Raw genomic sequence first — 57,671 nt, forward strand, 5'->3', positions numbered from 1 at the left:
CGCAAGTTCGGGGCGGTCAAGAAGGACGTCAGACATATTTACCTCTTCTGCCACCCCGGCAACCCGGATATTAGTCCGGTCGTTCCCAGAATGGCCTCCAGCGGAGACCCGGTCAGGGATCGGTTGTGTGGGCGGCTACGTTGCGTACCTAAGATGTTTAAGGACGACGGGATGAAGCGCCGCGGTTGTGGTAACCGCAACGCTCCCGCCCATGAAACACCTAATTCTACAGGCTGGCGACGGGTTCAGCAGTGCGATCCGGCGTTTTCACATGTGGTCATCGAAGAGGGAGCAGAACCGGTGAATCGAATTACGGCGTGGTTGCCGACCAGGATTGACAGGCGTGTGCGTGTGATCGCGTGGATCTACCTCGCCGCCCAGATTCTGCTGGTCGGGACGGGTGGACTGGTGCGCCTGACCAGCTCGGGCCTCGGTTGCCCCACCTGGCCCAAGTGCACCGCGGACTCAGTGGTCAACACGCCCGAGATGGGCATCCACGGCTACATCGAATTCGGCAATCGCCTGCTCGGAGTTGCCCTCGGCCTGGTCGCGATCGCGGCCTTCCTCGCCGTGGTGCGCCTCCGAAAGGAGCGCCCCGACCTGTTCTGGGTCGCCCTGCTCGCGGGGTTGGGCATCCCCGCGCAGGCCGTTATCGGCGGCATCAGCGTTCTTGCCCAGCTGAACCCCTATGTGGTCGGCATCCACTTCGTGATCTCCGTGATCCTGGTCGTGCTGTGCACCGTCTTCGTGCACCGGGTCTACACCGGCCGGGTGCCGCGCACCCTCGCGGTTCCGGTCTGGTATCGGACGCTGGCGTATGTCACGAGCGCGGTCGTGTTCGTCACGATCCTCGTCGGCATCCTCACCACCGGCTCGGGCCCGCACGCCGGGGACGCGGATGCTCCCCGCACGGGCCTTGACCCCGAAATCCTGCAGCACGTGCACAGCTGGCCGGCCTACGTCACCGTTGCCCTCACCGTGGTTCTCCTGGTCGTGGCCTTCTCGCGCGCTCTGCCGACGCAGGGCTGGGCCCTTCTCCTTCTGCTCGTCGAGGCCATGCAGGTCGGCGTCGGCCTGATCCAGTCCAACACGGGGCTCCCTGCCGGGTTGGTCGGCATCCACATGGTGCTCTCCTGCGTGCTCGTGGCCATCCTGACCGCGCTCGTCCTGAACCTCAGCACACCGGTGGACGTGCGGGTGTCCCCCAGAGCGACCACCCCCGACCTGGTCGGTCGCCGGTAGCGACGTAAGTCCTCGTCGTTTAGTTGTGGTCATCACAGCCCGAACGCCGTGCCCGGTGTCGAACGGGAGCTGCGGGCTAGAACGGGAGCAGCGGATCAACTCCGACGGCCAGGAACAACAGGGTGAGATAGGCGATCGAACCGTGGAAGACGCGCATCGGCGACACCTCCACGTGACGGATCGCCAGGCCGTACAGCCGGTGCGTCTCGTAGATGAACCAGGCGCCGGTCACCAGGGCTACGAAGAGGTACAGCAGACCCATGTCCGCGATCGGTACGAGCAGGAGCGAGCAGGCGACGGTCGCCCAAGCGTACAGGATGACCTGAAGGCCCACCTGGCTGCGGCCGCGCACGACGGCGAGCATCGGCACCCCGGCGGCCTGATAGTCGTCACGGTATTTCATGGAAAGCGGCCAGTAGTGCGGCGGCGTCCACAGGAAGATGATCAGGAACAGGACGAAGGGCGGCCATGATAGGTCGCCGGTCACGGCGGCCCAGCCGATGAGCACGGGCATGCAGCCCGCGATGCCGCCCCAGACGATGTTCTGGGCCGTGCGGCGTTTCAGAACCATCGTGTAGAAGACGACATAGAGCAGGATGGCGCCCAGCGACAGGGCCGCGGCGAGCCAGTTCGTGAAGGCCAGCAGCCAGAGAATCGATGCCAGACCGACCAGCCAGGCGAACACCAGGGCCTGCCGGTCGGTGAGTTCCCCCGTGACGAGCGGGCGATTCTGGGTACGCTTCATCAGCCGGTCGATGTCCCGGTCGATGTAGCAGTTGAACGCCCCGGCAGAGCCGGCGCTAAGCGAACCGCCGATCAGGGTTGCCACGACCAGCCACAGGCTCGGGATGCCCTGTTCGGCCAGGATCATCGTGGGAGCGGTGACCACCAGGAGCAGTTCCACGACCCGCGGCTTGGTCAGCGAGAGGTAGGCCCTTGCCGTGCGCCGGAGCGTGCGTGGGGTGCTCAGGGTGTGGGTTTCGGCTGCTCCGGGCAAGGCTCCTCCAACGCTGGTGACAGTGACTGTGATTCTAGGCGAACTGTCGGAACCGAAACCGTCGACGGGCCGCCGGGGGTGCGTCACGAGACGACACATCACGGGTCCGAACCGGCGTTGCCTATACTGGGGGTGCTCGCCAATCTCGGTGCATGCATGCTGATCCACCGGAACCGGGCATCTGCTGCGACACCGTGATGACGCTGATGTCCTCGGGCGCGCACAATAGCGGGTGCGGGTTCTCAGCAACCTTCTCCCTTGTCTTCAGAAGGGTCAATACCAAGTGGCAGCACTGCAGTGGGATTCAATTGACAGCAAGGCGGTCGACACCGCACGCCTCCTCGCGGCCGATGCCGTGGAGAAGGTCGGGAACGGGCATCCCGGTACCGCCATGAGCCTCGCTCCCGCGGCCTACCTCCTGTTCCAGAAGGTGATGCGGCGTGACCCGTCCGACAACGAGTGGATCGGTCGGGACCGTTTCATTCTCTCGGTCGGCCACAGCTCGCTCACCCAGTACGTGCAGTTGTACCTCGGTGGCTACGGACTCGAGCTCGAAGATCTGAAGGCTCTGCGCACCTGGGGTTCCAAGACGCCCGGGCACCCGGAGTACGGCCACACCGACGGGGTCGAGATCACGACCGGTCCTCTGGGCCAGGGTCTGGCCTCCGCCGTCGGCTTCGCCTACGCCTCCCGCTTCGAGCGCGGACTGTTCGACCCGGAGGCGTCGGTCGGCACGAGCCCGTTCGATCACTTCGTGTACGTGATCGCCGGCGACGGCGACCTGCAGGAAGGCATCACGAGCGAGGCCTCCTCCCTCGCCGGCCACCAGCAGCTCGGCAACCTGATCGCGATCTACGACAGCAACCAGATCTCCATCGAGGACGACACCAACATCGCCTTCACCGAGGATGTCGCGGCCCGCTATTCGGCCTACGACTGGCACGTGCAGACAGTCGACTGGAAGCAGACCGGCGCCTACGTCGAGGACGTCGCCGCACTCCACGACGCGATCGAGGCGGCCCAGGCAGTCACCGACAAGCCGTCGCTGATCATCCTGAAGACCATCATCGGCTGGCCCAGCCCGAAGAAGCAGAACACGGGCAAGATCCACGGTTCGGCGCTCGGCGCCGAGGAGCTGACCGCCGTCAAAACGGTCCTCGGTTTCGACCCCGCGCAGGCCTTCGAGGTCGCCGACGAGGTCATCGCGCACACCCGACAGGCCGTGGACCGCGGGGCCGCCGCCCACTCCGCCTGGAACGTCGAGTTCGAGGCCTGGGCGACCGCCAACCCTGAGCGCAAGATCCTGCTCGATCGGGTGCTCTCCGGCGACCTACCCGACGGCGTCGAGGCGGCCCTGCCCGTCTTCCCCGCCGGCACGGAGGTATCGACCCGTGCCGCGTCCGGCAAGGTCCTCACCGCGCTCGGCACGGTCATCCCCGAGCTGTGGGGTGGCTCCGCCGACCTCGCAGAATCGAACAACACCACCATCGGCGGTGCTGCCTCCTTCATTCCGAGCGAGCACTCCACCGGCGAATGGACCGGCAACCCCTACGGCCGCGTGCTGCACTTCGGCATCCGCGAACACGCCATGGCCGCCATCCTGAACGGCATCGTGCTGCATGGGAACACCCGCCCCTTCGGCGGCACCTTCCTGATCTTCAGCGACTACATGCGACCGGCCATCCGCCTGGCCGCGCTGATGCAGGCCCCCTCGATCTTCGTCTGGACCCACGACTCCGTCGCCCTCGGCGAGGACGGCCCCACCCACCAGCCGATCGAGCAGCTCGCGACCCTGCGCGCCATCCCCGGACTCGACGTGGTGCGCCCCGGCGACGCCAACGAGGTGTCCTGGGCGTGGAAGACGATCCTCGAGCGCCGCCAGGGACCGGCCGGCATCGTGCTGACCCGCCAGAACATTCCCGTGTTCGAGCGCGGCGAGGGCGACGCCACCGGCGACGTGCTCGCATCCGCCCGAAACGTGGCCCGGGGCGCCTACGTGCTCGCTGAGGCTGCGGGCGGCACCCCTGATGTGATCCTGATCGGCACCGGCTCCGAGGTGCAGCTGGCCCTGGCGGCCCGCGAGCAGCTCCGGGCCGAAGGCATCAGCGCGCGCGTCGTGTCGGCCCCCAGCCTCGAATGGTTCCGGGAGCAGAGCGCCGAGTACCGCGAGGCTGTCCTGCCCGCATCGATCACCGCCCGGGTATCCGTCGAGGCGGGAATCGCGTTGACCTGGGACAAGTACGTCGGCGACCGTGGCCGCAGCGTCTCGATCGAGCACTTCGGTGCGTCGGCCGATTACAAGACCCTGTTCCGTGAATTCGGCATCACGACGGATGCCGTCGTCGCCGCCGCCAAGGAAACTCTCGCCGCGCACTGAACCCGCTGCGCCGCGACACCACACACCTGAATACCCTGCATTCCAAGGAGATACGAAATATGACTGAGAACACTCCCCTAACCGAGCTGTCATTGGCCGGCGTCAGCATTTGGCTGGACGACCTGTCCCGGGAACGCATCGCTTCCGGCGGCCTGGCGAACCTGATCGACACGAAGAACATCGTCGGCGTGACCACCAACCCGACGATCTTCGCCGGCGCCCTCAGCAAGGGCGAGGCGTACGCGGAGCAGGTGGCCGCTCTTGCCGCCGCCGGCACCAGCGTGCACGACGCCGTGTTCGAGATCACCACCGACGATGTGACCGCGGCCAGCGATATCTTCCGCCCGGTTTACGATCGCACCCGCGGCGTCGACGGGCGCGTGTCGATCGAGGTCGAGCCCGGGCTGGCCCACGACGCGGCCGGCACGGTCACGCAGGCCCAGGAACTGTGGGCGAAGGTCAATCGACCCAACGCCATGATTAAGATCCCCGCAACGGTGGAAGGTCTCGAGGCGATCACCGCGACGATCGCCCTCGGCATCAGCGTCAACGTCACCCTGATCTTCAGCCTCGAACGTCACCGCCAGGTCATCAACGCGTACCTTTCCGGCCTGGAGAAGGCCAAGGCGGCCGGCCTCGACCTCAGCGTGATCCACTCCGTTGCGTCGTTCTTCGTCTCGCGGGTCGACACCGAGATCAACGCCCGCCTCGAGGTCATCGGGACGACAGCCGCGCTTGCGCTCAAGAGCAAGGCCGGCGTCGCGAACGCCCAGCTCGCCTATCAGGTCTACGAGGAAGCCTTCTCCACCGAGCGCGCCCTCGGCCTGATCAGCGCCGGAGCCAACAAGCAACGCCCCCTCTGGGCCTCCACCGGCGTCAAGGACCCCAGCCTCCCCGACACCCTGTATGTGACCAACCTGGTCGCGCCCGAGGTCGTCAACACCATGCCGGAGAAGACCCTCGAGGCCACACTCGACCACGGCGTCATCCCCGCGAACTCCATCACCGGCGCGTACGACGAAGCCAACCTGGTTCTCGACGCACTCGCGAACGAGGGTGTCTCGTACAACGACGTCACCCAGGTTCTAGAGGCCGAAGGCGTGGCCAAGTTCATCGTCTCGTGGAATGAACTCCTCGAGACCGTGACCGCTGCCCTCGAGACCGCCACGACGACCAAGACCGGGGCCGCACTGTGAGCTTGCACATCTCCGTGAGCGGCGCGGCGGCCGAGGCCGTTCGCACCACCGTCCCGACCCTGGTGGCCGACCTCGTCGCATCCGGGATCACCGCCCTTGACCCGGCCCTCTGGGGCCCCGAAGCCGAAGCCGAAGCCGCGAAGCGACTCGGCTGGACCGAGTCCGTTACGGATTCCCGTCCGCTGGTCGCGGAGATCCTTGCCCTGCGCGACTCCCTGCGGGCCGGCGGAGTCACCCGTATCGCCCTCACCGGCATGGGTGGCTCGTCGCTGGCGCCCGAGGTCATCACCCGCACCGCGGGCGTGAACCTCACCGTGCTCGACTCCACCGACCCCGGTCAGGTCCTCGCGGCCCTCGGCGAGAACCTCTCCGCCACCGCGCTCGTGGTGTCGTCGAAGTCCGGCTCCACGGTCGAGACCGACAGCCAGCGCCGTGTCTTCGAGCGCGCCTTCCGCGCGGCCGGCATCGACCCGGTCGAGCGCATCATCATCGTGACCGACCCTGGCTCCCCCCTCGACGCGGATGCCCGTTCCGTGGGCTACCGCGTCTTCAACGCGGATCCCACAGTCGGTGGACGTTTCTCGGTGTTGACTGCGTTCGGACTCGTTCCGTCCGGCCTTGCCGGCGTGGACATCGCCGAGCTGCTCGACGAGGCCGAGGCCGTTTCGCTTTCCCTTGCCGTGGATACCGCCGAGAACCCGGGGCTCATCCTGGGTGCGGCCATCGCCGCGACCACCCCGCGCCGCGACAAGCTCGCAATCGTCGAGGATGGCACCCACATCGTCGGTTTCGCCGACTGGGCCGAACAGCTGATCGCCGAATCCACCGGCAAACAGGGCATCGGCATCCTTCCTGTCGTGCTCGACCTGGACGCCCCCGAGCTGACCCTGGACCTGCCTGACCTGCAGGTTGTTCGCCTGGTCTCCGACGCCGGCCTCGACGTGTTCTCCGACAACGGCGGACACGACGAGATCCGGATCAGCGGCACCCTCGGCGCGCAGTTCCTCGTCTGGGAGTATGCCACCGCCGTCGCCGGCCGCTTGCTGGGCATCAACCCGTTCGACCAGCCGGATGTCGAGGCCGCCAAAAACGCGACCCGCGGTCTCCTCGACGCCCGTCCCGAACCGGTCCCCGCCGCGTTCATCACGGACGGAATCGAGATCCGCGGCACCGCGCACGTGATCGGCGCCGCCAGCGACCTGCCCTCCGCTATCGATGCCCTGATCGAGGAGCTGGGCACGGACGGCTACATCTCCGTGCAGGCCTACGTCAACCGGCTGGAACTGCCCCAGCTCGCCGAAATCCGTGATCTGCTGGCCGCACTGGCCAAGCGCCCGGTCACGTTCGGCTGGGGACCGCGGTTCCTGCACTCCACCGGCCAGCTGCACAAGGGCGGACCGGCCACCGGAGTGTTCCTGCAGATCCTCACCACCCCGGACGTCGACCTCGACATCCCGGAGCGCCCCTTCACGTTCGGGGAACTAATCCTGGCCCAAGCCAGCGGTGACGCCAGCGTGCTGGCGGACCATGGTCGCCCCGTACTGACGCTGACGCTGACCGACCCGGCCATGAACATCGCCACCCTGTTCGACGCACTGCGCTAACCCGTTCGGCGCCGGCCCGCGGGCCGGCGCCGAACAACGTGCTCGAACGCCACACCTCGAAGGAGCTGCATGTCCCCGGTGGAAATCACCCCGGAGTTCAATCCATTGCGTTCACCACACGACTACCGTCTGAATCGCATCGCCGGGCCCAGCAGCTTGGTGATCTTCGGCGTCACCGGTGACCTGTCGCGGAAGAAACTCATGCCGGCCGTCTATGACCTCGCCAACCGCGGCCTGCTCCCGCCGGGTTTCGCGCTCGTCGGATTCGCACGCCGCGACTGGACCAACGAGGACTTTATGAAAGTCGTGCACGACTCGGTCAAGGAGTACGCGCGCACCGAGTTCAACGAGGACGTCTGGACTCAGCTCGCCGAGGGCATCCGTTTCGTGCCGGGGTCGTTCGACGACGCCGCGTCGTTCCAACTGCTCAAGGACACCATTGCGCAACTCGATCGGGAGCGCGGGACGATGGGCAACCATGCGTTCTACCTGTCGATCCCGCCGAAGGCATTCCCGCAGGTCACGGAGCAGCTGCGCCGCTCCGGCCTGGCCGATCAGACGGACGGGCAGTGGCGGCGGGTCGTGATCGAGAAGCCGTTCGGCAGTGACCTGCAGACCGCGCGCGAACTCAACGCCGTGGTCGAGTCGGTCTTCCCGCCCGACTCGGTCTTCCGCATCGACCATTACCTGGGCAAGGAGACGGTGCAGAACATTCTGGCCCTCCGCTTCGCGAACCAGTTGTACGAACCGATCTGGAACACCAACTACGTCGACCACGTGCAGATCACCATGGCCGAGGACATCGGCGTGGGCGGTCGGGCCGGCTACTACGACGGCATCGGCGCAGCCCGGGACGTCATCCAGAACCACCTGCTGCAGCTTCTGGCGCTAACCGCCATGGAGGAACCAATCTCCTTCGACGCTGCCGACCTGCGCACGGAGAAAGAGAAGGTTCTCGCCTCCGTCCGGCTTCCCGACGACCTCGCCCGTGGCACGGCCCGCGGCCAGTATGCCGGCGGTTGGCAGGGCGGCGAGAAGGTCGTGGGGTTTCTGGACGAGGACGGGATGGACCCCGAATCCCTCACCGAAACGTACGCCGCGCTGCGGCTGACCATTGAGAACCGCCGGTGGTCAGGGGTGCCCTTCTACCTGCGTGCGGGCAAGCGTCTGGGCCGCCGGGTCACCGAGATCGCCGTGGTGTTCAAACGAGCCCCCCAGCACCTCTTCGGCAAGGGAAACTCCGCACCGTTGGGCGAGAATGCCCTGGTCATCCGGGTGCAGCCCGACGAAGGCGTCACCATCCGTTTCGGCTCCAAGGTGCCCGGTGCCGGCATGCAGGTGCGCGACGTGACGATGGACTTCGGCTACGGCCACGCCTTCACCGAGGCCAGCCCCGAGGCCTATGAGCGGCTCATCCTCGACGTGCTCCTGGGCGACCCGCCGCTCTTTCCCCGGCACGAGGAGGTCGAGCTGTCGTGGAAGATCCTCGACCCGATCGAGGAGTTCTGGGCGAAGCAGGGCCAGCCCGAGCAATACCGGCCGGGAACCTGGGGTCCGGTCTCGGCCGACGAACTGCTGTCCCGCGACGGCCGACATTGGAGACGCCCATGATCGTCGATCTGCCCAACACGACCACCTCCAAGATCTCCAAGGCCCTGGTGCGCATCCGCGAAGAAGGCGGCGCGGTGGCCCTCGGCCGCGTGCTTACGCTCATCATCGCGTCCACCATGGGCCGCGAGGAGGAGGCCATCGAGGCCGCGAACGACGCGTCCAGGGAACACCCCATGCGCGTGATCGTGCTGTCAACGATGGACCAGGATGACACGGCCTCCCCACTCGCCCCCCGCGTCGACGCGGAAATCCGTGTCGGCGGGGACGCGGGCGCCAGCGAGGTCATCGTGCTGCGCGCCTACGGTGAGGCCGCCAGCGACCCGGAAAGCCTGGTCACCGGCCTGCTCCTGCCCGACGCCCCCGTCGTGGCCTGGTGGCCCGGTGTGGCGCCCACTGTGCCAGCGGATTCGCCCCTCGGGCGCATCGCCCACCGGCGCATCACGGATGCTTCCGCGCAGCCCGACCCGCAGGCCGCGCTTCATCACCTCTGCAGTTCATACCGTCCCGGCGACACGGACTTCGCCTGGACCCGCCTCACCCTCTGGCGCGCCCAGCTGGCGGCGGTCCTCGACCAGCCGCCCTACCTGCCTGTGACCGCCGTGCAGGTGACCGGTGCCGCGGACTCGCCGTCCACGACCCTGCTCGCCGCCTGGCTCGATCTGCAGCTGCAGGTCTCGGTGGACTACGAGTTCACTACGGGGCCGCTGTCCCACGGCATCCGGAGTGTGCACCTGACGCGCTCCGCCGGGCTCATCTCGCTCGAACGAGACGTGCCCGACATCGCCAGACTCACCCAGCCCGGCCAGCCCGTTCAGGACCTCACCCTCAAGCGCCGGAGCCTGCGGGACTGCCTCAGCGACGAGCTGCGCCGCCTCGACCCCGATGAGCTGTATGGTGAGGTCATCACGCGCGGCCTACCGCACCTTGACGATGTGGTCGCAGAACACAACGAAGGACGACCGTGACCAACGAACGACGCGTACTCGTGCACACCGATCGCGCTGCCCTGGCCGCCTCGGTGGCGGCCCGATTCATCACAACGACCGTGGACCTCCTGCACGAACAGGGAGAAGTCAACGTGGTCCTGGCCGGCGGCAGCGTCGCGATCGAGGTCTTGGAAGCTGTCAACGCCTCCGCGGCCCGCGACACCATCGACTGGGGCCTGGTCACGTTCTGGTGGAGTGACGAGCGCTGGGTGCCCAAGGAGCACCCCGACCGCAACGAGCGCCAGGCTCGCACCGCCCTACTTGACCACATCCAGATCCCGGAGGCGAACATCCACCCCTTCGCCGCCTCGGACGAGGGAGTCGACCTCGACACCGCAGTCGAGAGCTACGCCGCGTTGCTCGAGTCCGCCTCGATCGAGGGAACCGACCTGCCGCGCTTCGACATCACCTTCCTCGGCGTGGGGCCGGACGGCCACGTCGCCTCCCTATTCCCGCACCAGGCCGGCATCCGCGAACACAGCAAGAGCGTGCTCGCCGTGCGCAACTCTCCCAAGCCCCCGGCGGAGCGGCTCAGCCTCAGCCGACCGGCCCTGAACTCCTCACGGTGCGTGTGGATGGTGCTGGCCGGGCCGGACAAGGCATCGGCGCTCGGTCTCGCCCTAGCCGGCGCCAGCCGCGACGAGGTGCCCGTGGCGGGCATCAAGGGCCGCCGGTACACGAACTTCTTCGTCGACCGGGAGGCCGCTGCGGAGGTCCCCGAGAACCTCACCGCGTCGACGTTCTAGAACAGTCACCTGCTCGGGCAGACCCACACACCGAGAAAGGCCCCGACCAGAGTCGGGGCCTTTCTCAGTGAACGACAGGCGTGCGTGTCCAAACGTCAGTTCGTCGCGGACAGCTTGCCCCGGCGCACGCGCAACTGCTGCAACGCTTCTTCGAGGAGCGATTCTGCCTCTTCCTCGGTCCGGCGTTCCTTCACGTAGGCAAGGTGCGTCTTGTACGGTTCAAGCTTGACCACCGACGGCGGGTTCTCTTTATCGCGCCCGGCCGGGAGCCCCGACGACGGGCAGTCGATGGTCACCGGGATCTCTTCATCGGGGAGGTTTGCCGCGAAGTAACGCACGGTCTCGTTGCCGAGGGCGTCCCAGTAGGACACCTTGATGCGGTCCGCGTGAAAACCGCGGTCCTGCTCGCCCATGGGGCCGGCACCGACCCGGGATCCTCTGATTGCGCTGCCACCAGATGCCATTATGTTCCTCCGCTTGAAAAGGGCGTTGTAGCCGATTGACCGGTTGAGCTAGAGCTCGTCGAAACTGTGAAACGGGAGGCTAAAGCCCCGTGTCGAACTTGGTGATGAGTCCCAGGATTACGATGCAGGTAATCCAGAGCAACCCCAGGATGACGGTGATGCGGTTGAGGTTGCGTTCCGCCACACCGGACGCACCGAGGTTGGAAGTGACACCTCCGCCGAACATGTCGGACAGACCGCCACCACGCCCCTTGTGAAGCAAAATGAGCATGGTCAACAGGAGACTCGTAATTCCGAGCAACACCTGCAGCACAACCTGGAGAATCTCCACGCGAAACCTTTCACAGTGCGATGGGCCCAAAAAACCCATCAAGATCAGTGATAATCATAGCCTGACTCACGAACCAGCCCACCGACCCCCTGTTGGGGAACGATGGGCTGCTTCGAGGCCTGCTGCCGAGTTGAGACAGCAGATGTGGTGCAGTTGTCTTGTTACAGACCGACGTGCTGCTGGAACCGGACGATGCTCGAGAATTCGTCGATATCCAGGCTGGCGCCGCCCACCAGGGCGCCGTCCACGTTCGGCTCGCGCATGAAGCCCGCGATATTAGAACCCTTCACGGAACCGCCGTACAGGATGCGGGTCTTGTCGGCCACATCCTGGCCCAGCGTCTCCGTGAGCACGAGACGCAGTTGCGCCGCCACCTGCTCGGCCTGCTCCGGCGTTGCCGCCTTGCCGGAACCGATCGCCCAGACGGGCTCGTAGGCGACGACGAAGTCGGCCGCGTTGGTCACGCCGGCCAGGGCCGCGCGCAACTGGGCGACCGGTACGGCGCTCGGGCCGTGCAGTTCCAGGTCCGCGGCAGACTCGCCGACGCAGATGATCGGAACCAGGTTGTGCTTGAGCGCTGCCGTGACCTTCGCCGCGACGATTTCGTCAGTCTCGGCGTGCAGTGTGCGGCGCTCGGAGTGACCGATCAACACATACTTGCACTCAAGCTGCGCGAGGAACGCGCCGGAGATCTCACCGGTGTACGCACCCGAATCCTGGGCCGACAGGTCCTGGCCGCCGAAGGCGATCGGGAGCTTGTCAGCGGAGACGAGCGTCTGCACGGAGCGGAGGTCGGTAAACGGTGGGAACACCGCGACCTCGACCGCTGCGACATCGTGCTTCGCATCCTTGAGATTCCAGGCGAGCTTCTGGACGAACGCGATGGCCTGGAGGTGGTCCAGGTTCATCTTCCAGTTTCCGGCAATCAGCGGAGTGCGCCGTGGGTGTTCGTTTACTGCCATCCGAGGACCTCCAGTCCTGGCAGGCGCTTACCCTCGAGGAACTCGAGGCTCGCGCCGCCGCCGGTAGAAATGTGACCGAACTGGTCATCGGTGAAACCGAGGATGCGCACGGCCGCGGCCGAATCTCCACCACCGACGACACTCAGGCCGTCGACCTCGGTCAGCGCGCCGGCCACCGCACGGGTGCCCTCCGCGAACGGCGCCAACTCGAACACGCCCATCGGGCCGTTCCAGAAGACCGTCTTCGACGACCGGATGATGTCGGCGAACGCCGCAGCGGTCTCCGGTCCGATGTCCAGGCCGAGACCGGAGGCACCGAACGTGGTGCTCTCGATCGCGTCGGCCGGGCTGACCGCCACCTCGGCGTCTGCCCCGAACTTGGAGGCGACGACGATATCCGTCGGCAGCACGATCCGCACGCCCAGGCGCTCCGCTTCCTGAAGGTAACCGCGAACGGTTTCGATCTGGTCGGCCTCCAGCAGGCTTGCGCCCACCTTGTGGCCCTGAGCGGCGAGGAACGTGTACGCCATGCCGCCGCCGATGAGCAGCGAGTTGACGCGGGGCAGCAGGTGCCCGATGACGCCGAGCTTGTCGGACACCTTCGAGCCGCCCAGAACGACCGCGTACGGCACTTCGGGCTTCTCGGTGAGGCGGTTCAGGACTTCGAGCTCAGCGGCGATCAGGAGGCCGGCCGCGCTGGGAAGGATCCCGGCGAGGTCGTACACACTGGCCTGCTTGCGGTGCACGACGCCAAAGCCATCCGAGACGAGCACATCGCCCAGAGCGGAAAGCTCCGTGGCGAAGGCGCCGCGCTCGGCGTCGTCCTTGGCGGTCTCCCCCGCGTTGAAGCGGAGGTTCTCGAGAACAACCACGTCACCGTCGGTGAGGGCGGCAACGGCAGCCTGAGCCGACGCCCCGACCGTGTCCGTGGCGAATGCCACGTCCGCGCCCAGGAGCTCGCCGAGACGGTCGGCAACGGGAGCCAGGCTGTACTTGGCTTCCGGTGCGCCCTTCGGGCGACCGAGGTGCGACACGATCACAACTCGCGCGCCCTGCTCGATGAGGGCCTTGATGGTGGGCAAGGATGCCCGGACGCGCCCGTCGTCGGTGATCTGACCGTCTTGCAACGGCACATTCAGGTCACAACGGACGATGACGCGCTTTCCGCCGAGCTGCCCCAGTGAATCAATAGTACGCAGCGTCACTGCGGACTCCGTTAGAGGCTCTTGGCGACGAGCGCGGTGAGGTCAACCATGCGGTTGGAGAAGCCCCATTCGTTGTCGTACCATGCGGACAGTTTGACCTGGTCGCCGATGACGCGAAGCAGGCCGGCGTCGAAGATCGAGGAGTGCGGGTCGGTGACGATGTCACTGGAGACGATCTCGTCTTCCGTGTACATGAGGATGCCCTTGAGGGGACCCTCGGCGGCAGCCTTGTACGCGGCCTTGATGGCCTCGACGGTGACGGGACGCTCAGCAACGACGGTGAGGTCGGTGATGGAGCCGGTGGGAACCGGAACGCGCAGCGCGAAGCCGTCAAGCTTGCCCTTGAGCTCAGGCAGAACCAGGCCGAGGGCCTTGGCGGCACCGGTCGAGGTCGGAATGATGTTCAGAGCGGCCGCGCGGGCACGACGCAGGTCAGAGTGCGGGCCGTCCTGCAGGTTCTGGTCGGCCGTGTACGCGTGGATCGTGGTCATCAGGCCGTGCTTGATGCCGAAGTTGTCGTTGAACACCTTCGCGAGGGGCGCGAGGCAGTTCGTGGTGCACGACGCGTTGGAGATGATGTCGAACTTGGCCGGGTCGTAGTCCGCCTCATTGACGCCCATGACGATGGTTGCCGCATCGCCGGAGGCCGGAGCGGAAACGATGACCTTCTTGGCACCGGCGGTGATGTGCTTGCGCGCATCCTCGGCCTTGGTGAAGCGTCCGGTGGATTCGATCACGATGTCGACGCCCAGGGCTGCCCAGGGCAGGTTGGCGGGGTCGCGCTCGGCAAGAACCTTAATCGGCTTGCCGTTGACGAGGATGGTGTCTCCATCGACCTCGACGGTGGCGGGAAGGCGACCGGTGATGGAGTCATATTTAAGAAGGTGAGCCAGCGTCTTCGCCACGGTGAGGTCGTTCACGGCGACGATCTCGATGTCGCTGCCCTGGGCCAGGACGGCGCGAAAATAATTACGGCCAATGCGGCCAAATCCGTTAATACCAATCTTTACAGACACGAATGTCTCCTATTCTTGTGCGCCGAGGCGCGTTGTGGTGGGTGAATCGGACGGGATGCGGGCCCCCGTTGGGGCCGACTCCTCTCAGGAAAGGAGCAGCAGTCCGGCGGTCTTTTCTCGTGCGATGGTGAAGCGTTCCTGGACGTTGGCCCAGTTGACGATGTTCCAGAACGCCTTTACATAGTCCGCACGAACGTTGCGGTAGTCGAGGTAGTACGCGTGCTCCCAGACGTCGAGCATCAGCACCGGAATCGTGCCGGCCGCAAAGTTGGCCTGCTGGTCGAAGAACTGCTGAATGATCAGGCGCTGGCCGATCGAGTCCCAGGCGAGAACCGCCCAGCCGGAGCCCTGTACGCCAAGGGCCACGGCCGCGAAGTGGGCCTGGAACTTGTCGAAGGAACCGAAGTTGTCCTCGATCGCGCTAGCCAGGTCACCGGTGGGCTTATCTCCGCCATCGGGCGACAGGTTGGTCCAGAAGATCGAGTGGTTGACGTGGCCGCCGAGGTTGAACGCGAGGTCCTTCTCGAGCTTGTTCACAAAGGTGAGGTTGCCGCTGTCGCGAGCCTCGGCCAGCTGGGCCAGGGCTGTGTTGGCCCCGGTGACGTAGGCCTGGTGGTGCTTGCCGTGATGGAGTTCCATGATGGTGCCGCTGATGCTCGGCGCAAGGGCCGAGTAGTCGTAGGCCAGAGCCGGAAGTGTGTATTCAGTCAAGATGCATCTCCTCTGTAGTTGTCGGCGCGTAACGCTCCGCCACCCGTTCGTGAGCAACAATTCCAGTCTACTCAGGATGCGCTGTGGCTGTGACGAACGTGGATGAACGCTGAACGCCGGGCAGGTCAGACGTCATCGAGGTCGGCCGGGAGGTTCGCGTCCGTGCCCGGGATGCCCAGGTCGGCGGCCTTCTTGTCGGCCATGGCCAGCAGGCGACGGATGCGGCCGGCGACGGCATCCTTCGTCATGGGCGGGTCCGCGTGGTGACCGAGCTCGTCGAGGCTGGAGTCGCGGAAGGAGAGGCGCAGCTCGCCCGCATAGCGGAGGTGCTCCGGGATCTCCTCGTCAAGGATTTCCATGGCGCGCTGCACGCGCGCGCACGCGGCCACCGCGGCCTGAGCGGAGCGGCGCAGGTTCGCGTCGTCGAAGTTGACCAGTCGGTTCGCAGTCGCGCGCACCTCGCGACGCTGGCGGAGGGCCTCCCAGTTGAGCACGGTCTCCTGCGCCCCCATCTGCACGAGCATGGCGCCGATGGCGTCGCCGTCGCGGATGACGACCCGGTGCACGCCCCGAACCTCACGCGCCTTGGCGACGACTCCGAGGCGGCCGGCGGCTCCCACGAGGGCCATGGCAGATTCGTTCCCGGGGCAGGTGACCTCCAGCGCCGCCGAACGACCCGGGTCGGTCAACGAGCCGTGGGCGAGGAAGGCTCCACGCCAGACAGCGGCGATCTCTTCCTTCGAGCCCGTGGTGAGCCGGTTCGGCAGACCGCGAATCGGGCGCCGTCTCGCGTCGAGCAGCCCGGTCTGGCGCGCGAGGGTTTCGCCGCCGTCAAGCACTCGCACCAGGTAGTGGCTGGCGCGCCTCAGGCCGGCGGCGGGGATCACGGTCACGTCGCTGCGCACGCCGTAGAGCTCAGCGAGGTCTTTGCGCACCCTCCTGGCGAGGAGAGGGGTGTCGAGCTCTGACTCGATGGCGATCCGGCCGGAAATCATGTGCAGTCCGCCGGAGAAGCGGAGAATGGTGGCAAGTTCCGCTGCACGCACCGTGGTCTTTGAAATTTCGACGCGAGCAAGCTCGTCTTTGACGTCGGCGGTGAGTGCCAATCGCTTGTCCATTCTGTCGTCCTGGCCTGATGTGGGGCCGAGTTGTAGTCGTTCTGGCCGGAGTGGGCGTCTGCGGGATGCAGTCGCCCATGACCGGGTTATTCCCGTCCGAGGTCGCGATTCTTGACGCTGACCGCGACACCGGGGAAGTCCTTGACCAGGGCCGCGATTTCCGCGGCCATGGCGACCGAGCGGTGCTTGCCGCCCGTGCACCCGACCGCGATGGTCGCGTGGCGTTTGTTCTCCCGCTGGTACCCCGCGAGGACCGGTTCCAGGGCCGCCGCGTAGTGCGAGATGAACTCCCGCGCCCCGGTCTGGGCGAGAACAAAATCCCGCACCTCGGAGTCTTGGCCGTTGTGGCTGCGCAGTTCGGGAACCCAGAACGGGTTGGGAAGGAAACGCACATCGGCGACCATGTCGACGTCGGTGGGAAGGCCGTACTTGAAGCCGAAACTCATCAGCGTGACGTGCACCCCGGCGGCGTCCTCGGCGGCGAAGCGGTCCGAGATCGACGTGGCCAGCTGGTGGATGTTGAGATCGGAGGTGTCAATGACGAGGTCGCAGGACTCGCGCACGGCGCTGAGCTTGACGCGCTCGGCCGCGATGCCGTCAAGGATCGTGCCGTCGCCCTGCAGCGGATGCGGTCGTCGCACGGATTCGAACCGTCGCACGAGCACGTCGTCGCGGGCTTCGAGGAAAATGACCCGCACCTGGGACGTCTTCCGCAGCGAGTGCAGGATCTCCTGGAAATCGGTGAAGAAGTCTCGGCCGCGGATATCGACCACGGCGGCGATCTTCGGCAGGCTGGTGCCGGCCCGGCCGACGAGTTCGGCCAGCGGGCGCAGCATCTGCGGCGGAAGGTTGTCGACGACGTACCAGCCCAGGTCTTCCAGCGCGTTGGCCACGGTGGAGCGGCCTGCGCCGGACATCCCCGTCACGATAAGCATTTCCTGCCTGTCGTTCTCCGTTGTCATTCTGGACTGCGCCTTCGATCGGGTGGAACCTGAGTGTCCAGCCTACCGATCAGCCGGACCGTTCAGGCGCGCAAGTGGCGATGAATCGCCTCGGCCAGCACCGGACCGATGCCGCGAACGTCGGCAATCGCCTCCGCCGGCGCCTCCTTGAGCCGGGTGACGGAGCCGAAATGCTGCAGGAGCACCTTGACTCTGGCCGGGCCGAGACCGGGGACCTCGCCCAGCACCGACGTGATGTCCCGCTTCCTTCTCGAGCGCTGGTGCATGATCGCGAACCGGTGCGCCTCGTCGCGGATGCGCTGGATCAGGAACAGGGCGTCACTGTTGCGCGGCAGGATCACCGGGTAGTCGGAGTCCGGCAACCAGATTTCCTCGAGCCGCTTCGCGATTCCGCACAGCTGGATACCGGTGACGCCGGATTCGCGCAGCGCCCGCGCCGCCGCGGCCACCTGAGGCTGGCCGCCGTCGACGATGAGCAGGTTCGGCTGGTACCGGAACTTCTTGCGCTTCACCGTGGCATCGGCCTCGCTCTCCGGCGCCGCTTCCTCGTCGGGGATCAGGTAGGCCAGGCGGCGGGTAAGCGTGCGGTAGATGGAGTCCGTGTCATCCGTGGACTCGGGGATGCTGAACCGGCGGTACTCGTCGGTTCGCGGCAACCCGTCTTCGAACACCACCATGGAGGCGACGATGTTGGTGCCGCTCAGGTGCGAGACGTCGTAGCATTCCATCCTGAGCGGCGCAGACGGCATCTCCAACGCCTCCTGGATGTCTTCGAGGGCCTTGGACCGGGCGACGAAGTCGGAGCTCCGCCGGGTCTTGTAGAGCATCAAGGCATGCTTGGCGTTCTGGGTTGCCGTGGCGAGCAGGGCGGCCTTCTCGCCCCGCTGGGCAGCGACAAGCCGGACCTTGCGTTTGCCGACGCCGGCCAGCCAGGTTTCCAGCGCCGCGGCGTCGTCGGGCAACTCCGGCACAACGATCTCCCGCGGAGGCACGGCTCCGGAGCCGTAGGCCGTCAGCATGATCGAGTCGATCAGGTCGCTCGTCGTGAGGTCCAGTTCCTTGTCGACCATCCAGCCGCGCACACCGCGGATGCGGCCGCCCCGCACGATGAACAGCTGCACCGCCGCGGCGAGTTCATCCTGGTCGATGGCGAACAGGTCGATATCGACGCTGTCGCGGAGCACGACGGCGCTCTTCTCCAGAACGGCGTTCAGCGCCCGCACCTGGTCGCGCCGTTTGGCGGCGACCTCGTAGTTCTGGCCCACCGCGGCATCCTTCATCTCCGCGGTCAGCTGGTTGATCAGCTTGCGATCCTGGCTGCCCATGAAGCTGACGAACTCATTTACGATCACCCGGTGCTCCTCGATGGAGACCAGGCCGGAACAGGGGCCGAAGCACCGCCCGATCTGCCCGCCGAAGCAGGGCTTGCCGGACTGAATGGCTCGTTTGTAGTTGGCGTTGTTGCAGGTGCGGATGGGGAAGGCTTTGAGCATCAGCTCGATTGTCTCGTGCACGGCCCAGACCTTCGGGTACGGTCCGAAATACCGGGCGCCGCGGATGCCGGTGGTGCGGGTGACGAGAGCCCGCGGCGCCTCGTCGGCGAGGGTCACCGCGAGGTACGGGTAGGACTTGTCGTCCTTGAACCGCACGTTGAAGGGCGGGTCGAACTCGTTGATCCAGGTCCACTCCAGCTGGAGGGCCTCGACCTCGGTGCCGACGACCGTCCACTCAACCGAGCTGGCCGTGGTGACCATGCGCCGGGTGCGCTCATGCAGGCTGCTCAGCGGGGCGAAGTAGTTCGCGAGCCGCGCCCGCAGGTTCTTGGCCTTGCCGACATAGAGTACCCGCCCGGTTTCGTCACGAAATCGGTACACCCCGGGACTCGTGGGGATCTCGCCCGTCTTGGGGCGGTAGCTCAGCGCATCGGACATGATGGTTCCTGAGGCGGTCAGTGTGCCGCCAGGATCTCCTTCAGGAACATGCCCGTGTGGCTCTTCTTCACGGTGGCGACGTGCTCCGGGGTTCCGGTGGCAAGCACGCGGCCCCCGCCGGAGCCGCCCTCGGGACCGAGGTCGATCACCCAGTCGGCGGATTTTATCACGTCGAGGTTGTGCTCGATCACGATCACGGTGTTGCCCTTGTCGACCAGGCTGTTCAGCACAAGCAGCAGTTTGCGCACGTCTTCGAAGTGCAGGCCGGTCGTGGGCTCGTCGAGCACGTACACGCTGCGGCCATTGGACCGGCGCTGCAGCTCGGTGGCCAGCTTGACGCGCTGGGCCTCGCCGCCGGACAGCGTCGTGGCGCTCTGGCCGAGGCGCACGTAGCCGAGGCCGACCTCGACGAGGGTGTTCAGGAACCGGTGGATGGACGAGATCGCCTCGAAGAAATCGGCGGCCTCGCTGATCGGCATGTCCAGCACCTCGGCGATGCTTTTACCCTTGTAGTGCACGGTGAGGGTGTCGCGGTTGTAGCGCGCTCCCCCGCAGACCTCGCAGGCAACGTAGACGTCGGGCAAGAAGTTCATCTCGATTTTGATCGTGCCGTCGCCGGAGCAGGCTTCGCAGCGGCCGCCCTTGACGTTGAAGCTGAACCGGCCGGGCAGGTAGCCGCGCGCCTTAGCCTCGATCGTCTCGGAGAAGAGGGTGCGGATCTTGTCGAAGACGCCGGTGTAGGTGGCAGGGTTGGAGCGCGGCGTGCGCCCGATCGGGGCCTGGTCGACGTGGATGACCTTGTCGAGCTGCTCGAGCCCGGTGACGCGGGTGTGCCGGCCGGGGAGTTTACGGGCGCCGTTGAGCCGGTTGGCCAGTACCCGGTACAGGATGTCGTTGACGAGAGACGACTTGCCCGATCCGCTGACGCCGGTCACGGCCGTGAACGTGCCGAGCGGGAAGCTGACCGACACCTTCTTGAGATTGTTGGCCTCCGCGCCGATAACCGAGATTTCGCGCGCCGGGTCGATCTCGCGCCGGGTGGCCGGGGTCGGGATGGACCTGCGGCCGGCAAGGTAGTCCCCGGTCAGTGACTCCGTGTTGGTGAGCAGGTCGGCGTAGGAACCGGAGTGCACGACATGGCCGCCGTTGACGCCGGCGCCCGGGCCGATGTCGACGACCCAGTCGGCCGTCTTGATGGTGTCTTCGTCGTGCTCAACCACGATCAGGGTGTTCCCGAGGTCGCGCAGGGTTACCAGGGTCTCGATCAGCCGTCGGTTGTCGCGCTGGTGCAGGCCGATGCTCGGTTCGTCGAGCACGTACAGCACCCCGGTCAGGCCGGACCCGATCTGGGTGGCCAGACGGATGCGCTGCGCCTCGCCGCCGGACAGGGTCGCCGCGGCCCGGGCCAGGTTGAGGTAGTTCAGGCCGACGCGGATCAGGAAGTCCAGGCGCGCCTTGATCTCTCGCAGCACCTGCGCGGCGATGACGGCCTCCCGGTCGGTCAGCTCGAGCTTGTTCATGAAATCGCGGGCGTCGGTGAGACTGAGGTTGCAGACATCCGCGATGCTGGCCCCGTGCACGAGCACGGCGAGGACCTCGGGCTTGAGCCGGGTTCCGGAGCAGACGGGGCAGTCGACTTCGCGCAGGTATTCTCCCCAGCGGGCGCGCTGGGTGTCGGACTCCGCTTGCAGGTACTGACGTTCAATGTAGGGCACGACGCCCTCGAAGCCGGAGGTGTAGCTCATCTCCCGGCCGTAGCGGTTCTTCCACTTCACCTTGACCTCGAAGTTGTCGCCGCGCAGAACGGCGTCCTGCACCTCGGCGGGCAGTTCGCCCCACGGGGTGTCGAGGGAGAAGTCCAGGTCGCGGGCGAGCCCGTCGAGGAGCTTCTCGTAGTACTGGAACAGTCCCTTGCCCTGCGTGGTCCAGGGCAGCACGACGCCGTCCGCGATGCTGAGCTCGGGGTCGCCGAGCAGCAGGTCTGCGTCGACCGACATGCGCGTGCCGAGCCCGGAGCACTCAGGGCAGGAGCCGAAGGGCGCGTTGAAGGAGAATGTGCGCGGCTCGATCTCGGTGAGCTGCACGGGGTGGTTGTTGGGACAGGAGAGCTTCTCCGAGTAGCTTTGCCAAGCCTCGTCGCCCTCCCGGTCGACGTAGTTGATCTGCACGATGCCGTCGGTCAGCTTGAGCGCCGTCTCAAGGGAGTCTGTGAGCCGGCTCAGCAGGTCGGGGCCGGCGACCAGACGGTCGATGACCACAGAGATGTCGTGTTTGAGCTGCTTCTTCAGAACGGGCGGCTCGTTGAGCTGGATCGGGGTGCCGTCGACGATGGCGCGGGAATAACCGCCCGCTGCCAGTTCCTTGAACAGGTCGACGAACTCGCCCTTTTTCTGGGATACGACCGGGCTGAGCACCTGGTAACGGACGCCCTCATCGAGTCCCATCAGCTGGTCGGCGATCTGCTGCACGGTCTGTGCCTGGATGACCTCGCCGCAGACGGCGCAGTGCGGCACACCGATGCGCGCCCAGAGCAGCCGCATGTAGTCGTAGACCTCGGTGATGGTGCCCACGGTCGACCGAGGGTTGCGGTTGGTCGACCTCTGGTCGATGGAGACGGCAGGGCTCAGGCCCTCGATGAAGTCGACGTCGGGTCGGTCGACCTGGCCCAGGAACTGCCTGGCGTACGCGGACAGCGATTCGACGTAGCGCCGCTGGCCCTCCGCGAAGATGGTGTCGAACGCGAGCGAAGACTTGCCCGAGCCGGACAGTCCCGTGAAGACGACGAGCGAATCGCGCGGGATCTCGAGGTCCACGTTGTGCAGGTTGTGCACACGGGCACCACGAACGTTGAGTTTTGATCCGGTCTCTACCTTGGAAATTGACACCATTTGATTCTATGCAGCGTCACGCGTCCAACCCTGCGAATCAGCACGCCCTGAGCGAACAAATGTTCGAAGTCTACCCAGCCACGTCCAAACATCCGATCAGATGTGGCCGGCCTTCTCCATCTGGCGCAGCTCGCGCTTCAGCTCGGACACCTCGTCGCGGAGCCGGGCCGCGAGCTCGAACTTGAGCTCCCCCGCCGCCTCGAGCATCTGGCCGTTCAGGTCGGCGATAATCGACTCAAGGTCGTTCGCGCCGTTCGCGGCCAGTCCCTGCCGGCGCGGAGTCGCCGCGACGCCCTTGCGGCGGGTGTCGCGACCGGCCAGGAGCTCGGCGGTGTCCGCCTCTTCCCGAGCGAGAACCTCGGTGATGTCAGCGATCCGTTTGCGCAGCGGGGTGGGATCGATGCCGTGAAGGGTGTTGTAGGCCACCTGCTTTTCGCGGCGGCGGTCGGTCTCGTCGATCGCGCGCTCCATCGAGGCCGTGAGCCGGTCGGCGTACATATGCACCTCGCCGGAGACGTTGCGGGCCGCGCGGCCGATGGTCTGGATCAGCGAGGTCGCCGAACGGAGGAAGCCCTCCTTGTCGGCGTCGAGGATGGCGACAAGCGAAACCTCGGGCAGGTCGAGCCCCTCGCGGAGCAGGTTGATGCCCACGAGGACGTCGTAGACGCCGGCCCGCAACTCAGTGAGGAGTTCGACGCGACGGAGCGTGTCGACATCCGAGTGCAGGTACCGCACCCGCACGCCGGCCTCGGTGAGGAAGTCAGTGAGTTCCTCGGCCATCTTCTTGGTGAGCGTGGTGACCAGGACGCGTTCGTTGCGGTCGACGCGCTTGTGGATCTCCTCGAGAAGGTCGTCGATCTGGCCCTTACTGGGCTTGACGATGATCTGCGGGTCGATCAGCCCGGTGGGACGGATGATCTGTTCAACGATGCCGTCGGCGATGCCCAACTCGTACTTGCCGGGGGTGGCGGAGAGGTAGACGGTCTGGCCGACGCGCCCCTTGAACTCCCCGAATTTGAGCGGTCGGTTGTCGAGGGCGCTCGGGAGCCGGAACCCGTGATCGACGAGTGTGCGCTTGCGCGAGGAGTCGCCCTCGTACATGGCGCCGATCTGCGGCACCGTGACGTGGGACTCGTCGATGACCATCAGGAAGTCGTCAGGAAAATAGTCGAGCAGGCAATGCGGCGCCTCCCCCGGTTGCCGCTGGTCGATGTGCCGGGAATAGTTCTCGATGCCGGAGCAGAAACCGATCTGCTCCATCATCTCCAGGTCAAACTGCGTGCGCATGCGCAGGCGCTGGGCCTCGAGCAGTTTGCCCTCGCGCTCCAGCTGCTCAAGCCGTTCGGCGAGCTCCTCCTGAATGGTGCCGATGGCGCGCTCCATCACGTCCGTGCTGGCCACGTAGTGCGAGCCGGGGAAGACGGCAACGGAGTCGAGCTTCCTCACGATGTCGCCGGTGAGCGGATGCAGGCTGTAGAGCGCCTCGATCTCGTCGCCGAACATCTCGATCCGGATGGCGAGTTCTTCGTACATCGGGATGATCTCGATGGTGTCGCCGCGCACCCGAAAGTGGCCGCGGGAGAAGTCGATGTCGTTGCGCTGGTACTGCATGGCAACGAACTTGCGGATCAGCCAGTCCCGGTTGACCTGTTGACCGACCTGTAGAGCGACCATGGCCTCGAGGTAGCCTTCGGGCGTGCCGAGGCCGTAAATGCAGGAGACCGTGGAAACCACGATGACGTCGCGCCGGCTGAGCAGGGAGTTCGTGGTGGAGTGCCGTAGGCGCTCGACCTCCGCGTTGATCGAGGAGTCCTTCTCGATAAAGGTGTCGGTCTGGGGCACATAGGCCTCGGGCTGGTAGTAGTCGTAATACGACACGAAGTACTCGACGGCATTGTTGGGCATCAGCTCACGGAATTCGTTCACGAGCTGCGCGGCGAGGGTCTTGTTATGGGCGAGCACCAGGGTCGGCCGCTGCACCTGTTCGATCAGCCAGGCCGTGGTCGCCGATTTGCCCGTTCCGGTGGCGCCGAGCAGCACGATGTCGGTCTCTCCGGCGTTGATGCGGCCGGCCAGCTCGGCGATCGCTGTGGGCTGGTCGCCGCTCGGCGTGTACTCGCTCACCACCTCGAACGGATTAACAGAGCGCGTGGGTTCCATGCTCGTCAGTCTACGGAGCGCCTCTGACAATGCGCTGCTGACCCTGACCCCGCACCTGGTCCCACAGCACGTCGACCTGCTCCAGGGTCTGCTCAAGAGTGCCGCCCGTGTCGATGACGACGTCGGCGATCCTGTGACGGTCGGCGTCACTGGCCTGGGCGCGGATCCGGCGCTCCGCTTCGCCGACATCCATCGCCCGCAGCTCCACCATGCGGCGCACCCGGGTCGGCTCGTCGGCCTGGGTGACGACGACGAGGTCGAAAGGATGGTCGACGCCTGCCTCCACCAGCAGGGGCACGTCGTACACGACGATCGCGTTGCGGTCGGCATCTTCCGCCTCGCGGATCAGTGCGTTCGAGCGCGCACGCACCTCGGGGTGCACGATCGCGTTGAGGCGGTCCAACGCCTCCGGGTCGCGGAACACGACCGCGCCGAGCGCCACCCGGTTCAGGCTGCCGTCGGGCAGCAGCACCGCGTCACCGAAAGCATCCGCGATCTTGACAAGCCCCGGGGTGGCGGGCCCGACCACGACCCGCGCGAGTTGGTCGGCGTCGATGTGCACGGCCCCGTGCTGCACTAGCCGCCGCGCGACGGTGCTTTTTCCGGATGCGATCCCGCCGGTCAGTCCAATCAAGTACACACTTGCCATGCTAACGGCCCTCGATGGACGAACCGGCATCCGCCGGCGAAGCGAAAAAAGGCCGCACCCCGGAGGGTGCGGCCTTCGGTCAGCTCGTTGCTAGTTGGAGCTGGAGAGCTTCTCGCGCAGTGCTGCGAGGGCCTCGTCGTCCGCGAGCGTGCCGGCGCCGGCCGTCTCGTTCGAGAAGGTGTTGCCTGCGGCGGACGGGACATCGCCGACGGCGGTGATCTCGTCGTTCGCGGAGGCAACCTGCTTCTTGTGGGCTTCCCAGCGAGCCTGGGCTGCAGCGTAGTCCTGCTCCCACTTCTCACGCTGGGTCTCGAAGCCTTCGCGCCACTCGTTGGTCTCCGGGTCGAAGCCCTCGGGGTACTTGTAGTTGCCCTGGTCGTCGTACTCGGTGAGCATTCCGTAGAGCGCCGGGTCGAACTCGGTGCCCTCGGGGTCGACACCGTCGTTGGCCTGCTTGAGGCTCAGCGAGATGCGGCGACGCTCGAGGTCGATGTCGATGACCTTGACGAAGACCTCGTCGCCGACCGACACGACCTGCTCGGCGAGCTCGACGTGCTTGCCGGAGAGCTCGGAGATGTGAACGAGTCCCTCGATGCCCTCGGCAACGCGAACGAACGCGCCGAACGGAACGAGCTTGGTGACCTTACCCGGTGCAACCTGGCCGATGGCGTGGGTGCGAGCAAAGACCTGCCACGGGTCTTCCTGCGTGGCCTTGAGGGAGAGCGACACGCGCTCGCGCTCGAGGTCGACCTCAAGGATCTCGACGGTGACTTCCTGGCCAACCTCGACGACTTCGCTGGCGTGCTCGATGTGCTTCCAGCTGAGCTCGGAGACGTGAACCAGACCGTCAACGCCACCCAGGTCGACGAACGCACCGAAGTTGACGATCGACGAGACAACGCCCTTGCGGACCTGTCCCTTCTGAAGGTTGTTGAGGAACGTGGTGCGGCTCTCGGACTGAGTCTGCTCGAGCAGCGCACGACGGGACAGCACGACGTTGTTGCGGTTCTTGTCGAGTTCGAGGATCTTGGCCTCGATCTCCTGGCCCAGGTACGGGGTCAGGTCGCGAACACGGCGCAACTCGATGAGCGAGGCCGGGAGGAACCCGCGAAGTCCGATGTCCACGATGAGGCCACCCTTGACAACCTCGATGACCGAACCGGTGACAACGCCATCCGACTCCTTGATCTTCTCAACGTCGCCCCATGCACGCTCGTACTGAGCGCGCTTCTTGGACAGGATGAGGCGGCCTTCTTTGTCTTCCTTCTGAAGAACGAGGGCCTCAACCAGGTCGCCGACCTTGACGACCTCAGAGGGGTCGACGTCGTGCTTGATGGAAAGTTCGCGGGAGGGAATGACACCCTCGGTCTTGTAGCCCACGTCGAGGAGAACCTCGTCGCGGTCGATCTTCACCACGGTGCCCTCGATGAGGTCTCCGTCGTTGAAGAATTTCAGAGTCTTTTCGACCGCGGCAAGAAAGTCTTCAGCAGATCCAATGTCGTTGATGGCGACCTGCTTGGGTGCCCGTTCGGTCGTTGCGTTTGTCATGTAGTAGTTGCTCCAGGATGGACATAGTTCGGGCCACACACGGGAAAAACTCGTGCTCGTGCACCATGCATGGCGGTGGACAGTTCGTCACAAACGTGACAGTCAAGCTTACCTGTTTGCGGGAGAGGCCGGCAACTTGCCCGTCCCCACCGAAACTACGCCGATCGACCCCGAACGTTAGCCGAGCATCGCCGCCTGGAGGGTGTCCAGGCCGACCCCGCCGAGATCGAGGGCCTTGCGGTGGAACTCCTTGATCGAGAAGGCGTCGCCCTCGCGCTCCCTGTACCTGTCCCGCAGCTGCTCCCAGATGCGCTGGCCGACCTTGTAGGACGGGGCCTGCCCCGGCCAGCCGAGGTACCGGTTCACCTCGAACTTGACAAAGCTCGCGTTCATGTTCACGTTCCGGCCCAGGAACTCCAAGGCGTAGTCGGCGGTCCAGGGGCCCGAACCGTCGGGCAGCTGCTTCTCGAGGTGCACGCCGATGTCGAGGACGACGCGGGCGGCGCGCATCCGCTGCCCGTCCAGCATGCCGAGACGGTCGGCCGGGTCGTCGAGGTAGCCCAGCTGCTCCATCAGACGTTCCGCGTAGAGCGCCCAGCCCTCGGCGTGACCCGAGGTGCCGGCCAGCTGGCGGCGCCAGGTGTTCAGCTTGGCCCGGTTGTAGACGGCCTGGCCGATCTGCAGATGGTGGCCGGGCACGCCCTCGTGGTAGACGGTGGTCAATTCGCGCCAGGTGTCGAATTCGGTGATCCCGATCGGCACCGACCACCACATCCGGCCCGGGCGGGACAAGTCGTCCGTAGGCCCGGTGTAGTAGATGCCGCCTTCCTGGGTGGGGGCGATCAGGCACTCGAGGCGTTTGATCTCGTCGGGGATGTCGAACTGGGTCTCGGAGAGCTCGGCGACGGCTCGGTCGCTGGTCTCCTGCATCCATTTCTGCAGGGCGTCGGTGCCGTGCAGCTTGCGGCTGGGTTCGGTGTCGAGGAACGCAATGGCCTCGGGCACGCTCGCGCCCGGCTTGATCAGGTCGGCGATGCTCTCCTGCTCGGCGACCATCCGCGCCAGCTCCTCCACGCCCCACTCATAGGTTTCGTCGAGGTCGATGGTCGCGCCGAGGAAACGGCGGGACTGCAGCAGGTAGAGGTCGCGACCGATGGCGTCGCGGGTGGGGGCCCTACCCTCGAGCTCGGTGCCGAGGAAGTCCGCCAGCGTTCCATAGGCCGCGGCCGCGACACGCGCCCGGGTGTCGAGATCCTTGGCCAGCGAGGCCGGGAGCGCTCCCGTGTCGTGGCCGGCGTTGGCGGCGAACTCGGCGAAGAAGCCGTCGTTCGCCGCGTGGCGCCGGGCCTGCAGGATGACTTCCTGCACCTGACGCCGGGCAGGCATACTGCCGCGCTCGATGCCGAGACGCAGGGTCTGGATGTAGCCGTCGATGGCCCCGGGCAGGGCGCGCAGACGGGCGGAAACGGTGTCCCAGTCGGCGACGGTGGCGGTGGGCATCAGGTCGAAGACCTCCCGGATGCCCTGGGCCGGCGACGCGATCACGTTCAGGTCGCGCAGCGGCAATCCGGCTTCGGCGCTCTCGACGTCGAGGGCGAGCGAGCTGCGCAGGTCGGTGCGGGTGACGACGTCGACGTCGTCGACGGCCGTGGCCGCGTCGAGGCGGGTGATGAGGGATCGGGCCGCGTCGACCCTGCGGTCCAGGCCGTCCGGGGAGTAGTCGCCGAAGCGGCCGTCAACCTCGGTGCGGCCGATGTACGTGCCCACGGTCGGGTCGATGTCGACGAGGGTGTCCACCCAGTCCTCGGCGATCCGGTCGATCGCCGTGGGGGTGCGCTGCTTGTCGGTTGTCATGACCCGAGCCTAGAACACGCGCTCGACCGCGGGCGGAGCGCCGGACCTCGCATTCGGGCGGCTGGTAGTCGCTGCCTAGTGGGCGGCGGCATCCCAGTTGTCGCCGCGGCCGACCTGCACGTCGAGCGGCACCAACAGGTCCGCTGCGGTCTCCATCCGGTGCGTCACGACCTGGCGGAGCGCATCCCACTCCCCCGGGGCAACCTCAAAGATCAGTTCGTCGTGTACCTGAAGCAGCATGCGCGACTCCAAATTGCCGTCGACCAGGTCCACGGCGATCCCGTTCATCGCGATCTTCATGATGTCGGCGGCCGACCCCTGGATCGGCGCGTTGAGGGCCGCGCGCTCCGCGTTCTCGCGTACGACCCGGTTGGCGCTGTGCAGCTCGGGGAACGGGCGGCGGCGGCCGAATATGGTGGCCGTGTAACCATCTATTTTGGCCTGCTCGACGACATTGCGCAGGTAGTCGCGCACCGCGCCGAACCGGGCGAAGTAGTCTGTGATGAGCTGCTTGGCCTCCTTCGTCTCGATGCGCAGCTGCCGGGACAGCCCGAAGGCGCTCAGTCCGTAGGCCAGGCCGTAGGACATGGCCTTGACCTTAGAGCGCATCTCGTTCGTGACGTCTTCCGGCGCCACGCCGAACACGCTGGCGCCGACGAACCGGTGCAGGTCTTCGCCGGCGTTGAAGGCCTCGATCAGTCCCGCGTCGCCGGAAAGGTGCGCCATGATGCGCATCTCGATCTGCGAGTAGTCGGCGGTGAGCAGGCATTCGGCCCCGTTGGCCGCGTGGAATGCGGCCCGGATGCGGCGGCCCTCCTCGGTGCGCACCGGAATGTTCTGCAGGTTGGGGTCGGTGGAGGAGATCCGACCGGTGGCCGTGCCGATCTGCACGTACGTGGTGTGGATACGGCCCGTCTCGTCGATGGCCTTGTCCAGGGTCTCCACGATCTGGCGCAGCTTGGTGGCGTCGCGGTGCTGCAACAGCATGTCAAGGAACGGATGCGGGTTGCTGGCCTGCAGGTCGGCCAGAGCCCCGGCATCCGTGGAGAACCCGGTCTTGTTCGCCCGGGTCTTGGGCATGCCGAGCTGGTCGAACAGCACCTCCTGCAACTGCTTGGGTGAACCGAGGTTCACCTCGCGGCCGATCTCGGCGTAGGCGCCGGCGGCCAACCCGGCGGCGCGCTCGCCCAGCTGGCCGGACAGTGCCGACAACTGGTCATGGGAGACGGCCACGCCGGCCAGTTCCATGTCGGAGAGTGCCAGCAGGGTGGGCATCTCGATGGTTGTGAGCACCTCGCGGGACCCGTCGTCGAGCAGCGCGTCGATGGCCGCGGCCACCCGGAACGTGTACCAGGACTCCACCGGCACGCCCCCGGCCTCGTTCTCGGCCGGGATCAGCTGGTTGGGGTCGGTCACCGGCAGGGTTTCGCCCAGGTATCGCAAGACGAGGGTGGCGAGGGTTTTGTCCGGCACCCCGGGGCGCAGTAGCCAGCCCGCGATCAGGCTGTCGAACACCAGCCCCGAAAAGTCCAGGTTGCTGCGGCGGAGCGCCTTGATCTGGCTCTTGGCGTCGTGCATGATCTTGGGCGAGTCGCTGGCCAGCCAGGCCTCGAATGCGAGGTAGTCCGTGCGTCCGGGCTGCCAGGGCAGGTTTACCGACTCGGTCGGTCCGGACACTCCGAAGCCAATGGCCTTGCCCTCGTGTACCTCGACGGAGAGAGCGAGGCCCTGCGGGGAGGCGACCGTGGCCCGGGCGATCCACGCGGCCAGCTCCTCGTCGAGCAGGTCCTGGGCGGCGGGGGCCTGAGGCGCGGCGACCAGCACTTCCTCCGGCACGACCACGGCGACGCCTTCGGTCGCGCCGGTGCCCTCAAGCTTGATCACGCGGTCAAGCAGGGTGCGAAACTCGAGCCGACCGAACACAGCGCGCACGGCCGGTTCGTCGATGGGGCACCGCACGAGGTCGGAGAGTTCCACCGGGAGGTCGAGGTCGGTGACGAGGTGGTTGAGCCGCCGGTTGCGGATCGCGTTCTCTTTCTGCTCGCGCAGGTTGTTGCCGACGACGCCCTTGATCTCCTCGGCGTGTTCCAGGATGCCGTCGAGGCTGCCGTAGAGGCCGAGCCACTTCACGGCGGTCTTCTCCCCCACCTTGGAGATCCCGATCAGGTTGTCGCTGGTCTCGCCGACCAGGGCCGCGACATCCGGGTATTTTGCCGGCTCGATGCCGTACTTCTCGCGCACCCGGGCCGGGTCGTAGCGGGTGAGCGCCGAGACGCCCTGGCTGGCCGGGTAGAGCAGGGTGACGTTTTCGTTGACGAGTTGGATCGTATCCCGGTCCCCCGAGACCACCAGGACATGGAAGCCTTCCTGGTTGCCGCGCACGGACAGTGTTGCGAGGATGTCGTCGGCCTCGAAGTCTTCCTTGGTCAGCGTCGTGATGTTCATCGCAGCCAGGGCCTCCTGCAGCAGCGGCACCTGCCCGATGAACTCGCTTGGCGTGCTGGCCCGCGTGCCCTTGTAGTCGGCGTATTCGCGCGTGCGAAAGGAGAACCGCGAGATGTCGAACGCCACGGCGATGTGCGTGGGCTTCTCGTTGCGTAGCAGACTGAGCAGCATGGACAGGAACCCGTGGATGGCGTTGGTGTGCTGCCCGTCGTGGTTCTGGAAACTGTCCACGGGGAGGGCGTGGAACGCCCGGTAGGCCAGGGAATGGCCGTCGATGATCATCAGGGTAGGCTTTTCGGAATCTGACACAGAGACAGCCTACAAGCGTCATCCGGCGCGGGCAGGTGCAGCGACCGAAGGTGACTATGATCCACCAGACCACGGACGCCCTCGAGTGGGTCCAGCAGCGGGGAGCCGGCTCCCTGGCCGAAAAGATGGGCATCGAGTTCGTCGAGTTCACGATCGAGCGGGCCGTCGCACGGATGCCCGTCGAGGGCAACACGCAGCCCGCGATGCTCCTGCACGGTGGCGCCTATGTCGTGCTGGGCGAGTCGCTGGGCTCGATGGCCGCCAATCTGCACGCCGGTCCCGGCCGCCTGGCGGTGGGGATCGAGATCAATGCCACGCATACCCGGTCGGCGACGTCGGGCTTCGTCACGGGTGTCTGCACGCCGGTGCACCTGGGCCGTACGCTCACGACGCACGAGATCGCGGTCACGGATGATCAGGGCCGGCGCTGCTCGACGATCCGGATCACCAATCTGATCAAGGAACTGACGAACCGGCCCGAGGCGCAAGACCCGAGGCGCGAAAAACGGCCAGGCATCAACCCCGAAGGGTGATCTGCCCGGCCGCCGAAGGTTACTTCTTGGCGCTGAGTTGCTCGATAATCGCCTGGGCGACGTCGTGCATGGTGAGCCGGCGGTCCATGGACGCCTTCTGGATCCACCGAAAGGCCTCGGGCTCGGTGAGCCCCATCTTCTCGTTCAGCAGGCCCTTGGCCCGGTCGACGAGCTTGCGGGTCTCGAAGCGCTCGACGAGGTCGGCCACCTCGGCCTCGAGGGTGATGATCTGGCTGTAGCGCGACAGCGCGATCTCGATGGCGGGCAGCAGGTCGTTCGGGGTGAACGGCTTGACCACGTAGGCCAGCGCGCCAGCTTCCGTGGCGCGCTCGACGAGTTCTTTCTGGCTGAACGCGGTCAGCAGCACGACGGGGGCGATGTGCGCCTTGGTGATGCGCTCGGCCGCGGAAATTCCGTCGAGGTGCGGCATCTTCACGTCCATGATGACCAGGTCGGGCCGCAGCTCGGTGGCCAGGGCGACAGCGGTTTCTCCGTCGCCGGCTTCACCGACCACCTCGAATCCGGCGTCACGGAGGATTTCGACGATGTCGAGGCGGATGAGGGACTCATCCTCGGCAACGACAACGCGGCGAGGAGGTACTGGGGTGGAGTCTTGGTCGGTCACGGGGGAAAGCCTACGGTATTCTGGAGCAGGTGTTGTGAGCCGGTGTGGCGGAATGGCAGACGCGGAGCACTCAAAATGCTTTGTTCGCAAGGACGTGTGGGTTCGAGTCCCACCACCGGTACCAACACCCCCAGGCAGAAATTCCCGCCGAGACGGGCCGTTTCGGCTCTGCCGGGGCGTCAGCGCCAGTCGGCGCGTCGGCCAGCCCGTCAGCCCTCAGCGGGTCGCGCGGCATCGCCGCGCTGCATGTCCTCTTCCAGGAGCGCGGTGATCGACCGCAGCGTCTCCGGGGACACATCCCCGAGCGTGCGTGCCGCGAAGTTGACCACGCGCTGGGCACGCAGGCTTTTCACTAACGCGAGCTGGGAGTCGACGCGGTCGGGGAGGTCGCAGTCAGAGCCCAGCAGGTACTCCGGCGGGATACGGAAGAACTCGCCGATGCCCGTGAGCAGGTCGACGTCTGTCACGAGAGGCCCGTCCCCGGTGATCATGTAGGCCCACCGGGCTCGGGAGAGCGACAGGCCCCACGCCTGCAGTCCCGCGGCGATCTGCTTGTAGGTGTGCGGCGTGTTGCCCTCGGCGACGACCACGTCAAGCAGGAGGTTGAGCTTGCGTGCCAGTTCCCGCTGCGGACTGATCGGTTCGCCGGGGATGCTGGGCCTGTCGTCGGCTGCTCGCGGGTCAATCACGATGTGTGGTCCTGTCGGGGTGTCACGGGGCGGGCAAGGGTGGTGACGATCGAAGCCGCGGCGGGGATGGCCCGCACGTGGTTCTCGGCGGCGTTGATCAGTGTCCGTTCGGACACCGTCAGGCTCTGGTCTGGGTTGAGGAGCAGGCTATCCCACACCTCGACATAACGCCGGTACAGGTGAGCGCCGGGAGCCCGCACGAGGAGCAGTCCGACGTGCGAGAGGTCGCGCTCGATGCTGAGCTCCGGAGATCCGGCCAGCAGGCGCTCCCACAACGGAGTGATCCGCCACAGCAGCACCCGGTCGCGGCTGGTCTTCAACAGGGCCTGGATACCCACTTCCATGGCAGTCAGACCCAGACCCAGGCCGAGGCAGACGGGAGCGGTGGCGAGGGCGATGTGGTAAGCGGTGTAGGGCCACCCGTCAAAGGAGAAGTCCGGACTGAGAAGGGCTGCGGTCACGCTCGCGAAGCTGACGATCGTGTAGACCAGAACCCCGAGGCAACCGAGCGCAACGAGAGCGAGAGACGCCCGAGTGATCAACCGATGCTGAAGGCGCAGATCGGACACGCATGCCGCACCTACCGACACGGAGAAGAGGGCCATCGCAATCCACGTGGTGGACGAGTAGGCGGCGAAATCCCAACGATTCGGAAAAGCCTCGTGGATCTGGTCTCGAAAACGCCAGTCTCCGCCGAAGAATAGGACAGCTTGGGCGGTGACAATTGCGCCGGTGACGAGTGCGGTCACCTGATTCCTACGCCGAGTGAGACCGCCCACGGACACGGCCTCCTGCACGATGCCGTCCAGGAGGCCAATGGTAACGATCGCCGTTGCATGAAAGCTGAAGTAGGCGACGTTGTCCCCACCCAGCAGTCCGTCGACGGCGTTGTACACGACGTAAGGCTGCAGGGTCATTGTCGTCCCGAAAGCAACGAGGACCCAAAAGAGACGGCGACGACGACCGCGAAGGACTGACGGCACGCACAATATTGTGGCGATCCAGATCAACGCCGACACCGACAGCAGGATGATCTGCACTACAGCACCCGGCCGAAACCGGTTCGGGGGCCGTTGGCCGTTTCGGCGCTGTCTCCGAGCATGATCAGGGCCAGCCGGTCGCCGATCGCCTCGGCTAGGGCTTCCTGCTCGTCGGTGAAGTTGCTGCGGGACAGCGCGTACGCGATCGAGTCGAGCGGGATGAGGGGTGCGAGCAGCGCGACCCGCTCGGCCGGCATCAGCTGCTTCTCATGCCGCAGGATCATGTGGCCGAACTCATGGTTGATGAACTGCTGGCGGTGCACGGCGGAGTCCGTCGGCGCATGGTGGATGCGCTCGAAATTCTCCCCGGCGACCTCGATCCACAGCCCGCAGACTCCGGAGTCTACGAGCCGCGGACTCGCCGCACGAATCAGGATCGCCTTGCCGCGCAGACCTTCCATGTACCGGTGCAGCGTCGCGGCGGTCAGCGGACGCGGGAGGGTGAGGGTGGCCACCAGTTCGCGCGCCCGCTCGGTGCGTGCTTCGTAGTTCACGTCCTGCTCCCCCCCCTGTGCGCCGCTGTCCCGTGGCGCCGGACCGTGACATTAGACATGTCCAACAGGTGCTAGCCTGACATGTGGTTGGACATGTCCACGCTACCGGGTCGGGGGACCCGCGCACGCCACGGACCGTCCAGTCGCGCTCCGGTTCGGAGTGTTCACGCGCACAGCCTCATGGGCGACACTGAAGGGGAACAGGGTGTCGCCCGGGGGCGGTGGGTCACAGAATCACGGCGCTTGGATGTGCCGCGCAGATTTGACAGCACGAGAAAGCCCCGCCACCCGAAGCCGGGCGGCGGGGCTTTCTCCGTCGCGGCGCTACTTCTTCGCGTACGCCGGGTGAACTTCATTGTGGGCATCGCCGACGCGGTGCACACGGATGTCGTTCGTGGAACCCGCGATTCCGGGAGGGGAACCGCTGATAACGACGACCTTGTCACCGAGCTGCGCCAGACCCTGGCCCAGCAGGATGTCATCCACCTGTCCGAACATGGCGTCCGTGTGGGTGACCCGGTCGACCAGGTAGGTCTGGATGCCCCAGGTGAGGGCCAGTCGACGACGGATACCGGGCTCCGGGGTGAAAGCCAGCATGGGGATCTTCGACCGCAGCCGGGACATCCGTCGGGCCGAGTCACCGGACTCCGTGAAGATGCACAGGAACTTCGCTTCGACGAACTCGGCGACCTCGATGGCGGCGAGGGTAATCGCACCGCCCTGGGTACGCGGCTTGTTCGTCAGCGGAACGATACGCTCCAGGCCGTGGTCCTCGGTCGACGCGACAATCCGCGCCATCGTCTGGACCGTGACGACGGGGTATTCGCCGACGCTGGTCTCGCCACTGAGCATGACCGCATCCGCGCCGTCGAGCACGGCGTTGGCGACGTCAGACGTCTCCGCGCGGGTCGGCACCGGGCTGTGGATCATGGACTCGAGCATCTGCGTCGCCACGATGACCGGCTTGGCCATGCGACGAGCGAGCTCGACCGCCTGCTTCTGCACGATCGGAACGGCCTCGAGCGGCAGCTCCACGCCCAGGTCGCCACGGGCCACCATGATGGCGTCGAACGCGTCGACGATGCCCTCGAGGTTCTCCACGGCCTGCGGCTTCTCGATCTTCGCGATCACGGGAACGCGGCGTCCTTCTTCGGCCATGATCTCGTGCACGCGGGTGATGTCGGCGGCGTCCCGAACGAACGACAGCGCGATCAGGTCCGTGCCGAGGCGGAGGCCCCAGCGCAGGTCGGCCTCGTCCTTTTCGGACAGGGCCGGCACGTTGACGGCGACACCGGGCAGGTTGATGCCCTTGTTGTTCGACACGGGGCCGGCAACGATCACCTTGGTCGTCACGACGGTGTCGTTCGTGGCCACCACCTCGACCTTGACCTTGCCGTCGTCGATCAGCAGGAAGTCGCCGGGCTTGACGTCCTGGGGCAGGCCCTTGTACGTGGTGCCGGAGAGTTCCTTGGTACCCAGGATTTCTTCTGTGGTGATCTTAAAAATGTCTCCGAGGGCCAGTTCGTAAGGGCCGCCTTCGAATTTTCCGAGACGGATCTTCGGTCCCTGCAGGTCGACCATTACGGCGACGGCACGACCGGAGTCGTTCGCTGCTTTGCGTACATTCGCATAAACACCCTCGTGGACCTGGTAGTCCCCGTGGCTCAGGTTCATCCGGCAGACGTCGACACCGGCATCGATAAGGGAACGAATTTGATCGTAGCTGGCTGCTGCCGGCCCGAGCGTGGCGACAATTTTGGCGCGTCTCATTCTGAAAAAACTCCGGTTTCCGCGCTGTTTCGGCGCATATTCTCTGTTGATGGTTGGGAGACCACGGGGTGGTGGATCTCTTGGAATCGAATCACTGGATCAGTGACCAATCAGATTGCGAAGGCATGATCGGTCGGTTTGACCGGTGCAGGCAGTTGCGTCTCGCCTTCGAGGAATTTGTCGACGGCTGCCGCAGCAGCCCGACCTTCGGCGATCGCCCAGACGATGAGCGACTGGCCACGGCCAGCATCACCAGCAACGAACACGCCTTCATGGCTGGTCTGGTAATTAACGTCACGCTCGACATTACTCCGCCCATCGACCGGCACGTGCAGCTGGTCGGTCAGCTCGCGTGATTCAGGACCGGTGAAGCCCATGGCCAGGAGAACCAGATCCGCAGGGATCTCGCGCTCCGTTCCGGCCTTGGGCACCCGGCGTCCGCCCCGGAATTCGGTCTCGGCCACGCGGATGGCGCGCACCTCGCCCGCCTCGTTGGCCAGGAACTCCACCGTCGACACCAGGTACTCGCGGTTGCCGCCCTCTTCGTGGGCGCTCGACACCTCGAACAGCGTCGGTGACAGCGGCCACGGCTGGTGTTCCGCCCGTTCCGTGCCCGGTTGGCGGCCGATGGCGAGATTCGTGACGGATGCCGCGGCCTGGCGGTGCGCGGTACCGATGCAGTCGGCACCGGTGTCGCCGCCGCCGAGTACGACCACGTGCTTGCCCTCGGCGGTGATCTGCTGGTCGACCGTGTCGCCGGCGCCGACCCTGTTCTGCTGCACGAGGTATTCCATGGCGAAGTGCACTCCGGGCAGGTCGCGCCCGGGGATCGGCAGGTCGCGGGGTACCAGGGCCCCCGTGGCGACCACCACAGCGTCATAGCGGGCCCGGAGGTCATCCCAGGTGATGTCGACGCCGATGGTGACGCCTGCGCGGAAGCGGGTTCCCTCGGCCGTCATCTGGCCGAGTCGGGTCTCGAGGTGCTTCTTCTCCATCTTGAAGTCCGGGATGCCGTAACGCAAAAGCCCGCCGATCCGGTCGTCGCGCTCGAAGACCGCCACCGTGTGACCGGCCCGCGTGAGCTGCTGCGCGGCCGCGAGGCCGGCCGGGCCAGAGCCGACGACCGCGATCGTCTTGCCGGTGAGGCGTCCGGGCGGCTGGGGCTGCACCCATCCGTTGGCGAAGGCCTGGTCGATGATGGAGACCTCAACCTGCTTGATCGTGACCGGCGGCTGACTGATTCCGAGAACGCAGGCCGACTCACAGGGTGCCGGGCAGAGGCGCCCGGTGAACTCCGGGAAGTTGTTGGTGACATGGAGACGTTCGATGGCCTGTCGACCCTCGTCCCGCCAGGTGAGGTCGTTCCATTCCGGAATGATGTTGCCGAGCGGGCAACCCTGCTGACAGAACGGCACACCGCAGTCCATACAGCGGCCGGCCTGGCGTTTCAGTTGCGTCGCGTCGCCCTGCTCGTAGACCTCTTTCCAGTCCATCAGACGAACGGATACGGGACGGCGGGCCGGAAGCTCCCGGTCCGTGGTCTTGAGGAATCCTTTCGGATCAGCCATTGGTTGCCTCCAGAATGCGGTTCCAAACGACGACGCCATCGGGGTCGAGGCCCTCGTCGACGGCGGTCTGCCTGGTTGCCAGGACGGCCGCGTAGTCGCGCGGTAGCACCTTGACGAATGTGGACATGGTGGTCTCGAAATCGGCCAGCAGCCGGGCCGCCAGGGCGGACTCGGTCTGGTCATGATGCTGTCCGAGCAAGTCGCGCACGATCTCGCGGTCCGCGCCGCCGAGCGGCAGAAGTGTAAGTTCGCCGGAGTCGAGGGCCTGCCGGTTGACATCCTCAGTACGAAGACCGTAGACGTAGGCGGTTCCGCCAGACATACCGGCACCCAGGTTGCGCCCCGTTTCGCCCAGGATGACCGCCAGTCCCCCGGTCATGTATTCGAGGGCGTGATCTCCGACGCCCTCGACGACGGCGGTGGCCCCGGAGTTGCGCACCAGGAAGCGTTCGCCCACGATGCCGCGGATGAACATGCTGCCCTGGGTCGCGCCGTAGCCGATGACGTTACCGGCGATCACGTTCTGCTCGGCCGGGAACAGGCTGCCCCGGTCGGGTCGCACGGTGATCTGGCCACCGGAGAGACCCTTGCCGACGTAGTCGTTGGAGTCACCCTCGAGCCGCAGGATGATGCCGCTCGGCAGGAACGCGCCGAAGGACTGTCCGGCGCTGCCGGTGAGGGTGACGTCGATGGAACCGGACGGCAGCCCGTTCTCGCCGTGGCGCACGGTGACCTCGTGGCCGAGCATGGTGCCCACGGCCCGCTCGGTGTTTCGGATGGGCAGGGAGATCGAGACCTGCCCACCGTGTTCAAGCACACTGGCGCTCTGCCGGATCAGTTCGTTGTCGAAGTGGAGCTCGAGTTCGTGCTCCTGAGGGCGACCGGACTGCCGGGGCTCCCCCGCGGAGAAGTCCGGACCGACGAGGACGGGCGACAGGTCGAGTCCGGAGGCCTTCCAGTGCGTAAGCGCCCCGTTGACGTCGAGCACCTCCCGGTGGCCGATGGCCTCGTCGAGGCTGCGGAATCCGAGCTCGGCGAGGTACTCGCGCACCTCCTGAGCGATGAACTCGAAGAAATTGATCACGTGCTCTGCCTTGCCAGTGAAACGTTTGCGCAGCTCGGGATTCTGGGTGGCCACCCCGACGGGGCAGGTGTCCAGGTGGCAGACGCGCATCATGACGCAGCCCTCCACGATCAGCGGGGCGGTCGCGAAGCCGAACTCCTCGGCGCCGAGCAACGCTCCGATGATGACGTCACGGCCGGTCTTCAACTGGCCGTCGACCTGCAGCACGACCCGGTCGCGCATCCCGTTGAGCATCAGGGTCTGCTGCGTTTCGGCCAGGCCGAGTTCCCAGGGGGTCCCCGCGTGCTTGAGGGAGTTGAGCGGGCTCGCGCCGGTTCCGCCGTCGTGACCGGAGATGAGAATGACGTCGGACAGGGCCTTGGCCACTCCGGCGGCGACCGCGCCGATACCGGACTGGCTGACCAGCTTGGTGTGGATGCGCGCGGCCGGATTCGCCCGCTTCAGGTCGAAGATCAACTGTTTGAGGTCTTCGATCGAGTAGATATCGTGGTGCGGGGGCGGCGAGATCAGGCCGACGCCGGCGGTCGCGTGCCGGGTGCGGGCGATCCACGGGTAGACCTTCGTGGGCGGCAGCTGGCCGCCCTCGCCGGGCTTGGCTCCCTGCGCCAGCTTGATCTGGATGTCGTCGGCGTGGGACAAGTACATGCTGGTCACACCGAACCGGCCGGATGCCACCTGCTTGACGGCGCTGCGTCGCTCCGGGTCGAGCAGACGGTCAAGGTCTTCTCCACCCTCACCAGTGTTGGACTTGCCGCCGAGGCGGTTCATTGCGATGGCGAGGGTCTCGTGCGCCTCGGCGGAGATCGATCCGTAGCTCATCGCCCCCGTCGCGAAGCGCTTCACGATCGAGGAGATCGGTTCCACCTCGTCCAGCGGCACGGGGTGGCGCTTGCCGGTGGTGAAGGTGAACATGCCGCGCAGCGTCATCAGGCTCGTCGCCTGGTCGTCGACGAGTTTCGTGTACTCGCGGAAGATGTCGTAGCTGCGCGTGCGGGTGGAGTGCTGAAGCCGGAAAATGGTGTCCGGGTTGAACAGGTGCGGAGACCCGTCGCGGCGCCACTGGTACTCACCTCCGGTCGCGAGGCGTTCGTGCGCGGTGACCGCGGCATCCTCGGGGTAGGCGGCCCGGTGCCGGGCCTCATTCTCGGCCGCGACCACCTCGATCCCGATGCCGCCGAGCTTGCTCGTGGTGCCGGTGAAGTACTGGTCGATGAATTCCTGGCTCAGTCCCACGGCCTCGAAGGTCTGCGCGCCGGCGTAGGAGGAGACGGTCGAGATCCCCATCTTGGACATGATCTTGAGCACGCCCTTGCCGAGGGCCTTGATCACGTTGCGCACGGCCTGTTCGGGCGTGCCGGTCGTGATGTAGCCACTGCGCACCAAATCCTCGCACGTTTCCATCGCAAGGTACGGGTTCACGGCGGATGCGCCGTAGCCGATCAGGAGGGCGACGTGGTGCACCTCGCGCACATCGCCGGCCTCGACCACGATGCCGACCTTCATGCGGTTCTCGGTGCGGATCAGGTGGTGGTGAACCGCGGCAATCATCAGCAGCGACGGGATCGGGGCCAGGTCCTTGTTGGAATCCCGGTCGGACAGGACGAGGAACATCGCGCCGTCGTCGATGGCGGCGTCGGCCTCGGCGCACATCTCCTTGATGCGGGCCTCGAGGGCGTCCGGCCCGTCTTCGAACCGGTAGAGCCCGCGAATGGTCCTGGTGGTGCGGCTGCCCGGTGCGGTGTCGATGTGCTGGATCTTCGCCAACTCGTCGTTGTCGATCACGGGGAAGTCGAGCACGACCTGCCGGGCGTGCTCGGGGCCCACCGAGAGGAGGTTGCGTTCCGGACCGAGCCCGAGCTTGAGGGAGGTGACAACTTCCTCGCGGATCGAGTCGAGCGGCGGGTTGGTCACCTGGGCGAACTGCTGCGTGAAGTAGTCGAAGAGCAGCCGGGGTCGGTCGCTGAGCACGGCGATGGGGGTGTCGGAGCCCATCGCGCCGAGCGGTTCCCCGCCGAGGCGAGCCATCGGCGCGAGCAGGATGCGCACCTCCTCCTCGGTGTAGCCGAAGGTGCGCTGGCGGCGCACGACGGATGCCGGCGGGTGCACGATGTGCTCCCGCTCGGGCAGATCCTTGAGGTTGATGCGCCCGGCGTCCAGCCAGGTTCCCCACGGCTCGCTGGCCGCGAGGTCGGCCTTGATCTCGTCGTCTTCGATCAGGCGTCCGGCGACCGTGTCGACCAGAAACATCTTGCCGGGACGCAGGCGGCCCTTGCGCACCACCCGGTTGGGGTCGATGTCGAGTACCCCGATCTCGCTGGCGAGCACGACGAGGCCGTCGTCGGTGATGAGGTAGCGGCCGGGGCGCAGCCCGTTGCGGTCGAGGGTGGCGCCGACGAGGGATCCGTCGGTGAACACGATCGCGGCCGGGCCGTCCCACGGCTCCATCAGCATGGAATGGTACTCGTAGAACGCACGGCGTTCGGCGTCGAGGTCGGTCTGGTTCTCCCAGGCCTCCGGCACCATCATCATGACGGCGTGCGGGAGCGAACGCCCCGACAGGCTGAGCAGCTCAACGACCTCATCGAACGAGGCCGAATCGCTGCCGCCGGGGGTGACGATCGGGAGCAGCGGCGCCAGGTCGCCGAGCAGGTCGGATTCGAGCTGCGACTGGCGCGCCTGCATCCAGTTGCGGTTGCCCTGAACCGTGTTGATCTCGCCGTTGTGCGCGATCATGCGGAACGGCTGCGCGAGCGGCCAGGACGGGAACGTGTTGGTGGAGTAGCGGGAGTGCACAAGGGCGAGCTTGGAGACGAAGCGCGGATCGGACAGGTCCGGGTAGAACGGCTCCAGCTGAAGCGTCGTGACCATACCCTTGTAGACCACGGTGCGACAGGACAGTGAGGCGAAGTAGATGTCCAGCTCGCGTTCGGCACGCTTCCGCAGCCTGACGGCCTGGCGGTCCAGCGCGATGTCGCCGAGCGTGTCGCCGGCCTCGGTCGTGCGGGCGCTCTGCACGAACAGTTGCTGGATGGCCGGCATGGCCGCGCGCGCCAGGGTGCCGACCTCGTCGGGGCGCACGGGAACTTCGCGCCAGCCGAGGATCACCAGTCCCTCTTCGAGGGCGATCCGGTTGATCTGGCGCTTGATGCCGCTGCGCTTGGTGGGATCGATCGGCAGGAACACATTGCCGACGGCGTAGCAGCCCGCCGCGGGCAGGGCGAAATCGGTGACCGACCGCAGGAACTCGTCGGGAACCTGAGTGATGATGCCCGCGCCGTCTCCGGTGCCGGCATCCGATCCGACCGCACCGCGGTGCTCGAGGTTGCGCAGCGCGTCGAGGGCGAGGGTGATGATGTCGTGCCCGGCGGTGCCCCGAAGCGTGGCAACCATGGCGAGGCCGCAGGCATCGCGCTCATCGGCCGGGTTGTACAGGCCCTGCGGCTTCGGCACTGCGCTGAAGCGCGAGAAGAGGGGTGTTTGCGGCATTGGACCGTCCTCACAAAAGTAACTGGCGAGTGGGGACGACGCTGGCCCGCTCAGGTAGACATGTGCGCGGCGGCCCGTCATACCGGGTCACAAGCCGTGGAACAGGTTGGAGTCAACCTGAGCCTAAAGGCGCGAGTTGCTGGTGCTTGTGGCTGCAACGTCGTCTGATCCGGCGGGACCGACGGCCTCATCACCGTGATCCTCGGGGTCCGAATCAAACTCATTAGATTCTACCTCAGCGTCGGGCCCCTTCCACTCGCGGCCGGGAATGTACACGCTCGCGGGCAGGCCCGTGTGGCGCTTGCTCTGCACGACGATCAGGATGATTCCGAGCAGGATGGCGACGAAAGCGGCCCACACATTAGTGCGGAGGCCGAAGAACATCTCGCTCGGGTCGACCCGGATCGATTCGAAGAAGCTGCGGCCGAGGCCATACCAGATCAGGTAGACGCCGAAGGCCTTGCCCCAGCGGAGCGCGAGCTTGCGTTCGATCGCGAGGATCAGGACGACGCCGACCACGTTCCAGATCATCTCGTAGAGGAAGGTTGGGTGAAACAGCGTTTCGGGGGGAAGTCCGATCGGGAGGGCCGGGTTCGCCGCGGAAACCTCGAGGCCCCAGGGCAGGTCGGTCGGCAGACCGAAGAGCTCCTCGTTGAACCAGTTGCCGAGACGGCCCATGGCCTGCGCCACGAGCATCCCCGGTGCCAGGGCGTCCGCGAAGGCCCAGAACCGGATGCCCGAGATGCGGCAGCCGATGTAAGCGCCGACGGCCCCGCCCAGGAGCGCTCCGAAGATGGCGTTGCCGCCGTTCCAAATGGCGAACACCTCGAGAGGGTTGGCACCCTCGAAGAAGTAGTCGGAGGGGTGCGTGAACACATGGTAGAAGCGCGCGCCGACGATGCCGAGCGGAACGGCCCACAGGATGATGTCCAGCACCACGCCCGGCTCGCCGCCGCGCGCAGACAGTCGGCGGCTCGTCATGACGGTGGCGGCGATGATCCCTGCCAGAATGCAGAGGGCGTAGGCGTGGATGGTGAACGGGCCGAGGGTGAACGAGCTCCATTCGGGGCTCGGGCTCGGGATGCTCAGAAGAAAAGACACCTGGGGACTACCTTTCATCGTGGCGCCGGGGAGGCCCCGTGACCGCCTCGGTCAACTTACCTTAGCTTTGGGGTGCTTCGATGGCGGGGATCAGACGGCGGGGCGCAGATCCCGGGCACTGGCCGCGAGGTCACGGGTGAGGGCGGCCAGGGCCGGCACTCCCCCGTCGGACAGTGCCTTGACCAGGGCGGAACCGACGATGGCGCCATCGGCGTAGGCGAGGATCTCCCGCACCTGCTCCGGGGTGGAGATACCGAGTCCGACGCACGCGCTGGTGGATCCGACGGCGCGGAGGCGGTCGACGAGCACCCGCGCGGCGGAGTCCACGTCGCCACGGGCGCCGGTGATTCCCATGGTGGAGGCCGCGTAGACGAAGCCGCGGCTGGCGTCCACTGCCTGACGCAGCCGGGCGTCGGACGACGACGGGGCGGCGAGGAAGACACGGTCGAGGCCGGTTCGCGTGCTGGCTCCCACCCAGGCGGCCGCGTCGTCGGGGATGAGGTCGGGCGTGATCAGCCCGGCGCCTCCCGCCGCGAGCAGGTCATCGGCGAACCGGTCCACGCCGTACTGCATGATCGGGTTCCAGTAGGTCATGACCAGAACGGGCACGTTCACCTGGGCAGTGATCGCCGCGACGGCCTCGATCCCGTGCCGCAGCCGGAAGCCGTTGGCCAGAGCCTGCTGGGTGGCCGCCTGGATCACTGGCCCGTCCATGACGGGATCGGTGTACGGCAGGCCCAGCTCGATGACGTCGACACCGTTCTGCGCGAGTGCCACGGCCGCGTCGATGCTCTCGGTCAGGGTGGGGAACCCGACGGGCAGGTAGCCGATCAGAGCACCGCCGCCCTCGGAGCGGCGACGGGCGATTGTCGCCTCGACCGTGCTCGTCGTTCCGGTCGTGGGGCCCGTACCTGTTTCCGTGCTCATGACTGTTCCGCGCCCTTGTCGAGCAGGTCGAAGTACCGACCCGCGGTTTCCATGTCCTTGTCGCCGCGTCCGCTGAGGTTTACCAGGATGGTGGCGTCAGGGCCGAGCTTCTTGCCGAGGTCCAAGGTGCCGGCGAGGGCGTGCGCCGACTCGATGGCGGGGATGATGCCCTCCGTGCGGCTGAGCAGCCGGAGGGCGCTCATCGCCTCGTCATCGGTGACCGGCAGGTAGGTGGCCCGGCCGATACTGGCGAGCCACGCATGTTCCGGGCCCACCCCCGGGTAGTCCAGACCCGCAGAAATGGAGTGCGACTCCACGGTCTGACCGTCTTCGTCCTGCAGCAGGAAGCTGCGGGCGCCGTGCAGGATGCCGGGGCGCCCCTTGGTGATCGTCGCCGCATGGCGCAGGGTCTCCGCGCCGTCACCGCCGGCCTCGTAGCCGACCAGGGCCACCTCCGGGTCGTCGAGGAACGCGTGGAAGATACCCATGGCGTTCGAACCACCGCCGACGCAGGCGGTGACCGCGTCGGGGAGGCGGCCGGTGAGGTCCAGCACCTGCTGGCGGGCCTCCTCGCCGATGATCTTCTGGAAGTCGCGCACCATGGCCGGAAACGGATGCGGCCCGGCGACGGTACCGAAGATGTAGTTGGTGGTCTCGACGTTGGTGACCCAGTCACGCATGGCGTCGTTGATGGCGTCTTTCAGGGTGCGGGACCCGGTCTTGACCGGCACGACCTCGGCGCCGAGCAGTCGCATCCGGGCCACGTTCAGGGCCTGGCGCTCCGTGTCGACCTCGCCCATGTAGACGACGCAGTCGAGCCCGAACAGGGCGGCGGCCGTCGCGGCCGCCACGCCATGCTGCCCGGCGCCCGTCTCGGCGATGACGCGGGACTTGCCGATGCGCTTGGTGAGAAGTGCCTGGCCGAGCACATTGTTGATTTTGTGCGAGCCGGTGTGGTTGAGGTCTTCCCGCTTGAGGATGATGCGGGCACCGCCGGCGTGCGCGGCGAACCGGGGCACCTCGGTGATGATGGACGGGCGCCCGGTGTAGCTCCGGTGCAATTCCATCAATTCGGCCGCGAAGGCCGGGTCCTGCCGTGCCAGCGCGTACTCGTCGGTCAGCTCGTCGAGGGCAGCCACGAGGGACTCCGGCACGAACCTCCCTCCGAAGTCGCCGAAGTACGGGCCTGCTTCTGTTCTGAGGGACGTTGACATTTAAACCGCCAGGAATTCGGAGAGGGTTCGGATGGGATCGTTTGTGACGAGGGCCTCGCCGACGAGCACGATGTCGGCGCCGGCGGCGCGGTAGTGCGCCACGTCGGCGGCGGTCTTGACGGCCGATTCGGCGACGCGGACGACGCCCGAGGGGATCTGGTCCGCGAGCCTGCCGAACAGGTCCTGATCGAGTTGGAACGTGGACAGGTCGCGGGCGTTCACCCCGACGAGGCTTGCGCCAATGGCCAGGGCGCGGTCGACCTCCTCGGCGCTATGGGTCTCGACCAGCGCGGTCATGCCGAGCTGGCGCACGAGGTCGTGCAGGGAGACCAGGGTGGTCTGGTCGAGTGCGGCGACGATGAGCAGAACCATGTCGGCACCTGCCGCCCTGGCCTCGAAGACCTGGTACGGCAAGCCGATGAAGTCTTTACGCAGCACCGGGATGCGCACGGCGGATCGCACCTGCTCGAGGTCTGACAGGGAGCCGAGGAACTTGCGACCTTCGGTGAGCACGCTGATCGCGCTGGCGCCGCCGAACTCGTAGGAGACGGCGAGGGCGGCAGGGTCCGAAATCTCGGCCAGGGTGCCCCGGGACGGGCTGGCGCGCTTGACCTCCGCGATGATCTTGACCTGGTCGGCGGGTGCGAGCACCGCCAGGGCATCGATCGCGGGAGTTTGGTCGAGAGCGGTTGCCTCGACGATGGCGAACGGACGGGCGGCCCGACGAAGTTCAGCGTCGGCGACGGCCCCGGCTAGAAGATCAGACAGCACTCGACTAGTGGCCCAGGTGAGCCGTATCGGCTACGCCGTAGCCGATTTTGGCGAGGATCCGGCCGACCAGCAGGCCAACCACCAGCAGGCCGACGGATGCCCAGACGAGCCAAGGGATCACCAGAAAGAAGGCAACGGTGCCGATCGCGACGGCGAGAAGCATGATGGTGACGGCGGTCCAGGCCGCGATCGAATGGCCTTCACCTGGGTCTACCGATTCAAAGCTCATGATTCTCCTTTTGTGCGTTGACGGGCAAGCCAAGTCTAGCGGCCCCACGGTTCGCCGGCCTCCCCAGCGCACCAGGTGAAACCGGGAATCAGGTCTCGATTCACTGCGGGGTGGTGGGGTCTTCGCCGCGGCTCAGCCCGTCCCAGTCGTCGACGGCGTCACGTTCGGGTGCGGAAACGTCCGCGGCGTCGGGACCGTCGGCATCCGTCGCCTCGGCCGACTCGGCCGCTTCGAATCGCACGGCCTGGTAGCGGGACGTCGGTCCGGGCCAACGCCTGGAGGTGACGAGCACCCCGACCCCGGCGCCGCCCATGACCACGCCGGCGAGCAGCGCGATGAACGGCCACGGCGTCACGGCCGCCGAGGCGACGGCGTCGACGACCGAGTCTGCGCCGGAGATCCCGGTGGCATCGGTGACCGCGCCGGCACTGGCCGCCGCCGGATCGGTGACGGCCAAAATAGCCGAAAGGCACACGGAGAAGCCGAGCAGAACCTGAAGCAGGCCGAGGACCACCCGGATGACGGGACCGGCGATGCTCAGGGCACCGGCGAGGGCCAGTCCGGCGAGGGCGAGGGCTGTCACCCCGGGGGCGGCCGTGGAGCCGGACACCTCGAGGCTGTGCACAGCCGAGCCGGACTGCCCCACGATGACGTTCACCCAGACCTGGGTCCAGGCCAGCAGGGCCAGACCGCTGGCCGCCAGCACCACGAGGATGTGCCCGAGCTTGAGGCGCCGTGCGGATGCCACCTAGCGCACCCGCTTCATGGCGTTCGCGACCGCGACCGCGCGGAGGGGCGCCGCGGCCTTGTTCTGCGACTCCTGGTATTCCGACGCCGGGTCGGAGTCCGCGACGAGGCCGCCGCCGGCCTGCACGCGGGCGACGCCATTCATGATCGTGGCGGTCCGAATGGCGATGGCCAGGTCCGCGTCCCCGGCGAACCCGAAGTAGCCGACCACCCCCCCGTACACGCCGCGCTGCGCGGGCTCGAGCGCGTCGATGATCTCGAGGGCGCGCGGTTTCGGGGCCCCGGAGAGAGTGCCGGCCGGGAACGTGGCGCGGAAGACGTCGATCGCGGACCGGCCCGGCAGCAGGTTCCCCTCCACCGAGGAGACGAGGTGCATGATGTGGCTGAACCGCTCGATGCGCATGAACTCGGTCACCTCGACCGAGCCGGGTGCACACACCTTGAGCAGGTCGTTGCGGGCCAGGTCCACGAGCATCAGATGCTCGGCGCGTTCCTTGGCGTCGCCCGCGAGCTCGGCTTCGAAGTCGGCGTCGGCCTCCGGGGTCGTGCCGCGCGGCTTCGAGCCCGCGATCGGATGCGTGAACACCCGGTCGTTCTGCACCTTCACCAAGGCCTCCGGGGAGGAGCCCACGATCCAGTAGGTCTCCTTCTCCGGTGATTCCAGGCTCAGCAGGTACATGTAGGGCGACGGATTGAGGCTGCGCAGCACCCGGTAGACGTCGATGGGGTCCGCCGTGCACTCCTGGTCGAACCTCTGGGAGACGACCACCTGGAACACGTCACCGTCGACGATGTGCTCCTTGGCGACGTCGACCGCGGCGAGGAAGTCCTCACGTCGGGTGCGGTTCGTCGGGGAGGCGGGCGTGGCGAGGTCGACCTCGGCGAGCCAGGTCTCGGAGGGCTCGGCCAGGCGAGCCTGCAGGGCGTCGAGCCGGTCCTGGGCGGCCGCCCAGAGGGCATCCGGTTCGTCGTGGCCGTCGTTGAGAACGTTGGCGATGAGCTGCACGGTGCCGTATTTGTGGTCGATCACGACGAGGTCGGCCACGAAGCTGAAGGCCTGGCCCGGCACGTCGTAGTCCGCCGGCGGGCGATTCGGCAGGCGCTCGATCTGGCGGATCGCCTCCCAGCCGATGAATCCGACGAGGCCGCCGGTCAGGGGTGGGTGGCCGGGCATCCGCGGGGTTTCCCAGCGTTCGTGGAGGGCAGCGAGAGCCGCCAGCGGGCCGAGGCCGGCGGCGTCGCCGAGGGCGCGCTCAGCCGAGAGGCCGTAGTCGAGCCAACGGGTCTCGTCGCCCTGCTGGGTGAGCACGCCGAACGAGGACACGCCCACGAACGAGAACCGCGACCAAATGCCGCCCTGCTCGGCGGACTCGAGCAGGAAGCTACCGGGCTGGCCGGCAGCGAGCTTGCGGTAGATGCCCACCGGGGTTTCGCCGTCGGCGAAGAGTTCGCGCACCACGGGGAACACCCGGTGGTCGTCGATCTGGCGCGCGAACTGCCCGGCGGTGGTCGTCGGGGCTGTGCCGGAGCTGTTCGGTGCCATGGTCAGTCCTTCGGTTTTTGGGTGGTTGCCCGGTCTGCTGCCACGTCGGGTGCCGCGGGGCGGGCTCCGGTTACGACCTCGATGCCGCGCCCGTCGAAACAGGTGCGGGAGCCGGTGTGGCAGGCTGCTCCGACCTGGTCCGCCTGCACCAGGAGGGTGTCCGCGTCACAGTCGAGCGCGGCGGACTTCACATACTGGCCGTGGCCGGAGATGTCGCCCTTGCGCCAGAATTCCTGGCGACTGCGCGACCAAAACGTCACGCGCCCCTCGGTGAGCGTCCGGCGCAGCGCTTCCCGGTTCATCCAGCCGAGCATGAGCACCTCACCGGTGTCCCACTGCTGGATCACCGCCGGCAGCAGGCCGTCGGAGTTGAAGACGGCCCTGGCCAGGGCGTCGTCGAGGGTGGAGAGCACATCGGTCATTTACGGAGCCGTTTCGGGTCGGGTAAGGCACAACATCATCAGCGCACGGGCATTCCGGCGTGCCGGAGCTCCGCCTTGACGTCGCCGACGGTCAGCTGGCCGCTGTGGAACACGGATGCCGCGAGCACGGCATCCGCCCCCGCCGCGATGGCCGGGGGAAAATCCTCGACCCGGCCGGCGCCGCCGGAGGCGATCACCGGAACGGTGCTCAGGGCGCGCATCAGCGTGATGAGTTCGACGTCGAAGCCCGCCTTCGTGCCGTCGGCGTCGATGGAGTTGACGAGCAGCTCGCCGACCCCCAGCCCGATGGCCGTCTGCGCCCAGGCGAGAGCGTCCAGGTTGGTTTCGGTGCGGCCACCGTGGGTGGTGACGACGAAGCCGGACTCGGTGCGCCCGCTGCGCTTCACGTCAAGCGAGAGCACGAGCACCTGGGAGCCGAACCGGTCGGCGATCTCGCCGATCAGGGCGGGCCGCTTGATGGCGGCGCTGTTGACTCCGACCTTGTCGGCACCACTGGCCTGCAGCCGGGACACGTCCTCGACCGTGCGGATGCCGCCGCCCACCGTAAGCGGGATGAAGACCTGCTCTGCGGTGGCGCGCACGACGTCATAGGTGGTGGCACGGTTGTCCACCGTGGCGGTCACATCGAGGAAGGTGAGTTCGTCGGCTCCCTGCTCGTAGTACCGGCGGGCGAGTTCGACCGGATCGCCCGCGTCTCGCAGATTCTGGAAGTTCACGCCCTTGACCACGCGGCCGTCGGCCACGTCGAGGCAGGGTATGACCCGCACCGAAAGACTCACGATTGTGCCTCCATTGTGTGTCGCCGCATCTGGGTACCGCCGGTCAGCCCGTTACAAGCGGGCGTTGTGAATGGAGCTGATCAGGATGGCGCGCGCCCCGAGCTCGTAGAGGGCGTCCATGACATGGTTCGTGTTCAGGCGCGGGATCATCACACGCACGGCAACCCATTCCGGGTCGTGCAGGGACGATACGGTGGGCGACTCGATGCCGGGCGCCAGCAGACAGGCGTCGTCGAGGAGCGTCTGCGGGATGTCGTAGTCCATCAGCACGTACTGGCGGGCCACGAGCACGCCCTGCAAGCGGCGCAGGAGGGTCGCGATGCCGGGCTTGTCGTTCTCGGAGCTGATCAGCACGGCCGTGGACTGCAGGATGACCGGGCCGAAGATCTCGAGGCCGGCCTTGCGCAGAGTGGAGCCGGTGGAGACGACGTCGGCGACGGCATCCGCCACGCCGAGCTGAACGGCGGACTCGACCGCGCCGTCGAGGGTGACCAGTGTCACGCTGACGTCGTGCTCGGCGAGGAAGGCCTCGACCAGTCCGGGGTAGCTGGTGGCGACGCGATGGCCGGACAGGTCGGCCAGGTCGGTGAAGCGGCCTGCGGGGCCGGCGAAGCGGAAGGTGGAGTCGCCGAAGTCGAGGCTGGTGATCTCCTGGGCGGTGGAGCCCGAGTCGAGCAGCAGGTCGCGCCCGGTGATTCCCACGTCGAGGGCTCCGGAGCCCACATAGGTGGCGATGTCGCGGGGACGCAAGTAGAAGAACTCCACGTCGTTGCGGGGGTCGGCGACGACGAGGTCGCGCGGGTCGCGGCGGCCGGTGTAGCCGGCCTCGAACAGCATCTGCGCGGCGGTTTCGGACAACGAGCCCTTATTGGGCACGGCAATTCTCAGCATTTGGGCACTCTCTGCGTCTTCAGGTTCTGGCAAACAGGTCTCACGGGGTCAACCGGGTGGAGTCTCTCTGATGACGCGTCACAGATGGCGGTACAGGTCGGCGAGGGTCAGCCCCTTCGCCAGCATCATCACCTGCACGTGGTACAGCAGCTGGCTCATCTCGGCGGCGGTTTCGTCGTCGCTCTGGAACTCGGCGGCCATCCAGACCTCGGCGGCTTCTTCGACGATCTTCTTGCCGATGGCATGTACGCCGGCGTCGAGTTCGCGCACGGTCCCCGAGCCGTCGGGGCGGGTCCGTGCTTTGTCGCTCAGTTCAGCGAACAGGTCGTCAAAAGTCTTCACCTGACTAGGGTACTAGTGCGCGTGCTGGTGTTCGGTCGCGGCGGCGCGCAACAGGGCGATCTGCTTCGCCGGGTCCGCGGAGTTGAACACGCTGGAGCCGGCGACGAACGTGTTCGCCCCGGCCTCGGCGGCGATGACGATGGTGTCCTCGGTGATGCCGCCGTCGACCTGCAGCCAGACGTCCAGGCCGGACTTCTTCACGGCCTCCGACAGGGTGCGGAGCTTGCGCATGGTGGAGGGCATGAAGCTCTGCCCCCCGAAGCCGGGTTCGACGGTCATCACGAGCACCTGGTCGAATTCGGGCAGAAGCTCGAGGTAGGGCTCGATGGCCGTGCCGGGCTTGAGGGCGATGCCGGCCCGGGCGCCGATCGAGCGCAGCTTGCGGGCCAGGCCGACCGGGTTGGTCGTGGCCTCCGCGTGGAAGGTGACCGAGAACGCGCCGACTTCGGCGTAGCCGAGCGCCCAACGCTCCGGGTTCTCGATCATCAGGTGCAGGTCGAAGGGCAGCGGGGAGACCTGGGCGAGGCGGTCGACGACGGGCGGTCCGAACGTCAGATTCGGTACAAAATGGTTGTCCATGATGTCGACGTGCACCAGGTCGGCGGTGCGGATGCGCCCCAGGTCCCGTTCGAGATTGGCGAAGTCGGCGGCGAGGATGCTGGGGTTAATCCGGGTGACCATGCCTTCACCCTACTGCGGCGAGCCCCGGCGGCTCGAAAGTCCCATGCCGGTCGAGTCCAAGGCCCTGGAGCGATCCCGTCCCGAACGAATTCGACGGAGATTTTGCCGAAATGGGCCTAGAACCTTTCAAAAAAGTAGTTTTCAACCAGAATCTCCGTCGAATTCGTTCGGGCTGCGACGGAAAAGGATTTGGGTGCCTGGACCTCACAAGCCCTGCCGCAGATCCGGCGCGCGTTGTGGCTTACGCAGGAGATCCGTCCGGCTACACCGGCATCCGCAGTAGTCCCGTACTCGTCCGCGGCGGCTGGGCAGCCCGGACGACGGATGTCCTGAGTTGGCCACGCGGCGCGCGGGCGCGGCCGGGGCGACGCCGGCCCGCCCGCATGCCGGCTGGCCGAGGCAGAGCCGCAGCCGCAGGAACGACGCATCCACCGGATGCCGTCGGGCGGGCCGGACACTCGCCCCGCCCGCACAAGAACCGCTGCGCATTCGCGAGTGTCGTGGTCAACTCAGGAGATCCCGCAGGCCGGGCCGGATATCTACCCCGGTGCCGCACTGATTCGCGGAACCGGTGAACGCGCGCGACGGATGTCCTGCCTTAGCCACACGCGCGGGCTCGGCCGGGCCATGCTCACGGAAGAACCAGGGGAGCCAGAATCTCCGTCAGATTGGGTCGAGGCCGGGGCCCGAATGCGCAGGGCACGAATGCGCAGGGCACGAATGCGCCGGGCACGAATGCGCCGGGTCCGGGTGCGCGGGCTACTCCGTGCGCTCGAGCAGGGTGATGAACATAGCGTCAGTGCCATGCCGATGCGGCCACAGTTGCACGCTGCCCCCGTCGCCGGGCAGGTCGAGCTCGGAGCTGCTCAGCCCCTGCAGCACGGATGCCGTGTCGAGAGTGCGCACACGGCCCTCCCATTTCTTGAGCGCGGTGGCCACGATCCCGCGAGTCTCCGCGATGTGCGGTGAGCAGGTGACGTAGGCCAGCACCCCGCCCGGCTTGAGCGCGCCAAGGGCCGCGTGGATCAGCCCGGACTGCAGATCGGAGAGCTCGGCGACGTCCTTGGGCTGCTTGCGCCAGCGGGCCTCCGGGCGCCGACGTAGCGCGCCGAGCCCGGTGCAGGGAGCATCCAGCAGGATCCGGTCGAACTCCTTCGGATGATCGTCTCCGAACCGGGTGCCGTCCTCCTCCCAGACGGGCACCTCGCCGGGCACGGCGGCCAGCGCCTTACGCACGAGGGCGGCCCGGGCCGGGACGAGCTCGTTGGCGACGAGGCTGGCCCCGCCGGCCAGCGCCTCAGCGGCAAGCAGGGAGGCCTTGCCGCCGGGGCCCGCGCACAGGTCGAGCCAACGCTCCCCCGGCGCAACCGGGCGGGCCCGACTGAGCGTGAGGGCCGCCAACTGGGATCCCTCGTCCTGCACTCGGAGGCGTCCGCCGCTGTCCTGCATCAGGTGCACGGGGTCGCCGCCGGCCAGCACAAAACCGATGGGCGAGAAGTCGTTGGCAACGCCGAGACCGTCGGTGTCTTCGGTGTTGCTGAGGCCGGGCAGAATGACCATGTTCACCTTGGGCGCGGCATTGTCGGCCGACAGAAGCTCCTCGAGCTCGGTCTCTCGGCCCTCGAGGCGCAGCGACTGCCGGAACGCCCGCACCACCCAGATCGGGTGTGAGTGCTCCGCGGCAAGGCGGTCATCATCACTGGTGGCTTCGGTGAGCACGCGTTCGCGCCACTCGTCGGCGCTGGAGCGGGAGATGGTGCGCAGCACCCCGTTGGTGAAGCCGGTGGCGGCGTGGGAGCCCACCTGACGGGCGAGTTCGACAGACTCGTTCACGGCGGCGTGGGTGGCCACCCGGGTGGAGAGCAACTGGTGCGCACCGAGACGTAGCACGTCCAGGATGGCCGGGTCGATCGCGGTGACGGGCCGACCGGCCGCGTCGGCGATCACCCGGTCGTAGAAGCCCTGCATGCGCAGGGTGCCGTAGGTCAGCTCGGTGGCCAATGCGGCATCCGCGGTGCTGAGCGCCGCCCGCTTGATGCGGCTGGGCAGCAGCAGGTTCGCGTAGGCGTCTGATTCCCGCACGGCGGCGATGACCTCGTAGGCCACCCGCCGGGCCGGCTGCACGAAGTCGGTCTGCGGGCGCTCCAGGCCGCGGCCGCCCTGAGCACGGACGTCGTTCTTTCGCCCCTGGCGACGGTCGTCGCTCATGAGGCGACCACCTCCGTCCAATTCACTCCGCGCCACCAGTCGATTGCCTTCATCTGTGTCTTTCCGGCCGGTTGCACGGTGACCAGCTCCAGCGGCTCGGTCCCCGTTCCAATCAGCACTTTCTTGTCGATCTCACGGATCAGGCCGGCCGGTTGCGGCTCGGATCCCTGGGTCAGGGCAACGCCCTGGAGTTTGAGGCGGGCGTCGCCGAGCACCGTGAACGCGCCCGGCTCCGGGGTGACCCCGCGCACCCGGTTGCGCACCGAGACGGCCGGTTCGGACCAGTCGATACGGGCATCCGCGAGAGTCAGCTTGGGGGCCAGGGTGACCGGACCGGACTGCGGGGTCGCCTGGACGCCGCCGGCTTCGAGGGCGTCGATCACCTGCAGCAGCAGGCGCGCGCCGCTGTCGCTGAGCGCCCGCAACAGGCTGCCCGCGGTGTCGTCCTCGACGATCGCCCGCGTCAGTTGCGCGAACACGGCACCCGCGTCGAGTTCCGGAACCAGCTGGAATACGGCGGCGCCAGTCTGCTCGTCGCCGGCCATGAGTGCGCGCTGCACGGGAGCGGCGCCGCGCCAGCGCGGGAGCAGGGAGAAGTGCAGGTTGATCCAGCCGAGCCGGGGCACCGACAGGAGCGGTTCGCGCACGAGCCCGCCGTAGGCGACGATGACGCCGAGGTCGGGTCGCAGTGCGGCGATCTCCACGGTCGCGGCCTCGTCGAGGCGATTGGCCTTGATCACGTGCAGCCCGTTCTCGACAGCGGCTCGCGCGAGCGGCGAGGGGGTGAGCACGCGTTTGCGGCCGAACGGGGCATCCGCCCGGGTGATCACGGCCGCGAGGTCGTGGTGGGACTGAGCCAGGGCGCCCAGGCTGGGCACGGCCGCCTGCGGCGTGCCGGCGAAGACGAGTTTCATTTAGAGCAGCTCCGGGTCGTCGAATCGTACTTTGAGTGTAGGCGCGGGGCGGAAGGCCGCCCCCTTCGGGCGCCGGCGGCGGGCGGCATTGCGCACGACCGCGGCCTTGAGCGCACGGGCCACGGCGTCACCGCTGGCATAGGGCAGCCGCACGATCGCACGCACCAGGGGGTACTCCGTGGTGACCGGGCCGAGTACATCGACGCCGTCCATCCCGGCCAGCTCTGCCAGGGCCAGGGCGACGTCGGCGTCGGTGCCGGTGACGGATGCCGCACGCACCGCGGGCGGGAATCGCAGTTGGCGGCGATCGGCCAGTTCCGACGCGGCGAGCATCTCGGGCTGCCAGGAGTTCAGCGCCCGGGCGACGAGCCCGCCCACGCCGACCAGGACCACAGCGGCACCCGGGGCCGCCAGGGATGCGGCGTTGGACCACCAGCGCAGGCAGTCCTCTCCGACCCGCAGGGATTCCCGGGCGAGCATCCGTTCGCCGTCGAGCAGCAGGATGGCTCGGTACCCACCCGTCGGGATGGGCTCCGCGCCGCGGGTGGCGATCACCAGGGCCGGGGCGTCGCCGAGGTGCTGCAGCGGATGGTCGCCGTCGGCGACGATAATGCGCGCGCCGGGGAACGCCCGGCCGAGTTCTTCGGCGGTTCGCCCGGTGCCGAGGGTGACGACCCGCAGGGCGCGCCCCTCGCAGTGCGTGCAGCTCCAGTTGGCGGCCAGCGCCCCGCACCAGCGACACGACGGGGTGGAGTCCTTGGAGGCCAAAGCGAGCGGCCCCTGACAGGTGGTGCAGCGGGCGGCCTTCTTGCAACTCTGGCAGGCGAGCATCGGGGCGTAGCCGGGGCTGGCCACCTGCACCAGCACGGGGCCGTGGGCCAGCGCCTCCTTGGCGGCCCGCCACGCGGCCGTCGGGATGCGCGCGGCGCGGGCCTGCTGGTCGGGCTCGGACTGGAAGTCGGTGGGGATGATCCGCGGATGCCGGTTCTGCGCGGGGTGCACCGCAGTGAGCCAGCCCAGCTCGACCAGGCGCTGCACCTCGACGGTGCGGGTGTGGCCGAGGAATACGAGGGCGCAGCCGGACTGGCCCTGGCGCACGAGCGCGGCGTCGCGGGAGTGCGCGTAGGGGCTGAGCGGTTCGCCGTGCAGCGGGTCGCCATCGTCGAAGAGCGCGATCAGACCGAGGTCGTGGGCCGGCGCGTAGACGGCCGACCGATTGCCGAGCACGATCCGGGGTTCCGGGGCGAGGGCGGCCAGGAAGGCCCGATAGCGTTCCGGGTTGGGCTGGCGTGCATCGACGCGGCTGACCGAGTCGGCCGGGGCCAGCAGGTCGAGGGCGGCCTGAAGCTGGTCCTGGTCGCGGTAGTCCGGCACGACGAGGATGGCGCTCCGCCCGGCGGCCAGGCCGGCTACCGCGAGCTCGGCCAGGGTGATCGCCCACTTCCCGATGGTCTGCCCGTCCGGCAGCCGTTGCAGCTCGGGCACCGCGGCCACGCAGAGGCGCGCCCCCGTGGCGACGGCCGTGTCGAGGGTGCCGGCCGGGTAATCGGCACAGGCCGGCCCGGCGGGGGTGGCGGGGTCGGCCACATCGCCAGGCTCGGCCACGGTGGCAGCACCGGCCGTCCCGTCGGCCGGGGCGGAAGCATCCGCTGCTCGCGCCGCCAGCCAGGCCTTCTCCACCCGCACCTGGCGCGGGGGCACGGCGAGACGGATGATGTCGCTCGCGTTCCCCGAGGCCCGGTCGGCGACCCGACGGGCGAGCTCCCAGACCTCGGGGGTGAGCACCTGGGCGGCGGAGACCACGCTCTCGATCGGGCTGAGCGCGCCCCGGAATTCGGTGCCAGCCTCGAGACCCGGCAGCGCCTCCGGGCCTGCGGCCGGTCCGACCGCACCGCGCCCCTCGGCCGCACCCAGCACCTCGATCAGGTATCCGTCGGCGACGCGACCGGCCGAGCGCAGCGGCACCCGCACGCGCACGCCGGGCCGGGCGGTGCCGGCGAGCTCGTCGGGAATGCTGTAATCGAACAGGTGGTCGAGCTGCGGCAGCGGCGAGTCGATGAGCACCCGGGCCACGAGGCCGGAGCGGGTCATCGGCGCCGCGCCTGCCCGGTCACAGTCCGGCAGCGCTTCTCAGCTCGTCGACCCGGTCGAGGCGCTCCCAGGTGAAGTCGGGAAGCTCGCGGCCGAAGTGGCCGTAGACGGCGGTCTGCGCGTAGATCGGGCGCAGCAGGTCAAGGGAATGGATGATCGCGGCCGGGCGCAGGTCGAAGACCGCGCGGA

The 57,671-nt window shown here is 67.1% G+C and carries 47 protein-coding genes and 1 tRNA gene (1 of these 48 running past the window's edge); 9 read left to right on the plus strand and 39 right to left on the minus strand.

The features are described 5' to 3' along the window. Window positions 1–300 precede the first annotated feature (300 nt). Window positions 301–1,242, plus strand: a complete 942-nt coding sequence (locus CXY82_RS10985; protein WP_104171047.1) for a heme A synthase — start codon at window positions 301–303, stop codon at window positions 1,240–1,242. A gap of 76 nt (window positions 1,243–1,318) precedes the next feature. Here the strand turns inward: CXY82_RS10985 and CXY82_RS10990 are convergent, their stop codons facing one another. After that, window positions 1,319–2,239, minus strand: a complete 921-nt coding sequence (locus CXY82_RS10990; RefSeq protein WP_233194134.1) for a heme o synthase — start codon at window positions 2,237–2,239, stop codon at window positions 1,319–1,321. Window positions 2,240–2,522: 283 nt separating this feature from the next. On the opposite strand from CXY82_RS10990, the gene tkt reads away from it, so the two are divergent. From tkt to pgl, 6 genes are all read left to right on the plus strand, one after another. Beyond that, window positions 2,523–4,616 carry a transketolase gene (gene tkt, locus CXY82_RS10995; protein WP_104170971.1) on the plus strand — a complete coding sequence of 698 codons (2,094 nt, stop codon included), beginning with the start codon at window positions 2,523–2,525 and terminating at the stop codon, window positions 4,614–4,616. A gap of 59 nt (window positions 4,617–4,675) precedes the next feature. Further along, complete coding sequence (gene tal / locus CXY82_RS11000) at window positions 4,676–5,812, plus strand: transaldolase (protein ID WP_104170972.1); 1,137 nt, start codon at window positions 4,676–4,678, stop codon at window positions 5,810–5,812. Continuing rightward, a complete protein-coding gene (locus tag CXY82_RS11005; RefSeq protein WP_104170973.1) occupies window positions 5,809–7,416 on the plus strand; it encodes a glucose-6-phosphate isomerase in 1,608 nt (535 codons plus the stop codon). The genes tal and CXY82_RS11005 overlap by 4 nt, the downstream gene beginning before the upstream one ends. A gap of 69 nt (window positions 7,417–7,485) precedes the next feature. Continuing rightward, on the plus strand, window positions 7,486–9,027 hold the full coding sequence (zwf, locus tag CXY82_RS11010) for a glucose-6-phosphate dehydrogenase (RefSeq protein ID WP_104170974.1): 1,542 nt from the start codon (window positions 7,486–7,488) through the stop codon (window positions 9,025–9,027). Continuing rightward, entirely contained in the window at window positions 9,024–9,992 is a 969-nt protein-coding gene (locus CXY82_RS11015; RefSeq protein WP_104170975.1) for a glucose-6-phosphate dehydrogenase assembly protein OpcA, read from the plus strand. Before zwf ends, CXY82_RS11015 begins: the two co-directional genes overlap by 4 nt. Beyond that, window positions 9,989–10,759 (plus strand): 6-phosphogluconolactonase, encoded by a 771-nt coding sequence (pgl, locus tag CXY82_RS11020; RefSeq protein ID WP_104170976.1) that lies wholly within the window; start codon window positions 9,989–9,991, stop codon window positions 10,757–10,759. Before CXY82_RS11015 ends, pgl begins: the two co-directional genes overlap by 4 nt. Window positions 10,760–10,854: 95 nt before the next feature. On the opposite strand, the gene CXY82_RS11025 is transcribed toward pgl, so the two are convergent. The 15 genes from CXY82_RS11025 to polA form a co-directional block, all read right to left on the minus strand. After that, entirely contained in the window at window positions 10,855–11,223 is a 369-nt protein-coding gene (locus CXY82_RS11025; RefSeq protein ID WP_104170977.1) for an RNA polymerase-binding protein RbpA, read from the minus strand. 79 nt (window positions 11,224–11,302) lie between these two features. Beyond that, complete coding sequence (secG, locus tag CXY82_RS11030) at window positions 11,303–11,554, minus strand: preprotein translocase subunit SecG (RefSeq protein ID WP_104170978.1); 252 nt, start codon at window positions 11,552–11,554, stop codon at window positions 11,303–11,305. 161 nt (window positions 11,555–11,715) lie between these two features. After that, entirely contained in the window at window positions 11,716–12,516 is an 801-nt protein-coding gene (gene tpiA, locus CXY82_RS11035) for a triose-phosphate isomerase (RefSeq protein ID WP_104170979.1), read from the minus strand. Continuing rightward, window positions 12,507–13,721: a phosphoglycerate kinase gene (gene pgk / locus CXY82_RS11040; RefSeq protein WP_104170980.1), complete on the minus strand. Its 1,215-nt coding sequence runs from the start codon at window positions 13,719–13,721 to the stop codon at window positions 12,507–12,509. Before pgk ends, tpiA begins: the two co-directional genes overlap by 10 nt. Window positions 13,722–13,732: 11 nt before the next feature. Further along, window positions 13,733–14,737, minus strand: a complete 1,005-nt coding sequence (gap, locus tag CXY82_RS11045) for a type I glyceraldehyde-3-phosphate dehydrogenase (RefSeq protein ID WP_104170981.1) — start codon at window positions 14,735–14,737, stop codon at window positions 13,733–13,735. Window positions 14,738–14,821: 84 nt separating this feature from the next. Further along, a complete protein-coding gene (locus CXY82_RS11050) occupies window positions 14,822–15,448 on the minus strand; it encodes a superoxide dismutase (RefSeq protein ID WP_104170982.1) in 627 nt (208 codons plus the stop codon). A 125-nt stretch (window positions 15,449–15,573) separates the two neighbouring features. After that, a complete protein-coding gene (gene whiA, locus CXY82_RS11055; RefSeq protein WP_104100550.1) occupies window positions 15,574–16,554 on the minus strand; it encodes a DNA-binding protein WhiA in 981 nt (326 codons plus the stop codon). Between the two features lie 98 nt (window positions 16,555–16,652). Further along, a complete protein-coding gene (gene rapZ, locus CXY82_RS11060; RefSeq protein ID WP_104100549.1) occupies window positions 16,653–17,528 on the minus strand; it encodes an RNase adapter RapZ in 876 nt (291 codons plus the stop codon). 62 nt (window positions 17,529–17,590) lie between these two features. Next, window positions 17,591–19,459, minus strand: coding sequence for an excinuclease ABC subunit UvrC (gene uvrC / locus CXY82_RS11065; protein ID WP_104170983.1), 1,869 nt, complete (start codon window positions 19,457–19,459; stop codon window positions 17,591–17,593). Between the two features lie 17 nt (window positions 19,460–19,476). Further along, a complete protein-coding gene (gene uvrA / locus CXY82_RS11070) occupies window positions 19,477–22,344 on the minus strand; it encodes an excinuclease ABC subunit UvrA (RefSeq protein ID WP_233199303.1) in 2,868 nt (955 codons plus the stop codon). A gap of 99 nt (window positions 22,345–22,443) precedes the next feature. After that, complete coding sequence (uvrB, locus tag CXY82_RS11075; protein WP_104170985.1) at window positions 22,444–24,507, minus strand: excinuclease ABC subunit UvrB; 2,064 nt, start codon at window positions 24,505–24,507, stop codon at window positions 22,444–22,446. A 10-nt stretch (window positions 24,508–24,517) separates the two neighbouring features. Next, the gene (gene coaE / locus CXY82_RS11080; RefSeq protein WP_104100572.1) at window positions 24,518–25,147 is read right to left on the minus strand and encodes a dephospho-CoA kinase; all 630 of its coding nucleotides are present in this window, start codon (window positions 25,145–25,147) and stop codon (window positions 24,518–24,520) included. A 99-nt stretch (window positions 25,148–25,246) separates the two neighbouring features. Next, window positions 25,247–26,704 carry a 30S ribosomal protein S1 gene (gene rpsA / locus CXY82_RS11085; RefSeq protein WP_104170986.1) on the minus strand — a complete coding sequence of 486 codons (1,458 nt, stop codon included), beginning with the start codon at window positions 26,702–26,704 and terminating at the stop codon, window positions 25,247–25,249. A gap of 177 nt (window positions 26,705–26,881) precedes the next feature. Then, window positions 26,882–28,558, minus strand: coding sequence for a DUF885 domain-containing protein (locus CXY82_RS11090; RefSeq protein ID WP_104170987.1), 1,677 nt, complete (start codon window positions 28,556–28,558; stop codon window positions 26,882–26,884). A 75-nt stretch (window positions 28,559–28,633) separates the two neighbouring features. Further along, complete coding sequence (gene polA / locus CXY82_RS11095; RefSeq protein ID WP_104170988.1) at window positions 28,634–31,312, minus strand: DNA polymerase I; 2,679 nt, start codon at window positions 31,310–31,312, stop codon at window positions 28,634–28,636. Between the two features lie 56 nt (window positions 31,313–31,368). On the opposite strand from polA, the gene CXY82_RS11100 reads away from it, so the two are divergent. After that, window positions 31,369–31,845, plus strand: a complete 477-nt coding sequence (locus CXY82_RS11100; RefSeq protein ID WP_104170989.1) for a hotdog fold thioesterase — start codon at window positions 31,369–31,371, stop codon at window positions 31,843–31,845. A gap of 19 nt (window positions 31,846–31,864) precedes the next feature. Here the strand turns inward: CXY82_RS11100 and CXY82_RS11105 are convergent, their stop codons facing one another. After that, window positions 31,865–32,470: an ANTAR domain-containing response regulator gene (locus tag CXY82_RS11105; protein WP_104100541.1), complete on the minus strand. Its 606-nt coding sequence runs from the start codon at window positions 32,468–32,470 to the stop codon at window positions 31,865–31,867. A 38-nt stretch (window positions 32,471–32,508) separates the two neighbouring features. Between CXY82_RS11105 and CXY82_RS11110 the strand changes: the two genes are divergently transcribed. After that, window positions 32,509–32,594 (plus strand) — tRNA-Leu (locus CXY82_RS11110). A gap of 85 nt (window positions 32,595–32,679) precedes the next feature. On the opposite strand, the gene CXY82_RS11115 is transcribed toward CXY82_RS11110, so the two are convergent. From CXY82_RS11115 to metK, 22 genes are all read right to left on the minus strand, one after another. Then, the gene (locus tag CXY82_RS11115; RefSeq protein WP_233199304.1) at window positions 32,680–33,159 is read right to left on the minus strand and encodes a hypothetical protein; all 480 of its coding nucleotides are present in this window, start codon (window positions 33,157–33,159) and stop codon (window positions 32,680–32,682) included. After that, window positions 33,156–34,076, minus strand: a complete 921-nt coding sequence (locus tag CXY82_RS11120; protein WP_104170990.1) for a DUF6545 domain-containing protein — start codon at window positions 34,074–34,076, stop codon at window positions 33,156–33,158. Before CXY82_RS11120 ends, CXY82_RS11115 begins: the two co-directional genes overlap by 4 nt. A 122-nt stretch (window positions 34,077–34,198) precedes the next feature. Beyond that, window positions 34,199–34,693, minus strand: a complete 495-nt coding sequence (locus tag CXY82_RS11125; RefSeq protein WP_104170991.1) for a hypothetical protein — start codon at window positions 34,691–34,693, stop codon at window positions 34,199–34,201. A 324-nt stretch (window positions 34,694–35,017) separates the two neighbouring features. Continuing rightward, entirely contained in the window at window positions 35,018–36,463 is a 1,446-nt protein-coding gene (pyk, locus tag CXY82_RS11130) for a pyruvate kinase (RefSeq protein WP_104170992.1), read from the minus strand. 110 nt (window positions 36,464–36,573) lie between these two features. Further along, on the minus strand, window positions 36,574–38,031 hold the full coding sequence (locus CXY82_RS11135; RefSeq protein WP_104170993.1) for a glutamate synthase subunit beta: 1,458 nt from the start codon (window positions 38,029–38,031) through the stop codon (window positions 36,574–36,576). Next, window positions 38,024–42,601, minus strand: a complete 4,578-nt coding sequence (gene gltB, locus CXY82_RS11140) for a glutamate synthase large subunit (RefSeq protein ID WP_104170994.1) — start codon at window positions 42,599–42,601, stop codon at window positions 38,024–38,026. The genes CXY82_RS11135 and gltB overlap by 8 nt, the downstream gene beginning before the upstream one ends. A 123-nt stretch (window positions 42,602–42,724) precedes the next feature. Beyond that, the gene (gene lgt / locus CXY82_RS11145; protein ID WP_104170995.1) at window positions 42,725–43,720 is read right to left on the minus strand and encodes a prolipoprotein diacylglyceryl transferase; all 996 of its coding nucleotides are present in this window, start codon (window positions 43,718–43,720) and stop codon (window positions 42,725–42,727) included. 72 nt (window positions 43,721–43,792) lie between these two features. Further along, a complete protein-coding gene (gene trpA, locus CXY82_RS11150) occupies window positions 43,793–44,629 on the minus strand; it encodes a tryptophan synthase subunit alpha (protein ID WP_104170996.1) in 837 nt (278 codons plus the stop codon). After that, window positions 44,626–45,843: a tryptophan synthase subunit beta gene (gene trpB, locus CXY82_RS11155; RefSeq protein ID WP_104170997.1), complete on the minus strand. Its 1,218-nt coding sequence runs from the start codon at window positions 45,841–45,843 to the stop codon at window positions 44,626–44,628. Before trpB ends, trpA begins: the two co-directional genes overlap by 4 nt. Beyond that, window positions 45,844–46,614: an indole-3-glycerol phosphate synthase TrpC gene (gene trpC, locus CXY82_RS11160; protein ID WP_104170998.1), complete on the minus strand. Its 771-nt coding sequence runs from the start codon at window positions 46,612–46,614 to the stop codon at window positions 45,844–45,846. 4 nt (window positions 46,615–46,618) lie between these two features. Continuing rightward, window positions 46,619–46,843: a DUF6704 family protein gene (locus tag CXY82_RS11165; RefSeq protein WP_104100531.1), complete on the minus strand. Its 225-nt coding sequence runs from the start codon at window positions 46,841–46,843 to the stop codon at window positions 46,619–46,621. Window positions 46,844–46,943: 100 nt separating this feature from the next. Next, complete coding sequence (locus CXY82_RS11170) at window positions 46,944–47,591, minus strand: Trp biosynthesis-associated membrane protein (protein WP_104170999.1); 648 nt, start codon at window positions 47,589–47,591, stop codon at window positions 46,944–46,946. After that, a complete protein-coding gene (locus CXY82_RS11175) occupies window positions 47,592–49,133 on the minus strand; it encodes an anthranilate synthase component I (RefSeq protein ID WP_104171000.1) in 1,542 nt (513 codons plus the stop codon). It lies immediately after the preceding gene. Window positions 49,134–49,135: 2 nt separating this feature from the next. Next, a complete protein-coding gene (gene hisI / locus CXY82_RS11180; protein ID WP_104171001.1) occupies window positions 49,136–49,555 on the minus strand; it encodes a phosphoribosyl-AMP cyclohydrolase in 420 nt (139 codons plus the stop codon). A gap of 38 nt (window positions 49,556–49,593) precedes the next feature. Further along, window positions 49,594–50,355, minus strand: coding sequence for an imidazole glycerol phosphate synthase subunit HisF (gene hisF / locus CXY82_RS11185; RefSeq protein ID WP_104171002.1), 762 nt, complete (start codon window positions 50,353–50,355; stop codon window positions 49,594–49,596). Window positions 50,356–50,406: 51 nt separating this feature from the next. Beyond that, window positions 50,407–51,246: an ATP phosphoribosyltransferase gene (hisG, locus tag CXY82_RS11190; protein ID WP_104171003.1), complete on the minus strand. Its 840-nt coding sequence runs from the start codon at window positions 51,244–51,246 to the stop codon at window positions 50,407–50,409. A 78-nt stretch (window positions 51,247–51,324) separates the two neighbouring features. Further along, a complete protein-coding gene (locus CXY82_RS11195) occupies window positions 51,325–51,588 on the minus strand; it encodes a phosphoribosyl-ATP diphosphatase (protein WP_104171004.1) in 264 nt (87 codons plus the stop codon). Window positions 51,589–51,600: 12 nt separating this feature from the next. After that, window positions 51,601–52,269 (minus strand): ribulose-phosphate 3-epimerase, encoded by a 669-nt coding sequence (gene rpe / locus CXY82_RS11200; RefSeq protein ID WP_104171005.1) that lies wholly within the window; start codon window positions 52,267–52,269, stop codon window positions 51,601–51,603. Between the two features lie 759 nt (window positions 52,270–53,028). Continuing rightward, complete coding sequence (locus CXY82_RS11205) at window positions 53,029–54,477, minus strand: RsmB/NOP family class I SAM-dependent RNA methyltransferase (protein WP_104171006.1); 1,449 nt, start codon at window positions 54,475–54,477, stop codon at window positions 53,029–53,031. Further along, window positions 54,474–55,391 carry a methionyl-tRNA formyltransferase gene (gene fmt / locus CXY82_RS11210; protein WP_104100522.1) on the minus strand — a complete coding sequence of 306 codons (918 nt, stop codon included), beginning with the start codon at window positions 55,389–55,391 and terminating at the stop codon, window positions 54,474–54,476. The genes CXY82_RS11205 and fmt overlap by 4 nt, the downstream gene beginning before the upstream one ends. Then, on the minus strand, window positions 55,392–57,482 hold the full coding sequence (locus tag CXY82_RS11215) for a hypothetical protein (RefSeq protein ID WP_104171007.1): 2,091 nt from the start codon (window positions 57,480–57,482) through the stop codon (window positions 55,392–55,394). 19 nt (window positions 57,483–57,501) lie between these two features. Next, window positions 57,502–57,671, minus strand: the 3' end of a protein-coding gene (gene metK, locus CXY82_RS11220; RefSeq protein WP_104171008.1) for a methionine adenosyltransferase. The gene runs 1,024 nt beyond the window's last position; the window shows 170 of its 1,194 coding nt (coding positions 1,025–1,194); its start codon lies beyond the right edge, outside the window; it ends in the stop codon at window positions 57,502–57,504.

It is taken from the genome of Cryobacterium sp. M23 (assembly GCF_002929655.1).
Classification (GTDB): domain Bacteria; phylum Actinomycetota; class Actinomycetes; order Actinomycetales; family Microbacteriaceae; genus Cryobacterium; species Cryobacterium sandaracinum.

Coding starts and splice junctions, on each gene's coding strand:
- tal (WP_104170972.1), top strand. CDS start 4,676: ATGACTGAGAACACTCCCCTAACCGAGCTGTCATTGGCCGGCGTCAGC.
- zwf (WP_104170974.1), top strand. CDS start 7,486: ATGTCCCCGGTGGAAATCACCCCGGAGTTCAATCCATTGCGTTCACCA.
- CXY82_RS11015 (WP_104170975.1), top strand. CDS start 9,024: ATGATCGTCGATCTGCCCAACACGACCACCTCCAAGATCTCCAAGGCC.
- CXY82_RS11025 (WP_104170977.1), bottom strand. CDS start 11,223: ATGGCATCTGGTGGCAGCGCAATCAGAGGATCCCGGGTCGGTGCCGGC.
- tpiA (WP_104170979.1), bottom strand. CDS start 12,516: ATGGCAGTAAACGAACACCCACGGCGCACTCCGCTGATTGCCGGAAAC.
- rapZ (WP_104100549.1), bottom strand. CDS start 17,528: ATGACAACGGAGAACGACAGGCAGGAAATGCTTATCGTGACGGGGATG.
- uvrC (WP_104170983.1), bottom strand. CDS start 19,459: ATGTCCGATGCGCTGAGCTACCGCCCCAAGACGGGCGAGATCCCCACG.
- uvrB (WP_104170985.1), bottom strand. CDS start 24,507: ATGGAACCCACGCGCTCTGTTAATCCGTTCGAGGTGGTGAGCGAGTAC.
- rpsA (WP_104170986.1), bottom strand. CDS start 26,704: ATGACAAACGCAACGACCGAACGGGCACCCAAGCAGGTCGCCATCAAC.
- CXY82_RS11090 (WP_104170987.1), bottom strand. CDS start 28,558: ATGACAACCGACAAGCAGCGCACCCCCACGGCGATCGACCGGATCGCC.
- CXY82_RS11100 (WP_104170989.1), top strand. CDS start 31,369: ATGATCCACCAGACCACGGACGCCCTCGAGTGGGTCCAGCAGCGGGGA.
- CXY82_RS11120 (WP_104170990.1), bottom strand. CDS start 34,076: ATGACCCTGCAGCCTTACGTCGTGTACAACGCCGTCGACGGACTGCTG.
- pyk (WP_104170992.1), bottom strand. CDS start 36,463: ATGAGACGCGCCAAAATTGTCGCCACGCTCGGGCCGGCAGCAGCCAGC.
- CXY82_RS11135 (WP_104170993.1), bottom strand. CDS start 38,031: ATGGCTGATCCGAAAGGATTCCTCAAGACCACGGACCGGGAGCTTCCG.
- gltB (WP_104170994.1), bottom strand. CDS start 42,601: ATGCCGCAAACACCCCTCTTCTCGCGCTTCAGCGCAGTGCCGAAGCCG.
- lgt (WP_104170995.1), bottom strand. CDS start 43,720: ATGAAAGGTAGTCCCCAGGTGTCTTTTCTTCTGAGCATCCCGAGCCCG.
- trpA (WP_104170996.1), bottom strand. CDS start 44,629: ATGAGCACGGAAACAGGTACGGGCCCCACGACCGGAACGACGAGCACG.
- trpB (WP_104170997.1), bottom strand. CDS start 45,843: ATGTCAACGTCCCTCAGAACAGAAGCAGGCCCGTACTTCGGCGACTTC.
- CXY82_RS11165 (WP_104100531.1), bottom strand. CDS start 46,843: ATGAGCTTTGAATCGGTAGACCCAGGTGAAGGCCATTCGATCGCGGCC.
- CXY82_RS11175 (WP_104171000.1), bottom strand. CDS start 49,133: ATGGCACCGAACAGCTCCGGCACAGCCCCGACGACCACCGCCGGGCAG.
- hisI (WP_104171001.1), bottom strand. CDS start 49,555: ATGACCGATGTGCTCTCCACCCTCGACGACGCCCTGGCCAGGGCCGTC.
- hisG (WP_104171003.1), bottom strand. CDS start 51,246: ATGCTGAGAATTGCCGTGCCCAATAAGGGCTCGTTGTCCGAAACCGCC.
- rpe (WP_104171005.1), bottom strand. CDS start 52,269: ATGGTCACCCGGATTAACCCCAGCATCCTCGCCGCCGACTTCGCCAAT.
- CXY82_RS11205 (WP_104171006.1), bottom strand. CDS start 54,477: ATGAGCGACGACCGTCGCCAGGGGCGAAAGAACGACGTCCGTGCTCAG.
- fmt (WP_104100522.1), bottom strand. CDS start 55,391: ATGAAACTCGTCTTCGCCGGCACGCCGCAGGCGGCCGTGCCCAGCCTG.
- CXY82_RS11215 (WP_104171007.1), bottom strand. CDS start 57,482: ATGACCCGCTCCGGCCTCGTGGCCCGGGTGCTCATCGACTCGCCGCTG.